General features: G+C 70.7%; 52 protein-coding genes (2 of these 52 only partly in view). 20 read left to right on the forward strand and 32 right to left on the reverse strand.

Annotated elements, in window-relative coordinates; genetic code table 11:
• From ACWD1Z_RS26735 to ACWD1Z_RS26745, 3 genes are all read left to right on the forward strand, one after another.
• Positions 1-630 carry the 3' portion of a M23 family metallopeptidase gene (locus ACWD1Z_RS26735; RefSeq protein WP_451122128.1) on the forward strand. Its footprint begins 141 nt before the window's first position, so the window shows 630 of its 771 coding nt (coding positions 142-771); its start codon lies off the left edge, out of view; its stop codon occupies positions 628-630.
• Complete coding sequence (locus tag ACWD1Z_RS26740) at positions 624-1043, forward strand: hypothetical protein (protein ID WP_451122129.1); 420 nt, start codon at positions 624-626, stop codon at positions 1041-1043. Before ACWD1Z_RS26735 ends, ACWD1Z_RS26740 begins: the two co-directional genes overlap by 7 nt.
• Before the next feature lie 200 nt (positions 1044-1243).
• The gene (locus tag ACWD1Z_RS26745) at positions 1244-2452 is read left to right on the forward strand and encodes a hypothetical protein (RefSeq protein ID WP_451122130.1); all 1209 of its coding nucleotides are present in this window, start codon (positions 1244-1246) and stop codon (positions 2450-2452) included.
• A gap of 238 nt (positions 2453-2690) precedes the next feature.
• Here ACWD1Z_RS26745 and ACWD1Z_RS26750 read toward each other — a convergent pair whose 3' ends face one another.
• The gene (locus tag ACWD1Z_RS26750) at positions 2691-3590 is read right to left on the reverse strand and encodes a hypothetical protein (RefSeq protein WP_451122131.1); all 900 of its coding nucleotides are present in this window, start codon (positions 3588-3590) and stop codon (positions 2691-2693) included.
• Positions 3591-4051: 461 nt separating this feature from the next.
• Here ACWD1Z_RS26750 and ppk2 point away from each other — a divergent pair, with 461 nt between their 5' ends.
• Both ppk2 and ACWD1Z_RS26760 read left to right on the forward strand, forming a co-directional pair.
• A complete protein-coding gene (gene ppk2, locus ACWD1Z_RS26755) occupies positions 4052-5563 on the forward strand; it encodes a polyphosphate kinase 2 (RefSeq protein ID WP_451122132.1) in 1512 nt (503 codons plus the stop codon).
• 219 nt (positions 5564-5782) lie between these two features.
• Positions 5783-6349, forward strand: a complete 567-nt coding sequence (locus ACWD1Z_RS26760) for a tellurite resistance TerB family protein (protein WP_451122133.1) — start codon at positions 5783-5785, stop codon at positions 6347-6349.
• A 343-nt stretch (positions 6350-6692) separates the two neighbouring features.
• Here the strand turns inward: ACWD1Z_RS26760 and ACWD1Z_RS26765 are convergent, their stop codons facing one another.
• Both ACWD1Z_RS26765 and ACWD1Z_RS26770 read right to left on the reverse strand, forming a co-directional pair.
• Positions 6693-7292, reverse strand: coding sequence for a dihydrofolate reductase family protein (locus ACWD1Z_RS26765; RefSeq protein ID WP_451122134.1), 600 nt, complete (start codon positions 7290-7292; stop codon positions 6693-6695).
• Positions 7289-8143 carry a metalloregulator ArsR/SmtB family transcription factor gene (locus tag ACWD1Z_RS26770; RefSeq protein WP_451122135.1) on the reverse strand — a complete coding sequence of 285 codons (855 nt, stop codon included), beginning with the start codon at positions 8141-8143 and terminating at the stop codon, positions 7289-7291. Before ACWD1Z_RS26770 ends, ACWD1Z_RS26765 begins: the two co-directional genes overlap by 4 nt.
• Positions 8144-8644: 501 nt before the next feature.
• On the opposite strand from ACWD1Z_RS26770, the gene ACWD1Z_RS26775 reads away from it, so the two are divergent.
• Entirely contained in the window at positions 8645-9193 is a 549-nt protein-coding gene (locus ACWD1Z_RS26775; protein WP_451122136.1) for a hypothetical protein, read from the forward strand.
• Between the two features lie 239 nt (positions 9194-9432).
• Here ACWD1Z_RS26775 and ACWD1Z_RS26780 read toward each other — a convergent pair whose 3' ends face one another.
• Together ACWD1Z_RS26780 and ACWD1Z_RS26785 are read right to left on the reverse strand one after the other, a co-directional pair.
• Positions 9433-10056, reverse strand: a complete 624-nt coding sequence (locus ACWD1Z_RS26780) for a class I SAM-dependent methyltransferase (protein WP_451122137.1) — start codon at positions 10054-10056, stop codon at positions 9433-9435.
• A gap of 572 nt (positions 10057-10628) precedes the next feature.
• Positions 10629-11282 (reverse strand): hypothetical protein, encoded by a 654-nt coding sequence (locus ACWD1Z_RS26785; protein WP_451122138.1) that lies wholly within the window; start codon positions 11280-11282, stop codon positions 10629-10631.
• Positions 11283-11445: 163 nt separating this feature from the next.
• Between ACWD1Z_RS26785 and ACWD1Z_RS26790 the strand changes: the two genes are divergently transcribed.
• Complete coding sequence (locus tag ACWD1Z_RS26790) at positions 11446-11913, forward strand: hypothetical protein (protein WP_451122139.1); 468 nt, start codon at positions 11446-11448, stop codon at positions 11911-11913.
• Here ACWD1Z_RS26790 and ACWD1Z_RS26795 read toward each other — a convergent pair.
• Together ACWD1Z_RS26795 and ACWD1Z_RS26800 are read right to left on the reverse strand one after the other, a co-directional pair.
• Complete coding sequence (locus ACWD1Z_RS26795) at positions 11895-13112, reverse strand: MFS transporter (RefSeq protein ID WP_451122140.1); 1218 nt, start codon at positions 13110-13112, stop codon at positions 11895-11897. The two genes, ACWD1Z_RS26790 and ACWD1Z_RS26795, sit on opposite strands and share 19 nt — an antisense overlap.
• Positions 13113-13436: 324 nt before the next feature.
• Positions 13437-13898, reverse strand: a complete 462-nt coding sequence (locus ACWD1Z_RS26800) for a DUF3237 domain-containing protein (protein ID WP_451122141.1) — start codon at positions 13896-13898, stop codon at positions 13437-13439.
• A gap of 220 nt (positions 13899-14118) precedes the next feature.
• Between ACWD1Z_RS26800 and ACWD1Z_RS26805 the strand changes: the two genes are divergently transcribed.
• Together ACWD1Z_RS26805 and ACWD1Z_RS26810 are read left to right on the forward strand one after the other, a co-directional pair.
• The gene (locus ACWD1Z_RS26805; RefSeq protein ID WP_451122142.1) at positions 14119-15765 is read left to right on the forward strand and encodes an ABC transporter substrate-binding protein; all 1647 of its coding nucleotides are present in this window, start codon (positions 14119-14121) and stop codon (positions 15763-15765) included.
• A 32-nt stretch (positions 15766-15797) separates the two neighbouring features.
• Entirely contained in the window at positions 15798-17246 is a 1449-nt protein-coding gene (locus ACWD1Z_RS26810; protein ID WP_451122143.1) for an amidase, read from the forward strand.
• A 200-nt stretch (positions 17247-17446) separates the two neighbouring features.
• Here ACWD1Z_RS26810 and ACWD1Z_RS26815 read toward each other — a convergent pair whose 3' ends face one another.
• The 5 genes from ACWD1Z_RS26815 to ACWD1Z_RS26835 form a co-directional block, all read right to left on the reverse strand.
• A complete protein-coding gene (locus ACWD1Z_RS26815; protein ID WP_451122144.1) occupies positions 17447-18226 on the reverse strand; it encodes an ABC transporter ATP-binding protein in 780 nt (259 codons plus the stop codon).
• Positions 18219-19214 carry an ABC transporter ATP-binding protein gene (locus tag ACWD1Z_RS26820; protein ID WP_451122145.1) on the reverse strand — a complete coding sequence of 332 codons (996 nt, stop codon included), beginning with the start codon at positions 19212-19214 and terminating at the stop codon, positions 18219-18221. Before ACWD1Z_RS26820 ends, ACWD1Z_RS26815 begins: the two co-directional genes overlap by 8 nt.
• Positions 19211-20068 (reverse strand): ABC transporter permease, encoded by an 858-nt coding sequence (locus ACWD1Z_RS26825; RefSeq protein WP_451122146.1) that lies wholly within the window; start codon positions 20066-20068, stop codon positions 19211-19213. The genes ACWD1Z_RS26820 and ACWD1Z_RS26825 overlap by 4 nt, the downstream gene beginning before the upstream one ends.
• Entirely contained in the window at positions 20065-21015 is a 951-nt protein-coding gene (locus tag ACWD1Z_RS26830) for an ABC transporter permease (protein ID WP_451122147.1), read from the reverse strand. Before ACWD1Z_RS26830 ends, ACWD1Z_RS26825 begins: the two co-directional genes overlap by 4 nt.
• A 125-nt stretch (positions 21016-21140) precedes the next feature.
• Positions 21141-22814 (reverse strand): CocE/NonD family hydrolase, encoded by a 1674-nt coding sequence (locus ACWD1Z_RS26835; RefSeq protein ID WP_451122148.1) that lies wholly within the window; start codon positions 22812-22814, stop codon positions 21141-21143.
• Positions 22815-22914: 100 nt separating this feature from the next.
• Between ACWD1Z_RS26835 and ACWD1Z_RS26840 the strand changes: the two genes are divergently transcribed.
• On the forward strand, positions 22915-23481 hold the full coding sequence (locus ACWD1Z_RS26840) for a TetR/AcrR family transcriptional regulator (protein ID WP_451122149.1): 567 nt from the start codon (positions 22915-22917) through the stop codon (positions 23479-23481).
• A gap of 118 nt (positions 23482-23599) precedes the next feature.
• Here the strand turns inward: ACWD1Z_RS26840 and ACWD1Z_RS26845 are convergent, their stop codons facing one another.
• The 3 genes from ACWD1Z_RS26845 to ACWD1Z_RS26855 form a co-directional block, all read right to left on the reverse strand.
• Positions 23600-23989, reverse strand: a complete 390-nt coding sequence (locus ACWD1Z_RS26845) for a VOC family protein (protein WP_451122150.1) — start codon at positions 23987-23989, stop codon at positions 23600-23602.
• Between the two features lie 68 nt (positions 23990-24057).
• Positions 24058-24969 (reverse strand): hypothetical protein, encoded by a 912-nt coding sequence (locus tag ACWD1Z_RS26850; protein WP_451122151.1) that lies wholly within the window; start codon positions 24967-24969, stop codon positions 24058-24060.
• A 446-nt stretch (positions 24970-25415) separates the two neighbouring features.
• On the reverse strand, positions 25416-25796 hold the full coding sequence (locus tag ACWD1Z_RS26855) for a YybH family protein (RefSeq protein WP_451122152.1): 381 nt from the start codon (positions 25794-25796) through the stop codon (positions 25416-25418).
• A 101-nt stretch (positions 25797-25897) separates the two neighbouring features.
• Between ACWD1Z_RS26855 and ACWD1Z_RS26860 the strand changes: the two genes are divergently transcribed.
• Positions 25898-26788: a LysR family transcriptional regulator gene (locus ACWD1Z_RS26860; protein ID WP_451122153.1), complete on the forward strand. Its 891-nt coding sequence runs from the start codon at positions 25898-25900 to the stop codon at positions 26786-26788.
• Here the strand turns inward: ACWD1Z_RS26860 and ACWD1Z_RS26865 are convergent.
• The 3 genes from ACWD1Z_RS26865 to ACWD1Z_RS26875 form a co-directional block, all read right to left on the reverse strand.
• A complete protein-coding gene (locus ACWD1Z_RS26865; RefSeq protein ID WP_451122154.1) occupies positions 26782-29025 on the reverse strand; it encodes a S9 family peptidase in 2244 nt (747 codons plus the stop codon). The two genes, ACWD1Z_RS26860 and ACWD1Z_RS26865, sit on opposite strands and share 7 nt — an antisense overlap.
• Complete coding sequence (locus ACWD1Z_RS26870) at positions 29022-30806, reverse strand: N-acetylglutaminylglutamine amidotransferase (RefSeq protein ID WP_451122155.1); 1785 nt, start codon at positions 30804-30806, stop codon at positions 29022-29024. Before ACWD1Z_RS26870 ends, ACWD1Z_RS26865 begins: the two co-directional genes overlap by 4 nt.
• A gap of 274 nt (positions 30807-31080) precedes the next feature.
• Complete coding sequence (locus ACWD1Z_RS26875; RefSeq protein ID WP_451122156.1) at positions 31081-32265, reverse strand: carboxylate-amine ligase; 1185 nt, start codon at positions 32263-32265, stop codon at positions 31081-31083.
• A gap of 231 nt (positions 32266-32496) precedes the next feature.
• On the opposite strand from ACWD1Z_RS26875, the gene ACWD1Z_RS26880 reads away from it, so the two are divergent.
• Positions 32497-32865 carry a hypothetical protein gene (locus tag ACWD1Z_RS26880; protein WP_451122157.1) on the forward strand — a complete coding sequence of 123 codons (369 nt, stop codon included), beginning with the start codon at positions 32497-32499 and terminating at the stop codon, positions 32863-32865.
• 41 nt (positions 32866-32906) lie between these two features.
• Here ACWD1Z_RS26880 and ACWD1Z_RS26885 read toward each other — a convergent pair whose 3' ends face one another.
• Positions 32907-33578 (reverse strand): adenylate kinase, encoded by a 672-nt coding sequence (locus ACWD1Z_RS26885; RefSeq protein WP_451122158.1) that lies wholly within the window; start codon positions 33576-33578, stop codon positions 32907-32909.
• A gap of 129 nt (positions 33579-33707) precedes the next feature.
• Positions 33708-34343 (reverse strand): helix-turn-helix domain-containing protein, encoded by a 636-nt coding sequence (locus ACWD1Z_RS26890; protein ID WP_451122159.1) that lies wholly within the window; start codon positions 34341-34343, stop codon positions 33708-33710.
• Positions 34344-34439: 96 nt separating this feature from the next.
• Between ACWD1Z_RS26890 and ACWD1Z_RS26895 the strand changes: the two genes are divergently transcribed.
• Complete coding sequence (locus ACWD1Z_RS26895) at positions 34440-35858, forward strand: MFS transporter (RefSeq protein ID WP_451122160.1); 1419 nt, start codon at positions 34440-34442, stop codon at positions 35856-35858.
• A 157-nt stretch (positions 35859-36015) separates the two neighbouring features.
• Here the strand turns inward: ACWD1Z_RS26895 and ACWD1Z_RS26900 are convergent, their stop codons facing one another.
• Positions 36016-36429 (reverse strand): ATP-binding protein, encoded by a 414-nt coding sequence (locus tag ACWD1Z_RS26900; protein ID WP_389420903.1) that lies wholly within the window; start codon positions 36427-36429, stop codon positions 36016-36018.
• Positions 36430-36622: 193 nt separating this feature from the next.
• Between ACWD1Z_RS26900 and ACWD1Z_RS26905 the strand changes: the two genes are divergently transcribed.
• Entirely contained in the window at positions 36623-37012 is a 390-nt protein-coding gene (locus ACWD1Z_RS26905; protein WP_451122161.1) for an STAS domain-containing protein, read from the forward strand.
• Positions 37013-37093: 81 nt separating this feature from the next.
• On the opposite strand, the gene ACWD1Z_RS26910 is transcribed toward ACWD1Z_RS26905, so the two are convergent.
• From ACWD1Z_RS26910 to ACWD1Z_RS26925, 4 genes are all read right to left on the reverse strand, one after another.
• A complete protein-coding gene (locus ACWD1Z_RS26910; protein WP_451122162.1) occupies positions 37094-38557 on the reverse strand; it encodes an oxygenase MpaB family protein in 1464 nt (487 codons plus the stop codon).
• The gene (uppS, locus tag ACWD1Z_RS26915) at positions 38554-39330 is read right to left on the reverse strand and encodes a polyprenyl diphosphate synthase (RefSeq protein ID WP_451122163.1); all 777 of its coding nucleotides are present in this window, start codon (positions 39328-39330) and stop codon (positions 38554-38556) included. Before uppS ends, ACWD1Z_RS26910 begins: the two co-directional genes overlap by 4 nt.
• A 258-nt stretch (positions 39331-39588) precedes the next feature.
• Positions 39589-40479 (reverse strand): glycoside hydrolase family 19 protein, encoded by an 891-nt coding sequence (locus ACWD1Z_RS26920; protein WP_451122164.1) that lies wholly within the window; start codon positions 40477-40479, stop codon positions 39589-39591.
• A 264-nt stretch (positions 40480-40743) separates the two neighbouring features.
• On the reverse strand, positions 40744-41547 hold the full coding sequence (locus ACWD1Z_RS26925) for an MBL fold metallo-hydrolase (RefSeq protein ID WP_451122165.1): 804 nt from the start codon (positions 41545-41547) through the stop codon (positions 40744-40746).
• Positions 41548-42186: 639 nt separating this feature from the next.
• On the opposite strand from ACWD1Z_RS26925, the gene ACWD1Z_RS26930 reads away from it, so the two are divergent.
• A complete protein-coding gene (locus ACWD1Z_RS26930; protein WP_451122166.1) occupies positions 42187-43383 on the forward strand; it encodes a hypothetical protein in 1197 nt (398 codons plus the stop codon).
• Positions 43384-43740: 357 nt separating this feature from the next.
• On the opposite strand, the gene ACWD1Z_RS26935 is transcribed toward ACWD1Z_RS26930, so the two are convergent.
• Positions 43741-44274, reverse strand: a complete 534-nt coding sequence (locus ACWD1Z_RS26935; protein ID WP_451122167.1) for a kinase — start codon at positions 44272-44274, stop codon at positions 43741-43743.
• 258 nt (positions 44275-44532) lie between these two features.
• Here ACWD1Z_RS26935 and ACWD1Z_RS26940 point away from each other — a divergent pair, with 258 nt between their 5' ends.
• The 3 genes from ACWD1Z_RS26940 to ACWD1Z_RS26950 all read left to right on the forward strand — a co-directional run bounded on the left by ACWD1Z_RS26940 (position 44533) and on the right by ACWD1Z_RS26950 (position 46551).
• Entirely contained in the window at positions 44533-45435 is a 903-nt protein-coding gene (locus tag ACWD1Z_RS26940; RefSeq protein WP_451122168.1) for a bile acid:sodium symporter family protein, read from the forward strand.
• A 209-nt stretch (positions 45436-45644) separates the two neighbouring features.
• A complete protein-coding gene (locus ACWD1Z_RS26945) occupies positions 45645-46187 on the forward strand; it encodes a DUF1360 domain-containing protein (RefSeq protein WP_451122169.1) in 543 nt (180 codons plus the stop codon).
• A gap of 127 nt (positions 46188-46314) precedes the next feature.
• Positions 46315-46551 (forward strand): chaplin, encoded by a 237-nt coding sequence (locus ACWD1Z_RS26950; protein WP_451122170.1) that lies wholly within the window; start codon positions 46315-46317, stop codon positions 46549-46551.
• Between the two features lie 55 nt (positions 46552-46606).
• Here ACWD1Z_RS26950 and ACWD1Z_RS26955 read toward each other — a convergent pair whose 3' ends face one another.
• Positions 46607-47236 carry a DUF4291 domain-containing protein gene (locus ACWD1Z_RS26955; RefSeq protein WP_451122171.1) on the reverse strand — a complete coding sequence of 210 codons (630 nt, stop codon included), beginning with the start codon at positions 47234-47236 and terminating at the stop codon, positions 46607-46609.
• A gap of 126 nt (positions 47237-47362) precedes the next feature.
• Between ACWD1Z_RS26955 and ACWD1Z_RS26960 the strand changes: the two genes are divergently transcribed.
• Positions 47363-47818: a hypothetical protein gene (locus ACWD1Z_RS26960; protein WP_451122172.1), complete on the forward strand. Its 456-nt coding sequence runs from the start codon at positions 47363-47365 to the stop codon at positions 47816-47818.
• Positions 47819-48075: 257 nt separating this feature from the next.
• On the opposite strand, the gene ACWD1Z_RS26965 is transcribed toward ACWD1Z_RS26960, so the two are convergent.
• Entirely contained in the window at positions 48076-48525 is a 450-nt protein-coding gene (locus ACWD1Z_RS26965; RefSeq protein ID WP_451122173.1) for a VOC family protein, read from the reverse strand.
• A 100-nt stretch (positions 48526-48625) separates the two neighbouring features.
• On the opposite strand from ACWD1Z_RS26965, the gene ACWD1Z_RS26970 reads away from it, so the two are divergent.
• Positions 48626-49267 carry a TetR/AcrR family transcriptional regulator gene (locus ACWD1Z_RS26970; RefSeq protein ID WP_451122174.1) on the forward strand — a complete coding sequence of 214 codons (642 nt, stop codon included), beginning with the start codon at positions 48626-48628 and terminating at the stop codon, positions 49265-49267.
• Between the two features lie 48 nt (positions 49268-49315).
• On the opposite strand, the gene ACWD1Z_RS26975 is transcribed toward ACWD1Z_RS26970, so the two are convergent.
• The 4 genes in view from ACWD1Z_RS26975 to ACWD1Z_RS26990 are tightly spaced (at most 10 nt apart) and all read right to left on the reverse strand, a layout consistent with a single transcriptional unit that may run on beyond the window.
• Positions 49316-51070: an ABC transporter ATP-binding protein gene (locus ACWD1Z_RS26975; protein WP_451122175.1), complete on the reverse strand. Its 1755-nt coding sequence runs from the start codon at positions 51068-51070 to the stop codon at positions 49316-49318.
• Entirely contained in the window at positions 51067-52806 is a 1740-nt protein-coding gene (locus ACWD1Z_RS26980; protein ID WP_451122176.1) for an ABC transporter ATP-binding protein/permease, read from the reverse strand. Before ACWD1Z_RS26980 ends, ACWD1Z_RS26975 begins: the two co-directional genes overlap by 4 nt.
• Complete coding sequence (locus tag ACWD1Z_RS26985) at positions 52803-53978, reverse strand: nitroreductase family protein (protein ID WP_451122177.1); 1176 nt, start codon at positions 53976-53978, stop codon at positions 52803-52805. The genes ACWD1Z_RS26980 and ACWD1Z_RS26985 overlap by 4 nt, the downstream gene beginning before the upstream one ends.
• Before the next feature lie 10 nt (positions 53979-53988).
• Positions 53989-54808, reverse strand: partial view of a YcaO-like family protein gene (locus ACWD1Z_RS26990; RefSeq protein ID WP_451122178.1) — the 3' portion only. It continues 560 nt past the right edge of the window; only the last 820 of its 1380 coding nucleotides appear in the window; the start codon falls outside the window, past its right edge; it ends in the stop codon at positions 53989-53991.

Below are 54808 nucleotides of genomic sequence, written 5' to 3' on the forward strand. Positions count from 1 at the left end.
GGCACCGTGACCCAGGGGTACCACTCCGGCCATGACGGCGTCGACATCGCCAACACCCGCGGTACGCCGATCTACTCCACCGGGGCCGGCACCGTCATCGTCTCCGGCACCGCCAGTGGCTACGGCCAGTGGATCCGCATCAAGCACGACGACGGCACCGTCACCGAGTACGGCCACATGTACGAGCGTCTCGTCTTCGTGAACCAGCGGGTGAACAGCGGTCAGGCGATCGCGTACATGGGTTCCGAGGGCCAGTCCACCGGGCCGCACCTGCACTTCGAGGCGCACGCCTCCACCGCCAGCACCCGGGGCATGGACCCCGGCCCCTACCTGGCCGCGCGCGGTGTGAGCCTGCCGTGCACCCCGGGCGCCGGAACGCCCAGCACCAACTTCACCACCTGGGGCACTTCGGTTAGGGTGCGCCAGGAGCCGCGCCTGAACGCGGCGGTCGTGCGCACGCTGACCGGGCCGACCGCGGTCTACGTACAGTGCCAGACGCGCGGCGACACGGTCACCGCCGAGGGCTACACCAACGACGCCTGGTCCTACATCCCGGCACTCGGCGGCTACATCACCAACATCTACATCGACCACCCCTCCTCCTGGCTGCCCGGGGTGAACCAGTGCTGACCGCCGCCCTGAGCCGTCTCCGCGCCGGTACGAAGGGTGCCGCGGCGGTCGCGCTGGCCGCCGGGCTGCTCCTCTCCCCCGCCCTGGCCTCGTCCGCGCAGGCCGCCGACTCGGCGCCCTGCACCCCTGACCCGAACTACAAGGGCTGGTTCCGGTGCCCGATCTGGGGCTCGAACGTCAACCTGCGTTCCGCCCCCGATCCGCAGGCCCCGGTCACCGCCACGTCGCCCGACGACGGCTTCCTCATGGTGCTGTGCCAGGTCAAGGGCGGCCGTGCGACCTACGGCGACTACTGGCACACCTGGTGGGTGAAGACCCCGGCGGTGGGCATGGCCCCGTCCTCGTACATGAGTGAGATCTTCCTCGTCGGAGGCGGCAACGACGAGCGGGATTCGGGCCTGCCGAACTGCTGAGCGCCGACCCGCGCCGACCGGATGCCCCGGGACCACAACAGGTCCCGGGGCATCCGGCGTTTCGGGCTCTCATCCACCCTCTGGGCTCTCATACGGCACGGGACGTGCTCCCGTCCTACGTGTGGTGCGAGCGACGCATCTCCGGCCCACCTCCATCTCCATCTCCACCACCCCCCTCTCCACCGATCCCGAGGACAACCATGATCACCTTGAGCAGCGCACGGGGCACGGTGCGGGCGGGCGTGCTGACCGCCGCCTTCACCGCGCTCCTGTGCACGACCGCGACCACCGTCTCCGTCGCGTCCGCCGAGTCCCCCTCGCCGAGCCCGGCGGCGGTGCAAGCCGACGTGCCGGCCGGGGTGACGGCGGGCGTCGCCGTCTTCGACCGCCAGACCGGCACCTTCACCGAACAGCTGAACACGTCCGCGCAGTTCAGGTCCGCGTCGGTGGTGAAGCTGCTGATCGCCCTGGACGTGCTCTGGAACCGCAGCCCCGACGCCCTGGCGGCCACGGACCGGGCCCGGATCGACACCATGCTGCGCGGCAGTGACGACACGGCCGCGAGCACGTTCTGGTCGAACAACGGCTCGGGGGCGATCGTCGACCGGATGGTCACCCGGCTCGGCCTGACCGACACCGCCCGCCCGCCGTCGACCCACCCCGGCTTCTGGGGCTACACGGCTCTGTCGGCCCGTGACACCGTGAAGATCTACCGGCATCTGCTGGACTCCGCCCCGGCGGCGACGCGCGACTACCTCCTCGGCAATTTGCGGCAGTCCACCCGCTGCGCCACCGACGGCTACGACCAGCACTTCGGCATCGCCGGCTCCTTCAATCGCCCCTGGGCCGTCAAGCAGGGCTGGTCGGGCTTCAGTTCGGGCGGCTGCGCGGCACCGACGTCGACGGCCGCGAAGGCCGCTGCAGCCGATGAGGCCGCTGGGGAACCGGCGGGAACGGCCGCCGCCCCGACGCCGGCGGGCGCTGACGCCGTGGACCTCTCCCGTCCGGCACTGCACTCGACGGGAGTGGTGGGCGCGGGTGACCGTTCCATCGTGGCGGTCTACACCCTGCACCCCAGCGGAACGTCCTACGGCAAGGCCTACACGGACATCGGCCGGCTGACCCGTTCGCTGAACGTCCCCGGCGCCTCCCGTCCCGCCGGTACGTGGATCGGCACCTGGGGCAGCGGGGTCCGGGTCCGTACCCAGGCGACGACCGACTCCGGGGCCATCACCACGCTGCCCGCCGGAGTCGAGGTCCTGGTCGGCTGCCAGAAGCGCGGCCAGCAGGTCAGCCAACCGCCCTACGTCAACGACTGGTGGGCCCAACTGCCCCAGTACGGCGGCTACATGACCAACATCTACCTCAGCGTGCCGGACAACCAGGTGCCTGGCGTACCGGTCTGCTGACCGGGCGGGGGAAGCGGCTCCAAGTCGGACGGCAACCGGTCGGGCAGCGTGACCGGCCGGTCCATCCCAGGCCGGGTGCGGGTGTCCTTCTCCAGGGCCTGGACGGTCTTGGGGACGGACGCCTCGCCGTATCTGCCGGTTCGTCAGTTCGGCGAACCACCGATCCACACGGCAGGCGCCCGGCGCGGGGACGGGGGGACGACCGGTCTGCGGACCGGCTGGGCGCGCCGAAGCCGGCTCAGACGCGCAGGGTGACGCCGAAACGGGTCCTCATCCGCCGCAGTTCCCACAGGGAAACGGCCGTCACCGACAGCGGTCCCCCCAGCATGGAGGAGAACTGGACGACGGGCGGGCCCCCCGGCATGCCGGTGTCGATGATGTTGAAGGCCGCGAACACCCACACCAGCGTCAGGGTCAGGATGGGCGGCAGCGTGGGGTGGACCTGGGCGCTGTTGAAGGTGCTGCGGGCCGAGTACAGCGACGCCAGGAAGAAGAAGGGGAGACCCCACACGACGACGATGAGCGCGGCGACAGCCCATGCGTATTCCCACAGGCTCCTCCCGTCGTGTGCGTCGATATGGGTCGCGAGAACGAGGACTCCGCCGATGACGACCAGCGTCAGCACGTACCAGCCGACCGCCTTGAGCGGAGCGCGCAGCCGGGAGCGCAGATGCGGACGCAGGTGCGGAGGCGCGTAGTACATGAATCCGAGGATGACCAAAGGCCCGGCGATGAGCAGCACGAACGGAGCGGCGATGAGGTTGGCGACGCCGCCCCAGGCCGCGTCCTCCCAGCGGTCGCGGTCCGCGTTGTAGGCGAGGACCAGGGCGATGGTGGCGGCAGCACCGAGCACCGTGCGGGCCAGCTGGACCCGGTCCACGACGCGGTCCACGATCCGGCCTTCGCCCTCCTGCGCGAAGAGCCTGGTGGCGACGCGGTGCGCGGAGCGCAGGACCGCGGAGACCAGCCCGAAGAGTGAGAGGTACGACAGGCAGCCGCGGGAACGCCGGACGGCGGGCCTCGTGGGCTGGGGATCGTAGGGATAGGGAGGCTGGTTCGGGTACGGGCCCGGATTCGGTGGCGGTGGACCGTACGGGCCGCCCTGCGGTGATCCGTAGGGAGCACCCCAACCGCCCATGCCTCCCGGTCCGTTGCCGTCAGCTTGACCGGGGCCGTGACCCGGCCCCCATCCCCCCGTAGCCATGCGACTCCCCGTTCATCTCGCCCACTTGCTGTGGGCGTCCTGCGATGCCACGCCGCAGTGTAGTGACACAACCCGCGACAGAGGCCGCGCTCGTTGCCGATCGCGCCACCTGGGTAAACCCCCGCCGTGGGCGTCGACACGTGTGCCCCGCGGGGCCCGAACCGCCCGGTCTCACGTCAGCTCAGGCTGAAGCCCGGCTGCTGCAGCTTGACCTCGAGGTGCTCGATGTCCGTGAACCGGACCTCTTCCAGGCTGCCGGCTCGGCCGACGGCCACCGTCCTGGAAGTACTCCTCCTTGAGCGCTTCCGCCGCGATCTCCTGGAGCCGGGTGTCGCTGGCATCCTGCTCCTGGGCCTCCGAGAGGGGGCGGTGTCCGGCGGCGGGGCGACGGCCGGATGCGGCCCTATTCAAGATCCCCTCGCCCCACACCGAGATCATCTGCGACGCGAAGCAGGGGCATCCGGCCGCTTTCACAACACCGCTCAGCTGGCGTGATCCCGGGCAGAAGGGGCACGCGGTCCAGCAGATCGCAGTCCTACGACGTCTCAGCGAGTTCCGGGAGTCCGTCATGGTCATTGCCGCCCGTGTCGTCCTGGGCGTGCCGGCCTTCCCGCCCCCTTGTGTCTCCGCATCCGCACAACGGCGCGAACCGCAGCCATGGTCCCGGCCGGCCCGCCCGGCCGCAGGCGCCCGGCACACTGGAGAGGCCACGAAGTACGCCCTTCAGCTCCGGCTCCCGCGCGGCCGGCCGCAGCGGCTCCGCTGCGCGCGGGACCCGCCGCCCTCTTCCGTTATGGGTTGTGACCCCCGTCCCTCGCGGCGGCCGTCCTCCAGCCGCACCCGCCGGCGCGGCGGGCGGACACCGTCCCCACCGGCACCCAGGAACAACCGGGAGATACGTCATGCCAGACAACGACGATGCGGCCCGTTCGCACAAGGACGACGCGACGACAGCCGAAGAGGACCTGCTCGACGGCCTCAGCGTCGACGAACGGCGCCCGGAAAAGCCGATTCTCCTCGAAGCCGACGGAAGCCCCCTGGACACCTGGCGGGAGAACTATCCCTACGACCACAAGCTGAAACGGTCCGAGTACGAGCGGACCAAGCGGGTCCTGCAGATCGAGCTATTGAAGCTGCAGCGCTGGGTGAAGGAGACCGGCCAACGGGTCGTCGTGCTGTGCGAGGGCCGTGACGCAGCCGGTAAAGGCGGCACCATCCAGCGCTTCACCGAACGGCTCAACCCCCGAGGCGCCCGCGTCGTGGCCCTGGAGAAGCCGACCGAACGGGAACAGGGCCAGTGGTACTTCCAGCGCTACGTGACCCACCTGCCCTCCCGCGGTGAGATCGTCTTCTTCGACCGCTCCTGGTACAACCGGGCCGGCGTCGAGCGCGTCATGGGCTTTTGCACAGAGGCCGAATACCGCACCTTTTTGGAACAGGCCCCCTTGTTCGAGGAGATGCTGACCAAGGACGGCATCCTGCTGGCAAAGTTCTGGTTCTCCGTATCCCAGGCCGAACAGCGCACCCGTTTCGCCATCCGCCAGGTCGACCCGGTACGCCGCTGGAAACTCTCCCCCACCGACCTCGCCTCCCTCGACCGCTGGGACGACTACACCAGAGCCAAAGTCGACATGTTCCGCGCCACCGACACACCCCACGCCCCCTGGACCGTGGTCAAAAGCAACGACAAGCGCCGTGGCCGCCTCGAAGCCATGCGCAGCCTGCTGTACCGCTGCGACTACCCCGCCAAAGACCACACCGCCGTAGGCAAACCCGACCCCCTCATCGTCGGCGCCGCCGACACCCTCCTCGAACCCGACGAAGAACCCACCGACCTCTCCCCCACTCCCCTCGCCGGATACGACCAACGCCCCGGCCAGCACCCCGATCCCGAACCAGAGGCCTGAAACACCCCAAGCCGAACACCTCGCGCCTCGGCTTCCGACGTACGAGGTCAGCTGGTACAGGCAGCGCCTGCATCTATGGCATGCGCAACGACAGCGACGGCGACGGCGACTGGGAGGACGGCAGCCCGGCCGCCAGACCGCCGGATCGGTGGAACCTTTACCGGTAGCGGAGCGTTCACCGGAAAAGATCACACAGCTCGAGCACCGAGGTGACAATCGATGGCACTGTTCGACCGGCTCAAGGACCAGGCCAAGACCTTGCAGCAGCAGGCACAGGGCAGGCAGGCCGGTGCCCCGGCCGGCGGCCCGCACGGCGGTGCCCCGCAGGGGGGCTCACGCGGTGGCTCCCGCGCGCAGCTGACGGGTCTGCTGAAGACCCAGCTCAGCTCGATCAAGACCGAGCTGAAGAGCGGCGCCTACCGGGACGCGAGCATGGCGGTGTGCGCGCTGGTCGCCGCGGCCGACGGCCACGTAGACGCGAACGAGATCCAGCAGATGGAGTCCATGATCCTCAACAACGAGGTGCTCCAGAACTTTCCCCCCGAGCAGCTGCGCCAGCGCTTCCACAAGCACGTCGACCAGCTCACCCGGAACTTCGCTCAGGGCAAGGCCGAGGCGCTGCAGGACATCGCCAAGGCCGCCAAGAAGCCCAACGAGGCCCGGGCGGTCATCCAGACCGGCATGGTCATCGCCGGCGCCGACGGCCACTTCTCCCAAGCCGAGCAGATGATCCTCCGCGAAGCGTGCACGACCCTGGGGCTCTCCCCCACGGAATTCCAGCTCTGACCCCAGCGGCCGACGCGGATAGGGACGGTCTTGAACAGGCCGTCCCGCCAACGGGTGCCCACGCCGACGAGGGGGTGAGCTGGAGGCCTTGCTCAATCGCCGCGTCTTGCGGCTTTCCTCCTCCCTGCCCGACTCGCCAGCCACTGTCCGGCCGCGTTGCCCACCGCCAGGACGCCGGCGAAGGCAAGCGCGTCGAGCCACGTCTTGTCCCGCAGGACACGCCACACCACCGCCATCGCCCCGTACACGACCAGCCACACGGCCACAACGGCCGTCCCACGCACCCACCGCCGAGACCACCACCCGGCTGACCACTCCCGTCCGTGCATGCCAACCGGCGGGATCAACGCACCCGGTCGTAGACCATGGCGATCTCGCCCAGATCGCCGGTCTCCTGATGGGTGAGCTTCCACTTCGAGCTCGGCAGGCCGTCGTCGAACAGCCTTTGCCCGCCCCCGAGGATCTCGGGCAAGATCAGGAGATACAGCCGGTCCAGCAGATCTGCCGAAAGAAGCGCCTTGATGACGCTGGCGCTGCTGTTGACGAGGATGTCGCCCTCGCCGGTGGCCCTGAGGTCGGCGACGACATGCGCAGCGGGGGCGTTCACCACGCGACTGTGGTCCCACGGCGCCTCAGCCAGCGTGGTGGAGAGGACCACCTTTTCCGTGTCGACCAGCCACTTCGCGTATCCACGATCGCGCGGATCGGCGTTCTCGTCAGCGGCGACCGACGGCCAGTAGCCCAGGAAGCCCTCGGCGTTGATCCTGCCGAGAAGCGCCGTCGTCGCGTTCTCCCAGATGCGGGCGAGGTGGTTTCGCGCGACCTCGGTGGTCACGTACGGGATGAAGGCACCGAAATCACCGGCTCCGCCTGGACCGTTGTAACGCCCATCGAGGCTGAGAGCCAGGTTCGCGGTCACTCTGCGGCCCGTCGAGTTGGTCATGTCGTACTCCTCGTATCGGTGCTGTCGGTGTGGTGAGCGTCTGCGGCGAGGGCCGCCACGAGCTTGTCGAGGCTCTGCCCGAAGCCGATCTCGATGCCGGCGATGAAGTCGGCGGAGTCGACCGTGCTGTCGGTGATCCGCCACTGGACGTCGAGGTCCGTGCCGGTATCGGTGAGCTGCAGGCCAAGGTCGACGTGGGCAGTGAACGCGATGCCTCCGTCGGGCAGCACGGGAGAGAGTCGGTAACTGAGGCGCTCACCTGGGCACACGTCCTCGACGACTCCCTCGGCGCGACCGACGACCAGGTCGGAGCCGTCGGTGTCCTCGGCGTCGCGGTACTCCTGGACGATCCGGCCACCTGGTCGCGCCTCGAAGATGAGCTCGGAGACGCGCAGGTCCTCCGGCGTCCACCAGCGGACGAGCAGGGGTACTTCGGTGAGATATCGCCAGGCCAGTTCCGGGCGCCCCGTCAGCGACCGGTGGAACCGGAACGAGCGGCCGTCGGCCCACCCTGACTCTTCCGCGGCGAACCGCTCCGCGCGGAGACTCATTCCGTAGCGGTCGTAGGTCGCGCGTGAGCCACCGTCCCGGTCCGCGGTGTCGGCGAGCCCGTTCAGTACAGCAGCCAGGTCCCGCAAGGGGGCGGGCTGGAGCGCGTAGACACGGCGCTGGCCGGTGCGCTGCGAGGTCACGATGCCAGCACGTTCAAGAGTCTGCAGGTGTTTGGTCGTCTGTGGCTGGCGCGCCTCGGCGAGCTGGGCAAGAACACCGACCGAGCGGGGCCGCTCGGCCAGCAGTTGCACCAGCCTCCAGCGGGCCGGGTCGGCCAATGCGGTGAGCAGTGTGTCCATGCCTGAAAGTATTCCTCATCGTGAATATTCGTGTCAAGGAATATCTCGCACCTCCGTCAGGGCCTCCAGCAGCGGCGCGGGGGCAAAGCTCGGGTTCGGCCCAGGGCCAGGGGCACGGGAGCGGCTCGGGACTGACGAAGAACGAAGCCGAGGCACATGGCCCGGGCTCGCCTCCACCACATGCCTTCGCCGAGACCCGGTCCGAGGTTCAGAGCGGAGCCCCGACCCCGTCCTCGCGCTCAACTGAAAGCTCGCCCCAGACCCCGTCCCGGGGACCGGGAACAATTCCGGTACCTCCCTCACCCGCCCCGTCGTCCGAGGCGGGCGCCGGCGCCCAGATCCTCGGTGGGCAGTTCGACGACATCGTCTACAGCGGGCGGGGCAGCGCCAAGTTCGCCATGGACACCACCCCGCCTCCCGGCTACGTCCTGGTCGACTTCGCCCGGACCGGCCAGGGGTACTTCGGCCTTGACTCCATCGACTGGGACGGCAGGGAGGCCGTTGGGAAACTCGGACACCTCCGACCGGTTCGAGCGGCGGGTGATGTGGTGCGACAACCTGTACCCGCTGCGCTTCCGCGTCAGCTGCGGCGACCGCGACGAGTGGACCATCGTGATCCGGCCCGTCAGCGCGGTGCGCGGGCTCGGCGAGGCGGCCACCGGCCAAGGCTCCGAGGTACTGCTGCACACCGGGCCCGCCGGGGAGCTGGTCTCCCGTCTGCGTCCGACGGAGTCAACCGGGTCCCTGCGCGTCCAGGGGTACAAGCCCCGTCGCCCCGGCACCCCCGCCACCTACCCGGACCTGCTGGCGAGCGAGTCCGGGCGGAGCCCGAAGGACGCGCGAGTACTGCCCGAGGGGCCGCTGCTCGTGGCGGTCGTCCAAGGCGCGGGCGACTGGTCGCTGGAAGTTCATCCCCCGAGGACGGTCCTACCCCAGCGGAAGCGCACCAGTTTCTGGCGCCGCATCGGCAGGTTCAAGATCCAACGCCGTTTGTCGCGACGGCCGCCGGTCGGCGGGTTGGGGGACGCAGTGGTGCCTGCTGGCACGTGACGTGGTGGCCCTATCCCTGAAGTGATCGCATTGGGTGGGGTGTTCGAGGGTCCACGGCTGCAGGCCCAGACCTCCGCCGAGGTTGGTGGTGGGCTGCTGAGCGGGGGGCGGTAGCGGGCACGACGCCGCGGTCGTGCGGGAAACGGCGCCCCTGGAAGTGGTTCACGGCCCGCGCCTGCGGCGTCCGGGAAGAACCGTGGGGCGGATGCCGGTGCCACCGCAGCACGGGGCCCACCCCGTCACCCGGCGCCCGCTCCAGCCCTGCGGGCAGTGAGCAGCAGGTACTCCCACTCCATGGCCCCGTCCCGCAGCGCGCCGCCCGCCAGCCTGGTGAGGGCGGTGTCCAGGGCGGCGGTCCGCTCGGGGTCGTCGGCGAGGTTCCGGTAGACCGCGATGGTCGGCCCGTAGGCGGTCTTGAAGAAGTCGCGGAACTCCTCCGGCTCCCGGAACATGTCCACACGGATCGTCCGGCGGTGCGCTTCGACATCGGTGACGCGGTCGCCGAGCAGCGCGCGCACATGCTCTTCCTGGCCCCACAGCGGCGGCGGCTGCGCCCCGGGAGGAGGCGGCGGGGCGAACGGCTTCATCGTGGCGAACATCTGCCCGATGAACCCCTCGGGGGTCCAGCTGAGCAACCCGATCGTGCCTCCGGGGCGGCAGACCCGCACCAGCTCATCGGCGGCGGTCTGGTGGTGCGGGGCGAACATGACCCCGACGCAGGACATCACCGTGTCGAAGCTTCCGTCCTCGAACGGCAGCGCCTCGGCGTCCGCCTCCTGCCAGCTCAGCGTGGCGCCGCGGGCCTCGGCCTCCTGCTGCCCCCACGGCCAGCAACTCGGGCGTGAGGTCGGAGGCGACCACATCCCCGCCTGCCAGCGCGGCCGGGATCGAGGCGTTCCCGGACCCGGCGGCGACGTCCAGCACCCGGTCGCCGTCCTTGACCGCGCACGCCTCCACCAGCACCGGTCCGAGTCCCGCCACGACCTGCCTGGCCACCGCCGGGTAATCACCGAGCGCCCACATCGTCCGGTGCTTCGCCTTGAGGGCACGGTCCGCCTCGCGCTCATCCGCCGTGTCCGTCATGCCACTTGCCTCCCTCGTCCCCCGTGGTGCCGATGGCTGTCCTTCTTCGAGCGTAGGGCCCGGCGCCATCCACGCCGGCGAGCGCCGTACCGCCGGCCGGGTGCACCCACGTCAACGCCAGCGCCATCTGCGCGGCCACAGCCCAAGACCAGGACGTGGACGCGCTACGGCGACGGATCGCCGACCATGCGGTCACACCTGCTCGCGGCTGCCACTGCCACCACGGTTCCGTCGGACGACCTGGACCTCGGCCTGCACGCGCTCATCCGGCACACCGAGGTCCGCGTCGAGCTGTGCGCGGAGTAGGGGGCCGCTTCCCGCACCGCAATCCGAAGCCCGCCGGTCAGTGCGGTCAGCCGTCGAGCACGGCGGAAGGTGCGTCACCGTTCTGGACCTGTTGGGCCCGCGTGGCGAGCACCGTGGCCAGGTCCCGGACCTGCTCCTCGTCGGTGCCGCCCTTCTTGGCGGCAGCCGTCTCGGTCCACAGCAGCGTCGTGCCGACCCGGGTCTGGGTCACGGCGCCGGGCTCGCCGTTGTAGCCGGAGGAACCGAATCGGGCGTCGCGCTCGTCACCGATCGGGCCGATTCCCAACGTCTTGGCCCTCAGTCCCGCCCTCTTGCCGTAGTAGCCGTCCCAGAGCACGTTGTACGCCTGACGGGCGGCCTGTTCGCTGTCGTAGGCGACGATGAGGAAGCTGGCGGTGGCGGCGTTGTCGTCGCGTCGGAAGGTCGAGGCGCCGTAGAAGCGGGAGTTCTCGCAGCCCGCGTTGTCCTTGATGGGGCAGGCCTGCGAGCGGTAGAGGTTGTCCATCTCGACGGCCGTGGGCGGAGCGGACTCCTTCCACCCCGTCATGGCCTCGCCATCCGGCAACGCCTCGCGTACTTGTTCCTTCGTCAGCGCCACCGGCTTGCCGTGCCCGCTGCCGCTCTCCGCGTCGCCGCCGCAGCCGGTCAGCAGCAGGGCCGTCGCGATCGCCACGGACCACCGGTAGTTCCTCATGGTCATGCCACCACTCCCTTGAGCGGTGATCTTACGTGGACCGTCTTCTGGTGCGTCGAGCTGCGCGGTGACGGAAGGTCTCGCTACGCCGTTCGAGTGGTGCCATCAGGTCCCTGGTCGTAGCGTCGGAACCGGGACATCCGGCAGCGAGCGGCAGCGGAGAACGGCCATGCACATGCGCGCACTCACCACGACGGTCACACTCTTGGCGCTGGCCGCCTCCACCACCGCGGCGGGCATACCGACCGAAAGCCGGTCCGCCCCGGAGCCGGCCGCCCGGATCGCTCAGCAGCCCACAGATCGTCCTGTCCTCGTCGACTGCTTCTGGCGCCCCGAAGTACGCCCGACCGAGTTCATCCTCGCCTGCGGTGACGGAAACAGTCGCCTGGCCTCCCTGCGCTGGTCCCGGTGGGACGCGGGCGCGGCGCGGGCCGAGGGCGTGAACTGGGTCAACGACTGCAAGCCGTACTGTGCGGCGGGCCGCTTCCACGCCTACCCGGTGACCGTGCGGCTCGACCGAGCGGAGCCCTGGAAGAAGCGGCCTGAACTCTCGCACTACTCCCGCATCACGCTCGTCTACACGGACAACCGGCCGGAACGGGTCGCCCAGACCGTTTCCTATCCGCTCTGGGACTGAGCAGCGGCGACCTGTTCCGTCTGCGTGCCCGACGAGGTGACCACCTCGGAGCGTCGGTCACCCCGGTCCATGCGGCCACCCATGAACGCCAGCCCCAGCCCCGCAGCGCCCAGGGCCGCGCCGACCAGGGCCGGTGATGCCCAGCCCCAGCCCGCGGAGATGGCGAGGCCACCGAGCCAGGCGCCGCCCGCGTTGGCCAGGTTGAAGGCGGAGTGGTTGGAGGCCGCCGCCATGGTCGGGGCGTTCTTCGCCTTGGCCATCAGCAGGATCTGGACGGGGGTGGTGATGAGGGCGCCCATCGCGCCGATGAAGGTGATCGTGATCAGGGCGGGCACGGTGCTGTGCACGGTGAAGTAGAACACCACCAGAGCCGCGGACAGCAGGGCGAGTCCCGCGTACAGCGTCGGGCGCAAGGCGCGGTCCGTGAGCGGGCCCGCGGCCAGGGTGCCGAGCGTCATGCCGACGCCGTAGAGCGCGAGGACGAGCGTGGTCGAGGAGTCGGAGAAGCCCGTCAGGTTCGTCAGCATGGGGACCAGGTAGCTGTAGACGGCGAAGAAGCCGCCGAAGCCCACGACCGCCGTGGCCAGGCCGATGAACACCTGCCGGTTGCCCATGGCGCGCAGTTCGTGCCGGATGCCCGCCTGGTCCCCGCGGGGCTGGTGGGGGACGAACGCGGCCAGTGCGGCGAGGGCGACGAGGCCGATGACGGCGACCGCGACGTAGGCGGACCGCCAGCCCAGCTGCTGTCCGAGGGCCGTACCGGCCGGGACGCCGATGATGTTGGCGATGGTCAGCCCGAGGAACATCCTCGACACCGCGCGTGCGGCCCGGTCGGGGGCGACCAGGCGGGAAGCGACGACCGCGCCGACACCGAAGAGCGCTCCATGGGGCAGGCCGGCCAGGAAGCGTGCGGCGAAGAGCAGGCCGAAGTCGGGGGCGAGCGCGGACGCGACGTTGCCGATGACGAACAGCCCGGACAGGAGGAGCAGCAGCCGCTTGTGGGGTATGCGCGCGCCGAGGCCGGTCAGGACCGGGGCACCGACGACGACACCCAGCGCATAGGCGGAGACGACGTTGCCGGCCTGCGGCACGGACACGTCGACCCCGTCAGCGATCTGGGGCAGCAGTCCCATCGTGGCGAATTCGGTGGTGCCGATGCCGAAAGCGACAACAGCCAGGGCCAGGAGAGCCAGTGGCATGGCGCAGGAGAACCTTTCGGAGCGGGTGCGGCCGCGATGGTGCGGCTGGTCGGGGACGGGGTGGTGCCGTGCCTCGTTGCCCGGCGCTCCCTGGGCATGAAACGCCCGTAACGAGTGCAGCAGCCGTACGGAGTCAGGCATTCCAAGATCTCGCCGCGCTCTGCGTGATCCATGCCACATCGCTACGACAGCGAGTTCCGCCGGGTGGCCACTGCCGGCCTCGGGCCGCCCGCTCTGTCGCGGATCCCGGGACCGGGCGGCCCAGCTGTTGTACGTCCTGCCGTCGTACCGGGCAGGGTCAGGCACACCCGAGCGGCGGGACCTCTACCGGAGTGCGTACATGCGGATGATGACGGCATCGTCGCCGTCCGGACGGGCGAGCCCGACGAAGACTGTCTCCGCGAGCCAGCGGTGCGCGGCGGCGTCGGTACGGAAGACCGGTGAGGTGCGGTAGTAGTGACCGGCCTCGGAGACCTGCAGATCGCCGTCGAACTGGTCCGGGGTGTCGGCCTTCGGCCGGTAGTAGCCGCGGTTGACGACGTCGATCACGGCACCGTCCTCCGCCTGGAGGAGATAGCGGGCCTCCAGCTCGCACACTTCCCCGCGGGTGCTGCTCCAGTCGCCACCGCCGGACAGTACCTTCCCCCGCAGCCGGGGCCCCTCCACGCTGCCGCCGGTGATGGGGGTGAACTCGGTGACCTCTCCGTCACCGTTGCCGATGTGCAGCGTCTCGGACACTTCAGCACGGATCTCGAACGCGAAGTCGAGGGCGGGAGTGAAGGACATGGCGGTTCTCCGCTTCTGTGATTGAGGGGCGACCTGTCTTGTGGGCCGCGAGATGGTCGCGTCCTGCTCTTGACGCGTTAGCTCACCAGATGCAAGCGTGACATGCAACAGCGTTATATGACACTCGTTTACGACGACGTCTGGTCACCCTTCTCCTTCTCACCTCCCGGCGTCGGGCGTCCCCCTCTTCCCTTACTGCTCTCGGCAAGGAGCATCAGTTATGGCTGCGAAGAAGACGGTGCTGACGGTGTTCACCAGCGTGGGACTGCTGGCCGCCACCGCCTGCACCGGTTCGTCGAACGGAAACGGCGAGACCGCCGAGCCCGAGCGCCTGACCACCACCACGGCACCCGGCAGCGCGCAGGTCGACCGCGTGACCTGGGCCCTGCCCTACGGCGAGCCGACGACCCTGGACCCGGCGAAGGTGGGTGACTACTCGCCGCAGACGGTCGGGGCGAACCTCTGCGACACGCTGACGCGGATGAACGCGGACTTCTCCGTGCGGCCGGGACTCGCCGAGAAGGTCACCTGGAGCAACGACAGCACCCTGGTGCTCGATCTCCGCCCGGGCGTGACGTTCTGGGACGGCTCACCGATGACGCCCGAGGATGTCGTCTTCAGCCTGGAGCGCCAGCGCGACCCCAGGACACAGGCGCTGTACGGGAACTACCTCACCGCCGTGACGTCGATCAAAGCCACCGGCCCCCGCCAGGTGACGCTGCGGACCAAGGAGTTCGACCAGACGCTGCCCAAGGCGCTGTCGACGTCGTTCGGCGCCGTGAGCAAGAAGTCGTACACCGAACAGGCGGGTGCCGCCTACGGAACGGCCAGGGGCGGCCTGATGTGTACGGGGCCGTTCGAGCTGGGGTCCTGGAAGTCCGGCGGCAGTATCACCCTGGAACGCAACGACTCCTACTGGGATGCCGACCTCAAGCCCAAGGCGCGCCAAATCGAGTTCCGGTTCATCACCAACAACAACAGCCTGACGGGCGCGCTGCTCTCGGGTGAGGTCGACGGCACGTACGAACTGCCGCCGAGCAGCGCCACCGCCCTGACGAGAACCGACAAGGGGGCCGTGCACCTCGGCCCGTCGACCCAGAACGTGCTGCTGATCCCGGGGAACGCCGCTTCGCCCGCGGCCGATCGCAAGGTGCTGGACGCACTGTCCCTGGTGATCGACCGCGAAGCACTGATCAAGAACGTCTTCGGCGGCGACGCCACCACGCTGAAGTCGCTCGTTCCGCCGTTCACCTGGCACGGGGACAAGGCCGCCGCCCGGTACGACGCGGCCTACGCCGCACTGCCCGACGCCCCGAAGCCGGACGCCGAGAAGGCGAGGACACTGGTCGCACAGGCCGCCCCCCTCACCCGCCCCCTGGTGGCCGCCATTCCCGCCGGAGACCAGCGATCGCTCCAGGCCATGACCTTCATCCAGGCCGCGGCCAAGAAGATCGACGTCGCCATCGAGATCAAGCAACTGCAGCCGACCGAGATGTCGTCCCTCTTCTACGATCCCTCCGCCCGCGAGAGCCTCGACCTCATCCTCACCTTCGGCTACGTCGGCATGCCCGACCCGGCGTCCTACGTCGCCGAGAGCGTCACTCCCGGCGGCATCTTCAACTGGACGAACTACGACAACCCCGAGGTCACCCGCCTGCTCGAGCAGGCCCGCACCGCCGCCGACCCGGACGCGTCGGCCACGGCGTACGCCAAGGCCCAGGCGCTCTTCACCCCCACCACCCCGGCGGTCTTCCTCGCCACCACCCATGAGCGGATGTTCATGAACAAGCGGGTCAGCGGCGCACCCGCATCATTCGCCTACATGAGCATGCCGTGGGCCGCCCACCTCGGCGGCACCGACAAGTAGCCGGCCCCTTGCCCCCGTATCTGGAGACGACGATGACCGACACCACGGGCGACCAGCCACTGTGGGACCGCTCGGCAGCCGAACTGGCAGCCGGCATCCGGACCAAGAGCTTCTCGGCGACCGAGGTCGCCCAGGCGTTCCTCACGCGTGTCGAGGAGACCAACCCTGCCCTCAACGCCCTCGTGGACATCCGGCCCGACGAGGTGCTCGCCCAGGCCGCCGCCGCCGACGCGACCGTAGCCGCGGGCGGGGACCTGCCTCCGCTGCTGGGCGTTCCGGTGTCCACCAAGATCAACACTTCGCAGCGCGGGTACGCCAACTCGCACGGCGTCGTCGCCTGGGCCGGCGCCCTCGCACCGGACGACGCGGTCTGCGTCGCCGCCCTGCGTGAGGCCGGCGCGACGCTGCTGGGCCGGAGCAACAGCCCCGCCTTCGCCGTGCGCTGGTTCACCGCCAACGACCTGCACGGCCGGACCCTCAACCCGTGGCACCCCGGCCACACCCCGGGCGGCTCCTCCGGAGGAGCCGCCGCGGCGGTCGCTGCCGGAATGACGCCGATCGCGCAGGGCAACGACATCGGCGGTTCCATCCGCTTCCCCGCCTACTGCTGCGGCGCCGTCGGTCTGCGACCCACCATGGGCCTGGTCTCCGGCGTGGAACCACGCGGGGCGGAGGAGTTCGACAGCCCGCTGTCGTTCCAGACCATGGCGGTGCACGGACCGCTCGGCTGGACCGTGGACGACGTCCGGCGCGGACTGCACGCCATGGTGACACCGGACCTGAACGACCCCGTCGGGCTGCCGGTGCGCCCACCGCTGGGCGAGCCCGGCCTGGCCAGGATCGCCGTCGTCCGCGACGCCGGGGTGGTCAAGCCCCACCCCGCCGTGAGCGCCGCGATCGACGACGCCGCCCGCTGGCTCGCCGAGGCCGGTCACGAGGTGGAGGAGGTCGAGCTTCCCCAGCTCGGCGAAGCCGCCCGGCTGTGGTCACTGCTGCTCTACCAGGAGCTACGGACGATGACGTCCGAGATCGAGCTGTTCGGTGACGACGCGGTCCGTGACTCGCTGGCGTCCTCCTTCCGGGCCGCCGCGGAGATCTGGGGCCAGCAGCCCACCCTGGCCGACTACATCCGGGGCTACGCCCGCCGTGGCACCCTGATCGGCCGTCTCCAGCAGTACCTGGGCCGGGACACCATCGTGCTGACGCCGGTCGCGGCCGAGCCGCCGTTCGAGCAGGACGCCGACCTCGCCGGCGACATCCGGATGAGCCAACTGCTGGCCGCGCAGTGGCCGATGCAGTGCGTCCCGGTCCTCGGTTTCCCGGCCATCTCCGTGCCCACCGGCGTCCGTGACGGCCTTCCCTCCGGCGTCCAACTCATCGGCGGACGCTTCCAGGAAGATCTGCTGCTGCACGTGGCCACGGCCATCGAGGCGAGAGCACAGCGCACCCGGCCGACCCTCCCCTGGGCGCAGACGGGCTGACCATCCGCCGCGCGGCCCACGGACGGCGTGCCCTGACGGTCCCCACCGACCGTCAGGGCACGCCGCTTTCCTTCGCCTGCGGGCACACGTGTGCTCAAGGTCGCCACCGTCCGTGCTGACACAAGCGAAAGGACGCCTGTCCGGCTGCTCGCCGGGACAGACGTCCTCCGTCAACGGGTGGACCGTGTGTGCGCCGTAGGTCAGGCGGCGGCGTCGTTCGTTCGCCGCTGCGGCTTCCACCCCGGCTTGGGGATGGAAGCGATCAGACGCCGGGTGTACGGGTCTTGGGGGTCGGCGAGGACTGTGGCGACGGGGCCGTGTTCGACGACCCGTCCCGCCCGCATGACCATGACGTCGTCGCTGATGTGCCGGATGGCCCCGAGGTCGTGCGTGATGAACAGCAGGGCGGCTCCCGTCTCCGCACGGATGCGGGCCAGCAGGCCCAGGATCTGTGCCTGGATGGACACGTCGAGGGCGGCGACGGCCTCGTCCAGGATCAGAACGCGCGGATCGGCGGCCAGGGCGCGGGCGATCGCAACGCGCTGACGCTGTCCCCCGGAGAGCGCCTTCGGCAGCGAGCGCGCCTGCCGGTCGTCCAGGCCGACCATGTCGAGCAGTTCGGCCACGCGGGCGCGGAGCCGGTCCGCTGGCAGGCGCCGATTCAGCGCGACAGCCTCCGCGACGGCGTCACCGACGCGCTGGCGGCGGTCCAGGGAGGAGTACGGATCCTGGAAGACCATCTGGATCTGCCGCGCACGGGTGCGGTGTCCGCCCGACCGGCCCGGCCCGCGCTCCTCGGCGAAGGTGATGCGGCCCCGGCTCGGTCTCTCCAGTCCGGCGATCATGCGCGCGGTGGTGGTCTTGCCCGACCCCGACTCACCGACGATGGCCAAGGAGCCTCGCTCCGGGAGCGAGAAGGTCACCTCGTCGACGGCGACGAAGCCGCCGAACTCCTTGCGGAGGCTGTGTACTTCAAGCATGGCTGGCGGCCTCCTCGGAAGCGGACGCGTGGGGGAAGTGGCACGCGGCGGTGCCGTCACCGGCCGGGCTCGGTTCCGGCCGGTGGCTGCGGCAGGGGTCCTGGACGCGAGGACATCGGTCGCTGAAGGCGCATCCGTCGGGTGCTTCGAAGCCGGACAGCGGTCTGCCCGGAATCGAACGGGGTTCCGCGCCGACGGCAAGGACCGAGGGACGCGAGGCGAGCAGCGCGCGGGTGTAGGGGTGAGCGGCCCGCCCGCGCAGCCGGTCGGCGGGCAGTTCCTCCACGGTCGTGCCCGCGTACATCACCACGACGCGGTCGCACACGGCGGCCGCGAGTTCGAGGTCGTGGGTGATGAACAGCATGGCGAGACCGCGCGCTTCGCGGGCCTCTCCGATGATGGCCATCACCTCCTCCTGCGTGGTCACGTCGAGTGCGGTGGAGGGCTCGTCGGCGAGGAGCAGGCGGGGCTCGGCCGCCAGGGCGGCGGCGATCATCACGCGCTGGAGCAGGCCGCCCGACAGTTCGTGGGGGCGTTGGCGCATGCGCCGGCCGGCGTCGGCGATGCCGACCTCGCGCAGGATTCCGGTGACCTTCTCGACGGCATCGGCGGCCCGGACACCCCTGGTGGTGGTCAGACCTTCGACGAGGTAGTCACCGATGCTGCGGGCGGGGTTGATGTGGGCCCGCGGGTCCTGGAACACCATGGCGACCTCACTCGCCCGGAAGGCGCGGAGACGGTCGGGCCTCATCCGCGGGACGGACTCCCCCGCGAACAGCACGTCTCCGTGGACGCGGGCGCCCTGGGGCAGGAGGCCGAGAACGGAACGGGCCGTCAGAGACTTGCCGGATCCGGACTCCCCCACCAGGGCTACGGCCGCTCCTTCGGGGATGCTGACGTCGGCGCGGTGGACGACGGTCCGGAGCTCGCCGTCGAGGGGCAGGTCGATGCCGAGGGCGTCGATCCGGAGCAGGGGCGATGGACTCATGCGTGCCCTCCGAGCAGACGTCGGGACAGTCCCGTCCCCAGCAGGTTGAAGGCGACGACGACGATCAGGATGGCGATGCCCGCGTACAGCGACTGCTGGGGCTGGCCGGCGAGGATGGAGGGAGCTCCGTTGGTCACCATCAGCCCCCATTCCGGGTCCGGGGGCTGGCTGCCGAGGCCGAGGAAGGAGATCGCGGCGACGTCGAGGAGGGCGTAGCCGAAGCCGATGGTGGCCTGGACGAGGACGAGGGGCAGCAGGTTCGGCAGCAGGTGCCGCAGCCAGATGCGGGCGGTGGGTGCGCCGAGGAGCTGGAGCGCGGAGACATAGGGGAGGTTGCGCTCCTTGATCGCGGCGGAGCGGACGACGCGGGTGATGAGGGGGAGGTACGCGATCGACAGGGCGACGATCGGTGCGGTGAGCCCGGCGCCGAAGACCGCGGCGACGAGGACGGCCATGATGAGCCCCGGGAAGCCGAACACGACGTCCAGAGCGCCCGAGATCAGCCGGTCCGGCCAGCCCCCGAACCAGGCTGCAGCCAGCGCGAGCAGGGTGCCGAGCAGGGTGGAGACGGCGATGATCAGGGCGGGGGCGGCGAGGCTGGCGCGGGTTCCGGTGATCAGCCGGGAGAGGAGATCGCGTCCGGTGTCGTCCGTTCCCAGGAGGTGAGCGGTGGACGGTCCGGCGTGCACGTTCAGGGGATCGACCGCGTTGGGGTCGTGCGGGGCGAGCAGCGGCCCGACCAGCGCCAGCAGAACGAACAGCGCGACGACGCATCCCGCGCCGAACGTCAGGTGGTCCCGCGGGCGTCCGGTACGCCGCTTTGGTGCCAGGGGGGCGAGCAGGGCGGTGGTCATCGGGCCTCCTTCTGCGCGGCCCGGGGGTCGAGGGCGGCGCTGACCAGGTCGACGGTGGTGTTGATGACGACGAACACCACCACGAAGATCAGCGACACGGCCTGTACGACGGCCATGTCCTGCTTGGCGGCGGCCTCGATCATGAGTGCTCCGAGCCCTCCGGTGCCGAACGCCTGCTCGGCGACCGCCGCGGTCGCGATGATTCCGGCGATGCCGACGCCGGAGACGGCGAAGACCGGCCCGGACGCGTTGTGCAGCACGTGCCGACGGATCACCGTGCGTTCGGGGACACCGCGGCTGCGGGCGGTCTCCACGTGCTCCGAGCGTGTCTCCGCGCGGACGGCGGTCCGCGTCACCTGGGCGACGTATCCGATCCAGGTCAGGGCCAGGGCGACAGCGGGCAGCGTCAGGTGCGTCAGCGTGCCGGTGAAGCCCTCGCCCGCGCCGTAGACGGGGAACCAAGGGAGTTGGACGGCGAAGAGCCAGATGAGCAGAACCGCCATGACGAAGGTCGGAACCGCCATCGCGCCGGCCGTCAGGGTCGTGACGAGGGTCTCCGTGCGGCCGCCGCGCAGTGCGGCGATGGTGCCGGCCACGGTGCCGACGGCGAGGACCAGCACGGAGGCGTAGACGACGAGGGCGAGGGTGTCGCCGGCGCGGGCGCCGATGAGGTCGGCGACGGAGTCCCGGTAGACCAGAGACTTCCCGAAGTCGCCCTGCAGGCAGTTGCTGAACCAGTGCCAGTAGCCCTGGAGGAACGGGTCGTCCAGGTGGTACTCCCGGTGGATCTGCGCCAGTACGGCCGGGTCGGGATTCCGGCTGCCTCCGACGAGCAGGGTGGCGGGGTCTCCCGGGGTGAGGAACATCGCGCCGTAGATGGCCAGGCTGGAGACGGCCACGGTGACGAGGAGCATGCCCAGCCGGGTGGCAACGAAGCGGCCGGTCACCTCGGATCACTTCCCTCGCGGCGGGGTGCGGTGGCCGGGAGATGCCGGTGCACCGCCGTGCCGATGTCCGGTGGAGTGCTGAGGAGTTGTCGCAGAGGGAGCATGTGCCCTCCAGGGTGCGGGGGCTATTCGCCGCTGGTGGGCAGGACGGTCAGGCACAGCCGGGAGAGGTGGGTGGAGCCGGTCCGGAGCGTTTGGAGGCTCGCCTTGGGGGCGGTCGTCCGCCACGGGCTTTCCTGTGAGCCGGAGTTGGGCAGGTGGTTCGGGAAGTCACTGCCGGCGATCATCAGGGCGAGACGGTGTCCCGGCCGCACCCGGTAGCCGGTGTGTCCCAGGGCGATCTCCACCTCTCCGGGCGCGTCGGCCTGGGCGCAGCCTCGTAGGATCAGCCGCGCCGTGCCGTCCGGGGCCAGGTCGAGGAGGCGGACGAAGACGTCGAAGGTGGGTGCCGTGCTCTCCACGTGCAAGACCGCGTGCGCGGGTCCGGCGAGGTCGAGCGGCCGGTCGGAGGCGGTCCCCGTGAACACGAGGACGTCGTCCCGGTCGAGGGTGGAGCGCTCGTCGACGTGGTCGCGCAACTGCAGGAAGGTGTCGGCCGCGGCGGACGGCACGAGGTCGTCCGGGTCGTATCGCCACTCCACCGCGTCGGGCGTGGGCGCCGGACGCGGTGCGAGCGTCCCGCCGGGGACCGTGCCGGTCGCGGCGGCCGGCTCCGCGAGGTACAGCTGGGCCGTCGCGGCTTCGGGCAGTGGCCACCTGGCGGCGGTGCGCCAGCCCTCGTGGCCCAGCTTCCAGCGCACTCGCGGCAGCGAGTCCGGTGGGGCGGTGCCCTTGAGGAAGATGTCGAAGAACTCGATCGCGGGGCCGGTGTAGGAGTCCAGCATGCGCTCGAGGGCGGCGTCGTCGGCCAGGTGATCGGTGGCGGGGGATGCCGGGGCGTCCTCCAGGAAGTAGTTCTCGTGGTCGATCGTGTCGGCGATCAGGTACTGCACGGCCGCCCAGCCGGGGCGCTCGGCCAGCTCCGCGTAATCGCGCATGTGGGCCGTGCCGAGGTTGTCGAACCAGCCCACGCAGTGCAGCACCGGCACGGGACGAGCGTCGTAGGGGTGTGGTCCGTTGTACGGATCGAGGGGGATGCCGCCGACGATGAGGTCGAAGCCCGGCGAGCGCTTCCCGATCGCCTCGAACGCCTCCTCGTAGGCGGCGACGACCGGGCGCCTGGTGAGATCGACGTCGAACTGGTAAATGTCGTTGTCGGTCCACACCTGCGCCTGGTAGGTGGTTCCTTCCAGCCACACGGGCTGCCGTCCGGAGCCCGGGTCGTACGCGGCTGTGCCGGGGGCGTTCGTCGTGCACGTCACCCGGGGGACGATGGCTCGCAGGGCGGGGTGCTGGCTGGAGACCGCGGACCACTGGGTGAACCCGTAGTACGAGTCGCCGAACATGCCCACGGTCCCGTCGGACCACGCCTGGCGGGTGATCCACTCCAGGGTGTCGTAGCCGTCGTCGACCTCTCCGGTCCAGCCCAGGGTCCGGCCCTCCGAACGGAACTTGCCGCGGACGTCCTGGACCACCACGACGTAGCCGTGCGCGGTGAACCTTTCCGCGATCCTTTCGAAGAACACGTACCGGCTGTTCTTGTCGTAGGGCAGGCGGGCCAGGACAGCCGGTGCCGGCTCCTCCTGGTCGGCGCCGTACACATCGGTGGCCAACCGCACTCCGTCGCGCATGCGCACCGCGTACTGCCGCGCCTGTGCGGGGACGGGTTCGGGTGTGACGCGATGGACGGCAAGGCTCATGAGGCCCTCCACGGGGCGAATCTTTAGAAAACAACGTGATATAACAGCGTTGCATCCAGGTGTGTTTAACGTCAACCCCCCTCTGAGCTAGGTTGCTTCCATGCCGATCGACGTCGACGAAGTCCAGCGCCGCGAGGCAATCGCCGAGGCGACACTCGCTGTCGCCGCACGGGACGGTGCGCGAGCCGTCACCATCCGTGCCGTGGCCAAAGAGCTGGGCGGGTCCACGGCGATGGTCACGAACTACGTGCCCACGCGGATGGCCCTGATCACCAACGCCGTCCGCGCCGCGGAGTCGCGGTGGCGGACCGACCTGGAAGCCCGGGTGCAGGACCTGACCGGCGCCAACCGGCTGCGCGCGACGGTGGAGTGGCACCTCAGCACGGAACCCGAGGACCTGCTGCTTCGCATGCTCTGGGTCGAGATGCTGTCGTCGGCACATGCCGACCCGGGGGGCGTCGACCGCCAGGAACCCCGCGAAACGCGCCAGGAGTTCCTGGAGGCGTCCATCGACGCGGGAGTCGCCGACGCCGCCCTCGCCGCCGACGTCCTGTCTCTGCTGACCCGCGGCTACTACATCTCCTCCATCGAGGAGCCGGGTCACTGGACACCGGAACGGGCCGGCCGGGTGGCCAAGGCGGTGGTGAACGCCCTGATGGAGGCGTGAGTCCGCCACCTCCCGAGGTGGTGCGCATGTTCCGTGGTCGCCGAGCGCTCGTCTGCGGCGGCGGTCATCAGTAGCGGGCGGCCTGGTACCCGCCGCCCGATCCTCCGGCTGGTACCGGTCAACCGCGGCGGTGGCCCTCGACGCAGAAGCGGTTGCCTTCCGGGTCGGCCAGCACCACGTACGGTCGCTCTCCGAGGGACAGGCTTTCCGGGTAGTGCTGCCAGTCGACCCGCTGCGCCCCCAGGGCCACCAGTCGCTCTACTTCCTCGTCGAGGTCCCGGTCACCGGCGTCGAGATCGAAGTGGATCCGGGGGAATTCCTGGGCGGGACTGTCACTCGCGTCCATGGCGATGGCGACGCCGCGCTCGCCGGGCGGCGGTTCGAGAACGATCCAGTCATCGCCCTCGAACCGTGGAGGACGCCGTACGTACCCCAGTGCCTGCTGCCAGAACCGGCCTGCCCTCTTGTCGTCGCGCACACCCAGCGAGACCTGTCTGATCGACGTCATGCCAGCACCGTAGACGGGCGCCGAACGTCACAGCCAGATGCGAGTGGCCCCGGGGCAAGCCTCCTGCTCTAGGCCCGCTTCAGGTGCACCGCCACCGTCTCGCTGACAGTCGCCGGCTGGGCGTAGTCCGGGTCCGTTGCCGTCGCTCGTGCCTCGACCTCGACGTCGCCGCGCTGGAAGGGAACGTCCCCTGTGGGTACGGCCGTCGCGGTCCAGGCGGCGGGAGAGCCCGGCGTGCAGGACACCGGCGTGGTGAAGGAGCCGCGGATGAGCTTCTGCTTCTTCACCTGGGTGACGTCGCCCGACACCTCCACCTGTACCGGCTTGTTGCAGCTCACCGTCCCGTGCAGGGTGGCCTTGCCGTTCAGGGTGCTCGCGGTGCCCTCCACGGCAACGGCGAGGCCGAGGTCGAGCTCGGCCGGCGGAGCCGGGTTGTCGATGTGGACCTCGCCGCGCGCTGCGGCGGTGCCTCCCTCGCAGTGCTGCACGAAGGTGGCATCGAGCTTCTTCACGTAGCCCTGCGGGCCGAACTCCACCTCGGAGATGGTGAATTCGCCGGTGAGCGTGTTGCAGCCGCGCCCGTTCCCGCTGATGTCCAGCCCCGGTTCGGTCGGCTCGTTGAACGGGTGGCGGGTGGCGCCGGTGTAGGTACCCGGCGCGAGGGTGTTGCCGGACGGCACCGCGAGATCGAGGGACCACCAGTCACCGTTCGCCGCGTCGACCCAGAGGCGGACCGAGTTGTTGGCGCTGTCGGCTGAGATGTCCAGGCGGTCCTGAGACGCCGTCGAGTAGGCGTAGGACTGTCCTTGGCTGATCCAGTCGCCCTCGTCGCCGCTGAAGCTCAAGGATCCTTCGGTGACGGGCAGAGCGTGCGCGTCGGTGCCGGACACCAGGCCGGTCGTCCCGGTGGCCATGCCCAGGGCCAGTACGAGGACGGCGGTGGCGCGGGCCAGGACACGTTTGGGCGCGCTGAGTCTCATTGATCTCCCCCTGAGAGATGAAACGCCGGTGCCGAAGCGACCGTGATCCATGCGACGGCGGGGCGAGTCTGTCAACCGGTATGGCCTGGGGCAACCAAGTTTCGGGCGACGGCAGTTGTGGTTTCGGCCATCACTTGAGGAACGTCGGAGCGGCACGGCTTCTTCACACTTGGCCTTGGTGGCCTGGCGCTGCACGGGCACCCAGGAAGGGGTTGTCGGTCGCGGAGGGAGCCTGGGCGTGGTCCTGGTTGCATGCATGGTGCTGCCGGTGGTGGGGGTCCTGCTGTTCGGTATGGACCGGCTGGAGGCTTGGTTGATGCGCTCGGTCAAGGCGCCTCGCCATGCCCGTCCCCGTCACCTGCGGCTGGTTCAGGGCGGCAGGCGAGGGCCCGCCGCCCGGTCGCGCGGTCGCCGATCGTCTCACGCCGCCTGAACTCGGCCTCCCATCAGGCCGATTGAGCGTCAGCGAGTGGGGGGACGAACTCGGGCTGGTCCAGCATGCGCAGCCAGCTTCCGTCGGACTGGCGCCGGACGACCTGCGCCCGGGCGCCGGCCCCGTCCTTGGGTGGGGTCGAGGTGAGAGCGATGTCGCCGTTGACCAGCGTCGGCAGGGGTGGTTCCGGCTGAAAGCGGGGAGCGTTGGCCAGCACCTTCTCCCACAGCGCGCGGATCGCCTCCCGGCCCACCGTCAGCTCTCCGGGCGGATAGGCCATCACCGCGTCCTCTTCGTAGAGCGCGGCGACCCCAGCCGCGTCACCTGCGTTGGATCGCTCGACGAACAAGCGGGTGAGGTCTTCGGGCCGCATGGCCTTCTCGTACTCCGGCATGAGTTCCTCCGTGAGAGGTCGGGTTCCGGCATCTCTCAGCGTGGTCGGCGACCTCCCAGAAGTCCAACAGCTGGATTTTCTGCACACTAGAATTCTGAGTCATGGAGCTGAGGCAGCTGGAGTACTTCGTCGCCGTCGCCGAGGAGCGCAACTTCACGCGTGCGGCCGAGCGGGTGCACATCAGCCAGTCCGGCGTCAGCGCCCAGATCCGCCAGCTCGAACGGGAACTCGGCGCCGAGCTGTTCGACCGGTCCGCCCGCACCGTCACCCTCACGCCCGCCGGGAAGGCCGCGCTCGAACACGCCCGTACCGCACTCGCGGCAGCCGGGGCGGTCGGCCAGGCGGTGGGCGAGGTGACGGACCTGATCCGAGGCCGGCTCACCGTAGGGATGGTCATCGGCTGCACCATCACCCCGCTGTTCGACGCCCTCGCCGCATTCCACGAGGCACATCCCGGAGTGGAGATCTCGCTGCTGGAGGACAGCTCCGACCGGCTCGCCGAGGGGGTGCGTTACGGCACCGTCGACATGGCGCTCATCGGGACCGCAACCGCCACCCCCGACGGTCTGGCAGCGCTGACCGTCATCAGCGAACGCCTCGTCGCGGCGGTCCCGGCCGGGCACGCCTTGGCGAAGCAGCGGCGAATCACCCTGCGCGACCTGACCGCCCATCCGATCGTGTGCATGCCGCCCGGCACGGGCCTGCGCGCGGTGTTCGACCAGGCCTGCGCCGCCCAGAGTCTCCAGCCCACGATCGCGCTGCAGGCCAGCGCCGCCGATGCCATCGCCGACCTCGCCGCCCGCGGGCTCGGCGTCGCCGTCCTCAGCAACTCGATGGCCGAGAGCTACCGCGACCGGCTCACCGCCCGCACCATCGATGACGTCGACGCACCGGCGCTGCTGGCCCTGGTCTGGAGGAGCGCGCACAACCCCGCGGTGCGCGAGTTGCTCGTCCACAGCCGACTGGCATTCGCCAACGCCACATCTCAGTAGCGGTAGTTCAGGTGCCGTTGCAGCCAGTCGGCCGCGGCGCGGCGGAACAGGCGCCGGTTGTCCGCGCGCAGGAAGTCGTGACCTTCGTCGCGCAGGGTCAACAGCTCGGCGTGGATGCCCCGTTCCCGCGCCGCCCGTACGAACTGCTGGGACTCCCCCGGTGGCACGTTGGTGTCGTGTTCGCCGTGCACGGCGAGCAGCGGAACACGCAGCGCCTCGATACGGCTCATCGGTGACAGGGCACGCAGCAGTTCGCGGTCGCGCTCCGGGTGGCCGTACTTGTGCGCCGCGGACTCCGAGATCCACGGCTCCGTACCGGCGAAGAAGGTCAGGAAGTCCGACATGCCGCAGACGGCGACTCCGGTGCGGAAGAGGTCCGGGTGCCACACGAGGGAGGCGAACGTCAGATAGCCGCCGTACGAGCGGCCCATGACCGCCAGCCGCGTCGGGTCGGCGGGGCCCGCGGTGACCGCGTGCGCCGCGCAGTCCGCGACGTCGTCGAACGCGGCGAAGCGGCCCGCGCCCAGGTCCGCGTCGACGAACGACCGGCCGTGGCCCAGGGATCCGCGGACGTCGGGGGCGAAGACGTCCAGGCCGCGCCCGGTCAGCTCGTGGTAGAGCGGATTGAAGACCGGGCGTTCCTGTTCTTCGGGACCTCCGTGCAGGTGGATGACGCACGGTGCGGGTTCGTCGGGGGCGCGCCCGGGCGCCCGGTAGTACCAGCCGCTCAGGGGCAGCCCGTCGCGTGCCGTCAGCCGCAAGGGGACGGGCCGTACCGGTGGGCGGCCGGGCGGGACGGCGTCCTCGTCCTGGGCGGACCAGGGCGTACGCAGCACGGACACGCCTTCGTGGGCCCACCAGACACCCGGTCGGCGCTGCGACCCGGACAGTGCGAGCAGCAGCCGCCCGGCTCCGGCGGCGGTCACCCGGGTGACGACCTCGTGGGGCAGGGGAAGGGGACGTGGCGGGCCGGTGTCGTCGGAGGCTTGCCCGGTGGGGAAGGTCTCGACGAGTTCCAGCTCGCTGGCGCCCTGCACGTTCCATGCCAGGGCGGCGGTGTAGCCGTCGTGGGCGAGGGCGAGGAGTTCGAGGTCGTTTCCGTCGCGTTCGGCTGCCACGGACGTACTCTTCGGCCTTCCGCCGGCGTCCAGGGCGACGGCGACGAGTGCCGCGTACTCCCGGTCGTCGTTGCTGCGCAGCCACAGCGTCCGCCCGTCCGGGGAGAACCGTCCGATCCAGGGGTCGCCGTCGGCGACCGACAGGGCGAAGGTGGTGGCCGAGTCGGCGGTGCGGAGGACGACCGCCTCGCGCCGTCCGCGCGGCCCCCGGCGCAGCAGTGCGAAGCGGCCGTCGTGGCTGAGGTCGCACGCGCGCAGGGAGGCGGCGTGCGTTTCCGTGGTGAGCAGCACCGGGGACGCGAGGCCGTCGGGGTCGATCAGGTAGACCGACAGTCCGCCGCCGGGCCGGGCGGCGGGAGCCGTGGTGTCGGCCGGCGTCCCGGTGGGTCCGGTCCTCGACGTGGCGTCGTACGCGGCCGGGCCGAGGAGTGTCGCGTGACCGTCCCGGTCCGCCCAGTCGGCCCCCGGGCGGGCCCCGGTGAGCAGGCCGTCCCCCGGGCCCCCGTGCTCCAGCAGGGTCTGCCCCACCGGGGCCGGAGCCGCGACGGTGACGGCGACGGCCGAACCGTCGTGCGCCCAGCACCCCAGATACGCGGAACCGGCCGGGTCCGCCCCGGCCAGAATGCGGCGGCCGGTGCCGTCGGGCCGTACGCAGAGCACGCGCGTGTGTTCGCCCCCGCCCGGGGCGGTGGTGTACGCGATCCAGCGGCCGTCCGGTGACCAGGACACCTCTTTGACCGGATCCGGTGAGGAGTCCAGCAGGCGCACCTCGTGGCTGCCGACGGAACCGGCCCACAGCTGGGGCACGCCGCCCCGGTCGCAGATGAAGGCCGCCTCGGTGCCCTCGGCGTCGGCGGAGGGGTACCAGCAGCCGTGCGCGCGCAGGCGGGTCACGGCGTCCCGGGGGCCGCCCGCCTCGGGCAGCGTCACCAGTGCGGGCGCGGGGGCGGCGGCCGTGCCCGGCCGGTCCTCTGTCCGGTCGTCCTGCAGCGACGTCCGGTCGTCCTTCAGCGACATCGGGCCGTCCTTCAGCGACACGGGCGCGGGACCCAGGGTGCCGGGAGCGGGCGGGTCCGGCGCCGGGCCGTCCACCGCCCGCACGCCCCGGTCGTCGGTCACTTGATTCCGTGGGTTTGCAGCCATATCTCCAGCAAAGCTATCTGCCACAGGGCGTTCGCACCCCGCCTGGTGCGGTGCTCGTCGGGCGCCTGGAGCAGCTCGGCGACGTACGACTCCTGGAACAGTCCGCGCTGCTTGGCCTCCGGGGCCTCCAGGGCCTCGCGCACCCGCTGCAGGACGGGTCCGGCCATGTGCCGGATGGCCGGTACCGGGAAGTAGCCCTTGGGGCGGTCGACGACCTCGCGGGGCAGGAGCTTGCGGCCCGCCGCCTTCAGCACGCCCTTGCCGTCGTCGGCCAGTTTGAGTTCCGGCGGGCAGGCTGCCGCCAGCTCCACCAGTTCGTGGTCGAGGAAGGGCACGCGGGCCTCCAGGCCCCAGGCCATGGTCATGTTGTCGACCCGCTTGACGGGGTCGTCGACGAGCATGACGTGCGTGTCCAGGCGGAGCGCGGCGTCCAGCGCGGTCTGCGCGCCCGGTACCGCCATGTGGTCGCGGACGAAGTCGCCCGAGACGTCGGTGTCGGGCAGCAGCTCGGGCCGCAGGATGCGGGCGAGATCGGCGTGCGACCGGTCGAAGTACGTGTCGGCGTAGCGCTCCGGTTCGTCCTCGCGCGCGACCTCGGCCAGCCGCGGGTACCAGTGGTAGCCGGCGAAGACCTCGTCGGCGCCCTGCCCGCTCTGCACGACCTTCACCTCCTTGGACACCTGCTCGGACAGCAGGTGGAAGGCGACCACGTCGTGGCTGATCATCGGCTCGCTCATCGCGGCGACCGCCCCGTCCAGCGCCGTGGAGACCCGCTCGGAGGGCACCATCATCCGGCGGTGGTCGGTGCCGAACTCCCGGGCCACGAGGTCGGAGTACTGGAACTCGTCGCCCTTCTCACCGCCTTCCGTCTCGAACCCGACGCTGAACGTCTTCAGGTCCCGCTGGCCCTCGTCGGCCAGCAGAGCAACGATCAGACTCGAGTCGAGCCCGCCGGAGAGCAGCACGCCGACCGGCACGTCGGAGACCATGCGGCGGCGCACGGCCGTACGCAGCGCGTCCAGGACCGCGTCCCGCCATTCGTCCGCGCTCATGCCGGCGTACTCCGCCCGGCGGGTGTAGGACGGCTGCCAGTAGCAGTGATCCTTGTGGGTGCCGTCCGGTTCGACGACCCGCACCGTGGCCGGGGGAAGCTTGCGCACGCCCTTGAGGACGGTGCGCGGCGCCGCGACCGTGGCGTGCCAGCTCAGGTACTGGTGGAGGGCGACCGGATCGAGTGAGGTGTCGACGTCCCCGGCGGCGAGGAGGGCGGGCAGCGTGGAGGCGAACCGCAGCCGCTGCGGTGTCTGTGCCAGGTACAGCGGCTTGATGCCGAGGCGGTCACGGGCGAGGATCACCCGGCCGGTCCGGTGCTCGACGATCGCGAAGGCGAACATGCCGCGGAAGTGCTCGACGCAGGAGGTGCCCCACTGGAGGTAGGCGTTGAGGACCACCTCCGTGTCCGAGGTCGACTCGAAGCGGTGCCCCAGGCGGCGCAGCTCCTCGCGCAGCTCGGGATAGTTGTAGACGCAGCCGTTGAAGACGCCGGTGACCTCTCCCCGGGCGTCCGTCATCGGCTGCCCGCCCCGGTCCGACAGGTCGATGATCTTCAGTCGCCGGTGTCCCAGCGCCACCGCGCCCCGCGTCCAGGTGCCCTGCCCGTCGGGTCCGCGGTCGGCCAGCCCGTCGGTCATGCGTCCGACGGCCGCCAGGTCGGGCCGCTCGCCGTCGAAACGGATCTCCCCGCTCAGACCGCACATGACGTCCCGCCTCCCTTCCGGCTACCGGCGGCGGTGCGCCGCGACGGGATGACCGGCGCCCGCCCTCCGGACGGGATCCGGGGGGTACTGCACGACATGACGAAACCCTTTCTGCACGGGGACAGGACACACGTTCCACAACGGGGGCGGAACGAACCACGGCGGGCGGTGATGCCCGAGAAGGCCGCGCCGACGGAGGCGGCGAGCGCCTGCATATCGGCGCCGCGCGCGGAAGCTGCGGGACCGGTGGCGGTCTCATGACACGCACCACCCATCAGAGGCCGATGGCCCCCGGCGCCCCGGAACCGGCGGAAGAGCGCGGGCCGCGTCCGGCGACGGCCGGGGTGAGCCGGGGGCCGAGCAGCGTGGACCGGCGAGGTGCGCGTTCGCCGCGGGTCTCGGCTATCAGCATGTCGACACAGGCGAGGACGTCCTCCTGCTGTGCCGTACGGCGGATGCGCCGGGCGGCGCTTCCGTCCGCGAGGACCGCCTCGGTCAGCCCGAGGACGGTGTCCCAGTCCCCGTGGGCCTCCAGGGCGGGCCGCAGCCGGGCGACCAGCTTGCGCAGGACCTGGCGCGCGGGTGCCGCGCGGTGGGTTTCGGGGTCCACCAGGGCGCCTTCGAGCCCCGACCGGGCGGCACGCCATGCCGCGCCCCGCAGCCACTCGTGCCGACCGGTGCAACTGGGACCGCGCTCGCGCAGCCGTTCCAGGGCCTCGGTCACCAGGGCGCGGAAGAGTCCGGCGATGAGCACGACGGTCTCGGCACGCGGGCAGGCATCGCATATGCGCAGTTCCAGCGTGTCCAGATGGGAGGAGGGGCGGACGTCGTAGTAGATCATCCCCGGGTCGCTGATGATCCCGGCCTGTACGGCGTCCTCCACCGCCGCGTCGTACTCGGCCGCGCTGGAGAAGCAGCCGGCCGGGCCCGCGGTGGGCCAGCGCTGCCACACCATGGAACGCCAGCTCGCGTACCCCGTGTCGGCCCCCTCCCAGAACGGCGAACTCGCGGAGACCGCCAGCAGCACGGGCAGCCAGGGCGCGACCTCGCACATGACCTGTACGGCGGTGTCGCGGTCGGACACGTCCACGTGGACCTGGGCGCCGCAGATGAGCTGCTCGTCGGCGACCTTGCGGTACTCCTCGGCCATGTGGAGGTAGCGGGCGTCGGCGGTGGGGCACGCCGCGTCCGCGGGCCCCAGCGGGGCCGTCCCCGCCGCCACCACGGCCAGCCCCTGCGAGGACGCGGCCGCGTCCAGCTGACGTCTCAGGCGGGTGAGGTCGGCGTACAGGTCGTGCAGAGTCGCGTGCACCGAGCTGTTGGCCTCGACGGTGCACTGGTGCAGCTCTGTCGTGAAGGTCTCTTGAGGAAGCCGCCGCAGGATCGCGTCCGCGCGCGGCACCAGCAGTCCACTCTCCACCTCCAGGACGTGAAACTCCTCCTCCACACCGATGCGCATAGTCAATGTCACTCCTACGTATCCGAGCGCTGTTCCCTCGGCGGGTACGAGACCCGTCCCTCGACGCTGGGCGGCTGTGATGACCTGCGAGTTCCCAGCTCATCCGGGGATAAGCACAGCAGTGCGAATGTGACACTCCGGCCCCACGGATGAGCGTGGCCCGCCGGTGTCTTGCTCCGGAACCTGAGCTGTGACTGACTGACTGGCAACGGCGCCGAGCGGGGAGCGGGCATGGGCGACTGGGTCGTGATCGCGGAGTACTACAGCGACGTGTACAGGACCGAGTTCATCCGCCGTGGGCTGGAGACGAAGGACCAGGCACTGACGGCGCTCCGTGCCGCCGTCCACACGTATGTACCGAGCAAAAACATCGTCGAGAAGCGGCGCCGCGTGTACCGCTTCACCGACCAGGAGACATACCTGGTGGTGATCAAAGGCAAGCTGTCGGAGTGGGAGTGCACTCTGCGCATCGCGGAGCTGATTTCCGACTCGACCGACCCGGCCGTGGCCGAGCGGGTGCCCGTGAACGACGGTCCCGTGGACGACGGTGCGGCACAGATGGGTGATGAGCCCCAGGACCGGATCCCGCCCGGCTACTGAGCATGGGATCGAACTGGAGCCCAAGCCGCGGTTCGTCCGATCTACACGCCCGACGCATCGACCCGGCGGTGACCGATCGCGGCCAGCGCGCGGTCCAGGACCTCCTGGACCTGGCCGAGGGCCGAGATCGCGGTCACCACACCTTGAGCCTGGTAATGGTCGACGACCGGCGCCGTCTCGCCGCGATAGACCTCCAGCCGCTTACGCACAGTCGCCTCGCGGTCGTCATCGCGCTGGTACAGCTCACCGCCGCAGACATCGCAGACTCCTGGCGCTTCAGGCGGGCTGTAGTCGACGTGGAAGATGTGGTCGCGGTCCTCACGGCACAACCATCGTCCAGCGATCCGCTTGATCACCTCGGCCTCGGGAATCTCCAGCTCCAGCACGGCGTCCAGCTTCGACCCCGAGGCGGCCAGGATGCCGTCCAGCGCCTCCGCCTGGGCGCGATTGCGGGGGAAGCCGTCCAGCAGGAATCCATTCTCGGTGTCCGAACCGGCAAGACGCTCTTCGATCACCCCGATCGTGACGTCGTCCGGTACCAGACGGCCGACGCGTAGGTGCGCGTGGGCGTTCCGCCCTAGCTCGGTGCCCTGGGCGATGTGCTCGCGGAACAGGTCACCGGTGGAGATGTGCGGGATCGACAGCTGCGCGGCAAGACGCACCGCCTGCGTGCCCTTGCCGGCCCCGGGCGGCCCGATCAGGAGGATGCGCATCGATGAGGTGTCCCTTCGTCATGAACAACCGACCAGTCGTCCTTGGGACATACGATCGCAGCGCACCCTCCTCGTTGCCCATCCGGTAAGCCCCCCTTGAGGGTGGGGAAAACCACACGCCGCAACGGTTCACCGCCCAGTTGACGGTACGTCCGAGGCGGCCGGCGGGGCGGGCTCGGTGGTGGCCGGTTTGGCGCGGACGACGGCCTGGTCTCCTCGGGGACCGAACAGGTGCAGGATCTCCACGGTGTCGGTGTCCGCCGGGCCGAACCAGTGGGGCTCGGTGGTGTCGAACTCGGCCACTTCACCCGGCCGCAGCGTGACGTCCTGCGACCCAAGGATCAGGCGCAGCCGACCGGCGAGGACGTAGAGCCATTCGTAGCCCTCGTGGGTGACCAGCTCGGGCTCACGGGGTGCCAGTACCTGCTTGAAGACCTGTACTCGGCCCGGGTACTGCGTCAGGGGCACCAGGACGCTGCCGCGCCCCTTGCGCACGGGCCGCAGGTGCACCCGGGGGTCACCCGTGGCCGGTGCCGCCACCAGCTGGTCGAGTGCGACGTGGTGCGCCCGTGCCAGCGGGATGAGCAGGTCCAGCGTAGGGCGGCGCTTGCCCGATTCCACCCGGGACAGCGTGCTGACGGAGATCCCGGTCGTGGTGGCGAGTGCCTCGAGTGTGAGTCCGCGTTCCTGGCGCAGCTTGCGCAGCCGGGGTCCGATGCCGTCGAGGATCTGCTCCAGCTCCGCGTCCCCGCGTTCTGTGTTCATGGACCCAGTTTTGCAGTGTTCGCAAAACTGCTGGGCCGCGGCCCCCGCTCGGGGTGAGCCTTGCCGGGCATTGTTCCCGCAGATCAGAGGCAGGCCATGACCGCCACGACACACTCTGTTCCACCCCTGCTCAGTGCGCGCCGACGCTGGACGGTACTGGCCGTCTGCTGTCTGAGCATGTTCCTGGTGGGCCTCGACACGACCATCGTCAATGTGGGTCTGCCGGCCATCGGGGATGGCCTGGATGTCGACACGCACGGTCTGGAATGGATCGTGGACGCCTACACCCTCGTCCTGGCCAGTCTGCTGATCTCCTCCGGCGCGCTGGCGGATCGCTTCGGACGCCGCCGGGTGTTCCAGTGCGGGCTGGCCGTGTTCGGCGTGGCCTCCCTGCTGTGCGCGCTCGCCCCGTCGGCGGGCGTACTCATCGCGGCCCGTGCGCTGCAGGGCGTCGGTGCCTCCATGCTCAGTCCGGTGGCGCTCGCGATCGTGGTGAACGCGATGCCGGACCCGAAGGAAAGGGCACAGGCGATCGGTATCTGGGCGTCGGTGTTCGGACTGAGCATGGCCGCCGGGCCCTTGACCGGTGGCGCGCTGCTCGCGGTGCTGGACTGGCGGGCGCTGTTCTGGATCAACGCCCCCGTCATCGGCGCCGCTCTGCTGCTCAGTGCGGTGTTCGTGCCGGAGTCCCGGGCACCGCGGGCCCGGCGGCTCGACCTGCCCGGCCAGGTCCTGTTGACCGTGGTCCTCGCCGTCGTGGTCGGCGTGTTGATCGAAGGGCCGCGCATCGGCTGGACCTCGCCCGCGATGCTGGCGGGATACGCGGGTGGGGCCGCGGCGACAGCGGCATTCGTGTGGGTCGAGTCCCGCCGGCCTGAGCCGCTCATGGATCTGGGGCTTTTCCGGCGCCCGGTCTTCAGCGGTGCCGCCGTCGGCGCCGTGGCGGTGTTCGTCGCCTTGAGCATGACGCTGCTGCTGAACACCCTCTACCTGCAGCACACCCGGGGATGGACGCCGCTGGCCACCGGCGTGGCGACCTTGCCCCTGGCCCTCGGAGCGACCCTGTGCGCCCCCTGGTCCGGCCGCATGGTCGGCCGCACGGGACCGCGGCTGCCGCTGTTCCTGGCCGGCGGTTTCATCACGGCCGGTGCTCTGTGTCTGGTGCGGCTGACCCCGCACACGAGCGTGGTCCTGCTGCTGGTCGCGTACGGGCTCATCGGCATCGGGTTCGGTTTCGCCAACGCTCCGATCACCAACACCGCGGTCAACGGACTGCCACGCGACCGTGCCGGTGTGGCCGGGGCGATCACCTCCACCGCACGGCAACTCGGCTCCGCCATCGGCATCGCTCTCGCCGGCGGCCTGGTCGCGGCTGCCGGCCCGACGGACCTCGCACACGCATCCCGCCCTGGCTGGGTCCTGGTCGCCACCTGCGGCGTGCTGCTCTTCTTCGTCGCCCGGATATCACCGCCGAAGGAGGCCCCCACGAGCCCCGCCTCGCCATCACCTCGGTGAGCCAAGCGCGCCGCCGTCTCGTCGAGCGCTGCCGAACACCCGCCGCTCGACGGGAGCTGGCGGCGCGGGAAGTCTGCAAAAACTGCGTTGATGGGACAGGCAGGTACTGCCCGCCTGTCCACCGGGCTACCCGCGCGGGGTTACGCCTTCGTCCGCGTCACGTCCGGCTGCCGTTGAGGGTGTCGGCCAGGCTGATACGGGCCGTGATCCGCTTGCCGACCGGCTCCTGCTCGACGGTCAGGTCCTCGGTGACCGCGTGAACGATCTCCAGACCGTGCTGGCCGACCCGGCTCGGATCGGCGGGCCGGGCCACGGGGACCGTCGGATCGCTGTCCCACACGACGACGTCCACCGCGCGGGCGCTGACGCGCAGCTCCATCAGGACCGGTCCGGGGGCGTACTTGCGGGCGTTGGTGACCAGCTCGCTCACCACCAGTTGCGTGAGATCTCTCGCGCAGGCGGAGACCGGCAGCCGGTGGTCGGCATGGGCCCTGTCGAGGAAGGCCGCGGCGTGGTGGCGGGCATGCGCGATGCACGCGTCGTCGCCCTCCAGCGCGTAACCGGCCCGCATCAGACATTCATCCGGCGTCGTACAGCCGTCACCGTCGGCTTGCTCCACTGGCCTCGCCCTCATTCCCCGCTGATGCGCGCGCCAGTACCCGATTCCTCGCCACGCATGCCCGCAGGGGGTGCCCAGTACAGCCGTTCGAGTGAATCCGGCTGGGCGGTGGGGCAGAATCGTCCGCGCACGCCCCGATCCGGGCATGCCCCACGCAGCCGAAGAGACGGTGACCCCCATCGAGAACGCCAACCGGCCCGCCCGGCTCTGCAGCGAGCTGCGCATCGTCTCCGGTATCCGTGTCGTGTCCCTCCGCGGCGAGATCGACCACGACGTCAGGGACGTGCTCAGCGAGGCTCTGCGCGTGGAGGCCGGTGCTCAGCGGCCCCGCATCGTGGCGGACCTCAGCGAGGTCACCTTCATGGACTCCAGCGGCATCAATGTTTTCGTCGCCGCCTATCAGCAGGTGAGCGCCGCGGGCGGCTGGGTGCGCATCGCCGCGGCACAGGAGTCCGTCCTGCGCGTCCTGCAGCTGGTCGGTGTCGACGACGTCATCCCCTGCCGCCCCAGCGTCGAGCAGGCCATGGCGGACTGACGGCACCGGCCGGGCGGATCGGTGCCCGCGTTCGACGGCGACCTGATTCCTGCCGCCGTCTCCCGCCGGGCACCGGCTTCGTCAGGCGTCCGCGAGAAGGGGGTCGTACGGGGTGTTCGTCCGGCGGCCCGACATGAAGGACAGGAAGTCGCTGACGAAGGCGCTCTGGCCGTAGCTGCCGTCGGTGGCGGTGAGGTCGCGGTGGAAGGCAGTGCGGAAGAGGGCCCGGTACTCGTCGGCGTCGATGGTTCCGCTGCCGTCCGTGTCGGTGGCGTCGAAGAGGATCTCCGCGACGCGGATGAGCGCGGGTCCGGCAAGGGAGGGGACGGCGGCTGCGTACTCGTCGGCGCTGACGCGGCCGTCGCCGTCGGTGTCCAGGGCCGCCTGCAGCTCGCGCCACCAGGCGGCGAAGGCGTCGTAGAGCCGCGTCTCCGCGGGTTCGTCCAGGTCGAGGCGGGTGGCGAGTTCGCGGGCCATGGCGGCGAGGTCGGGCCAGTCGAGGTAGCCGTCGCCGGTCTGGTCCAGCACCTGCCGGAAGAACTCCTCCGCGGAGCGCCGGCTCTCCCCGGTACCCGCCGAAGGGGCCGGTGCGGGGGCGGCGTCGCCGCTCAGCGGGGTCAGCAGGCGCAGCAGGGCCGATGCCCGTTTCATGCGGGCGCGCAGGGCGGTCACGGTCCGGGCGCGGGGGTCGTCGCTGTCGGGTGAGAGGGAGACGACTTCGATGATGCTCTCGGCGTCGATCCAGCCCTCGGGCAGGAAGCGGGTGAGCCCGGCGGCGAGGTAGGCGCCCTGCATAAGGGTGGCGGCGCCGGGCATCTCGGTCAGTCCGGCCCGGCGGCGGTACGACTCGGGGAGCGAGGCGACGGTGATGGCGCCGAGGAGCGGACCGACGACCGCCCGGCCCGCCGCCCACAGGGTCGGCGCGCCCTCGAACAGCGCCGGGGCGGGCAGGTGGTCGAAGAGCCGGTAGAGGATGACCCGGGCCGCCTCGGTGTTCTCCAGCTCGTTCTCGACGACCTGGTCGAAGTACCGCCAGAAGTCGTTCAGGTCCTCGGGAAGTTCCCCGGCGTCGCCGTCGAGCGCGGCGAGGTACGAGCGGTACTCGGCGTACATCCGCTCCATCGTGTCCTGATCGAGTGGCTGGCCGCTCAGTCGGCACATGGTGACGGCGCTCTCGAAAAGGGTGGCGACCACCCAGGCCCGGGTCGCCCGGTCCATCGCGTCGTAGGCGCGCCCGCGCGCGTCGGTGCCGCTCATGCGGGCGTGCAGCCGGTTGAGCCGGGCGGCCTCCCGCTCCCGCGCCACCGGGTCGGCGCCGAACATGCGCCGCATGCTCAGGAACGTGTTGCGCAGCCGGCGCCAGGGGTGGGCGACGAAGGTGGAGTTGTCGACGAGGGCGGCGCCGATCTGCGGGTGAGCGGCCTCCAGCACGGTGGCACGGATGATGGCCAGCGCCCAGCGCGGGTCGTCGAAGAAGGCGCTGAACTGCGACTCGGGGCCGAACAGGGGTGTCTCCTCGGCCCTTTGGGTGGGTAATGCGGTCACGACGGGTCTCCGTTCGTCCGGGGCGGCACGCCGCCGAAGCGGCGGTCGCGGCGCCGGTAGGTGTGCAGACAGGCGAGGAAGTCGGGGGCCCGGAAGTCCGGCCAGAGCACCGTAGGGAAGACCCACTCGGCGTAGGCGACCTGCCAGAGCATGAAGTTGGAGATGCGCTGCTCGCCGGAGGTGCGGATGACGAGGTCGACGTCGGGGGTGTCGGGGAAGGGCAGGTGGTCCGCGAAGAGCCGCTCGCTGACCTCGTCGGCGGGCGTCCCGCTGCGGATCAGGGACCGGGCGGCCTCGACGATGTCGCGGCGCCCGCCGTGGTCGAAGGCAACGGTCAGTGTCATCCCCCGGTTGTCAGCGGTCAGCGCCGCCAAGTCGGCGAAGTCCCGGGCCAGTTCCCCGGGGATGCGCGGGTCCGCGGCGCCCAGGAAGCGGCAGCGGATGCCGCGGGCCAGCAGCAGCGGCGCGTGCTTGCGCACGACCCGGCGCACCAGCCGCATCAGGTAGTCGACCTCGGGGCCGGGACGGTTCCAGTTCTCGGTGGAGAACGCGTACAGGCTCAGCCACTCGACACCGGCGGTACGGGCGGCCTCGATGATGTCGATGACAGTGCTCTCCGCTGCCCGGTGACCCGCCGTGCGGGGCAGCGAACGCCGCAGCGCCCAACGGCCGTTGCCGTCCATCACGCAGGCCACGTGCCGGGGCACCGCACGCGCCGGCCCGTCGTCTGGGCGCTCCTCGGCGTCGGCCCCGCCCCACTCAGCCACACCCACCCCGTATCACCCCTGCCCACGCCCCATCGGAGCGTTCCCTTCCAGGAGTCTGACGGCACGAAAGCGTCCTGAACGGCCGAACGCGGTGACCTTCAGCCTTGGCGCATATGCCCGATTACCTGACGTGGGGCAGTGGGCCGCTGTCGGCGGCAGGCGGGAGTCTGGGGCGCGCCTACGCACAGACGGGATGCATGCCCCTGGGCCCGACTTGGCCAGGGGACATGCATCCCGTGTGTCACGACATCCGGTGCCCCGCCGTCAGCAGTAGAGATTGCCGCCCGGTGACGTCCCGAGGATCTGCGTGAACCGCTGGTAGTTGTTCACGCGGCTCTGCACCTGCGCGGGGTTCTTGCCGTCGCACTCCAGGGAGCCGTTGATGCTGCGGATGGTCTGGCCGAAACCGGCGCCGTTCACCATGGCGTTGTGGGGAGTCATGGTGCCGGGTCCGGACTGGGTGTTCCAGTACCACAGGGCCGTCTTCCAGGCGACGGCCGAGTCGTTCTGCACCAGCCAGGGGTTGCGCAGCAGGTCGATGCCGAGCGCGTCGCCCGCCGCCTTGTAGTTGAAGTTCCAGCTCAGCTGGATCGGGCCGCGTCCGTAGTAGGCGGCCTGACCGGCCGGGCAGCCGTAGGGCTGGCTCCAGTCGCAGTAGTGCGGGTAGTTGGCGGTGTTCTGCTCCACCACGTGCACCAGGCCGCCGGTTTCGTGGCTGACGTTGGCGAGGAAGGCCGCCGCCTCCTGCTTCTTCACCGTGTCGCTGCCGGTGTTGGCGAAACCGGGGTAGGCGCTCAGGGCCGCGGTGAGGCCGCTGTAGCTGTAGAAGGAATTCCGGTTGGGGAACATCTGGTTGAACTGCGCCTCCGACACGACGAAGCGCGCATCGGGCGTGCCCGGCCCGCTGTCGCAGGCGTACGGCTCCCAGTACCAGGTGCTGATGACCGGGTCGTAACCCGGGTTGGCGTGCTCGGCTATGTACGCCTTGCCGTCGGTGTAGCGGACGACATCACCGGCGTTGTACGCCTTACCGGCAACCCAGTTGGGATAGCTGGAGCACGCCGCGGCGGCGGCGGTCGTGGCCGGGAGGACCACGGGGGCGGTGCCGGCGAGGGCGAGGACGGCCAGGACGGCGGAGAGACGGCGTCTCGACACAGGCTCAACTCCTTTGCAGGGCACGGCCGCACCTCGGAGGCAGGGCGCAGCGAGCCCGCACCGCACGCACCGGCGGACCGGACACGGCGTGGGGGCGGCCGTGGTGGGGGGCTGTGGGGCACACTCAACCGCGTTGGTCTGGACCAGTCAAGGGTGCGGACCAGTCAGGCCTGGACCAATTGGCGGGAGCTGGTGTCGGGAGCAGGTGTCGGGAGTGGGAGTTGGTGTTGGGACCCACAACCACAGCAAGTGCGCCCTCCCAGGTCAGCAGGCGGTGAATGGCTCCGTCAGGTGCGGGGTCGCCAGGTGGAGAGTGGCGGCGGCCCGGCTGCGGAGCACCTGCTCCCTTGAGGCTCTTGCCTGCTCAGGGTCCATCTCATGGACGTAGGCGAGTTCGGGGTGGAGCAACTGGATTGCGTGCACGAGGAGATCACCGGTGACGGCAACCAACTCGCGCCCTGACGCGACGAGGAGGCTTTGATGCCCGGGGGTGTGACCGGGCGTGGCGACCAGGCGCTCGCCGCCGCGCAGCGAGGTGTCGCCGTCGAGCAGCCGTAGCTGATCGGACTTGCTGAGCGGGTCGATCACCGTGGACCGCAGCTGCGGGTTCACTTCCTCGATCGCGTCAAGTTCCGCCCGCTGCAACAGGTATGCGGCGTTCGGGAAGTACGGCCGCGCCTGCTTTCCGCCGACGACGGCCCAGCCCACGTGGTCGGTGTGCAGGTGTGTGAGCACCACGGTGTCCACGTCGGACGGATCGATCCCCGCGGCGGCCAGTGAAGCCGGGAGCGCACCGGGCACGGGCGCCCACGCGGCCGCAGGGCTGTCGGCCGGGCCGATCCCGGCATCGACCAGCGTCACCCCCTGGTCGCTGCGGATCGCGAACGCGCGGAACTGCAACCGCCAGCGCCCGTCGGCGTCGAGCGCGCCGGGATCGAACCGGTCGGCCGCCGCCCACTGCTCGGCGGTGGCATCGGGAAACGCCTCCGATCGGGGGGAGAAGAAGGGGCCCGCGCCGTCGGCGAGCGCGATGACGGTGTACGGACCGACCTGAAGAGAGGGAGGCATCCACAGATGGTGCCATCGGCCGACGGCCCGGACCAGGCGGGTGCCGGGGAGTTGGCGCCAGGTCGTGGGCGCGTCGTGTACGTGGCAGACCTCGGCGTCGCGCAGGGCGTCTGCATCGCCGCCTGCTGGCGCACTACGGCGTCGCATCCCCCGCGCAGGGAAAGCGCCAGTCGCGGCTCTGGACTGTCTCGGTTGAACCGTGGCCGCTCATCGGTCCGTTGCGGCCCGAGCCACCGCATCACCGACGGTCAAGGGATCCCGCTCGCCACCCCGACACGTGAAGAGATACTCGGCGTCGCCCCCTGCCCCGGGATCCAGAGGCCCCCGCGAAGCCGCCCAAGGCCGCCGCGAGAGGAAACGCCCGGCACCGCTGCCGACCTGAATGATGTCGGTTCTTGTATGCCGAATGCTCCTTTGGGCGGACTCCGCCGCACTTCCGCACGCGCCTGCAGCATATGCCAGCCCGGGTGGGCGTATGCCAGGTAAGTCGTCAACGAAGGAGACGTGATGCGCTTTTCCTCATTCACACGATCGCGGGTACTGGCACACGTGGTGTCTGGACGTTGCTGGTCCGGCGAACGCTGCGGGGGGCGCCGCCGCCCCGAAACCGCATCCCGCACTCATGGGGCGGCTCGCCGGGTGCTGACCTCGCTGGTGGCAGGGGCCACGCTGGCTGTGGCGCTGCCCGGTGTCGGTGGCGCGTCCGCGCGCGCGGACGACAGCTTCGGAGGCTACGGCGACGGGACCTACCAACGCCCGGCCGACCTGCCGGCGGACGGCCTGAAGTATTACGTCGCGCTGCCCTTCTCCCAGAAGAAGAACCTCTACATGTCGCCAGCGGGCACGACGCAGCAGCTGGTGCCAGGCGCCTCGCAGGAACTCACCGTGCAGAACGTGACAAGCACCTCCCAGACGATCACGAGTTCGGCAGGTCCCTCGTTGGCCAGCCAGGTCGGATCCGCGCTCGGCTACGCCGCGACGGCGTACAAGCTGATCTCCAACGCCCTCACCTCGGGCGGTGGAAAGCCGGGGAAGAGCGACACGCTCAACATCACCATCCCTTCGAGCCCGGATCAGATCAGCAAGAAGGATTCGGTCTCGTTCTCCCAAAGCAACAAGATCAAGATCGAACCATTGCGGATGATGTCGGCCCGACCGGTGTACTACAAGTCCAAGACCGTGTCGGACCTGTGGCGCAAGGCCCCCAATGGCAAGCTCGACTACATCTTCGGGCACAACATCGCTGACATCGTCATCGCCCAGGGCTGGCTGCTGGAGTGCGGCGAACGAGCCTGCGTCCCCGGCAAGGACTTCCGGCCCTTCGGCCAGAACCTCGACGCAGGAAACGTCAGCAGCCTCGCCGACGCGGCGCAGCATCTCCTGCCCACCCAATCCCCCGACCGCTGGACCAGCGTCAGCGCGGACCACGGCGCCGACGACGACCGCGGCAGGGTCCACGTCAACCTCCCGTCCATGTGCACCGTCAACGAAAGCGTGAAACTCGGGATCGACACGAAAGCACACTGGGGTCAGATCACTGTCAGCTGCCCGCCTTCAGCGCCCTTCAAGGACTACAGAGTTCAGTACAGCGCCTGGGGCCCCAACTGGGTCGGCTCTCGCGATGTGCGGGGCAGGGGGGTGATCTCCACCCCCAAGAGCGGCTGGGAGTTCCCCGGCACCGAGGCGTACAACGGGCACGAGCAGTACTGGCAGATCGGCATCCCCGCCGACGGGCAGACCCGCAGCTACTGGATCTACCGAGGCATCAAGGCGAATCAGCCCTGGACGGAAGGTCCGTGGCTCGGAATCGACGTCATCCCGGTCAACAGCAAGTAGACCCGACACTGCGGACGCACTAGTCCTATGGCGGGGCATCCTCCCCACGTCGGATCGGGGCAGTCCGGGGTCTTGGATTCCACGCCCTGGCGTCGGCGCCGCGTCATACGAGTGGCAGCCCTGGTCTCCCCGCGGGACCAGGGCTTCGCGCTGTTCTGCACCCCTCGTGGGCGAGCGCAACCGCTACAGGGGCCCGGTCGGCTTTCGAGCGGTTCGCCTTCGCGGTGCCCGCGCCCAGAGAGCGGGCGGCGCCGAGATCAGTGGCACGATCCTGGGCCTCATCGCCCGTCACTTACCGGTACTGTCCGGGCAGGAGTGCACCGGGAAACAGGTTTGCACCAAGAACCCGGCTTGAGGTCAGCGGTCCACAGCGGGTAAGTACGCCAGCTCCGTGTCGAGCATGATGCGGCCAACCGTCTCGTGCAGGGCACTGTCCGCGCCGATCACAGTCTCCGTACCGCTGGGCAGCAGATCGCGCTCTCGGTACCAGTCGCGCAACTGCGTCTCGTTGACGTCATCGGCGATCGGCTTGGTTGCGTGCCGGACGAGGGTTTCACCGAAGGGCACGTCCAGGTAGTAGCCGTGGGTGGGGCCGCGATGGTCGGTGCGCAGTTGGGCGAGCATGTCGCCGTAGTGGTCGGCGTAGAGGATGCCTTCGAGGACGACGTGGAATTCGGCATCCAGGGCGTAGCGGACGGTCAGGTCGATCAGACCGATGTTCGCGGCACCGGGGCGGTCGCGTTCCCTGAGGACGATGCGGCGGAGGTTGTCCTGGCCGACCAGGGCCAGGCCGCGCCCGAACCTCTCGCGCAGACCGGCCGCAACGGACGACTTCCCGGAGGCGCTGTTGCCGCGCAGGACGACCAGCCGGGTCTCTTCGGTGCCCACCATCACGGCGAGCACGCTACCGCCGGCCGCTGACAGGGCCGGCGCGGTGCGGGACACCGTCGAACCCGCCATCACCGTCGACACACCGCTTCGGAGTACCTGAGGTCGGCGACGAAGGGCCGATGTTGACCGTACCCACGCCCGCATCTACTGTGCGCGATGCGGACACCACCTGAGCATGTGCACGCCGGACCGGCACGGCTGGCATCCCGGCTCTACCCTGCACCGTGCCCCCCGCCCCTGAAGACGGAGCCGCCGCGCATGGACACGCCCCTCGCCACCGTGTTCCTCCCGCTCGCCCTCGCCTTCATCATGTTCGGGCTGGGTCTGTCCCTGACGGTCGACGACTTCCGACGGGTGCGACGCCACCCCCGGGCCGTCGTGGTGGCCATGTCCTGCCAGCTCCTTCTCCTACCCGGCATCTGCCTGGGCCTGGTCATCGCCTTCGACCTCTCCCCCGTCCTCGCCGTCGGCATGATGCTGCTGGCCGCATCGCCCGGCGGGACGACGGCGAACCTCTACAGCCACCTCTTCGGCGGCGACGTGGCACTGAACATCACGCTCACCGCGGTGAACGCGCTGCTGGCCATCGTGACGCTGCCGATCATCACCAACCTCTCCCTGCAGTACTTCGAACCGGACATCGGTGAGCAGGGCATGGGGTTGCAGTTCGGCAAGGTTCTGCAGGTGTTCGCCCTGGTAATCGTGCCGGTGGCGCTCGGGCTCGCCATCCGCCGCCGCTCGCCGGACTTCGCGCGCCGCATGGACCGCCCGGTTCGGCTTCTGTCGGTCGTCGTGCTCGTCACGATCATCGTCGGTGCGATGGTGGCCGAGAGGAGCAACCTCGCCGGCTACCTCTCGGACGTAGGGCCGACGGTGGTGATCCTCTGCGTGCTGAGCCTCACCATCGGGTACGCCGTACCGCGCATGGTCCGATTGGACAAGCGGCAAGCGATCGCCTGCTCCATGGAGATCGGCATCCACAACAGCGCCGTCGCCATGACCGTGGCCATCAGCGTCCTCGGCAGCGTCAGCCTGGCCGTACCCGCCGCCGTCTACGGCGTGCTCATGAACCCCATCGCAGCCCTGGCGGGAGTACTGATGACCCGGGGCCCCCGCCCCGCCGAGAAACCCGCGCCGACCCTCGACCGGAGCCAGGAGTGATCACCCTGTGCCCCTTGCGGAGCCACCGCGGGCGTACGGGCGATGTGGGCGGAGAAGACGGACGGCTGCCTGCGCGCGTACGGCCATCCGCCCGGGCCGTTGATCCGTGGCCGGCCGCACAGCTTGGCCCGTTTGTCCTCCGCGCCGGTAGGGGACCCGGCCGACCATGACCGAACGTACTCGCACTCATATGGAAGCAGGCACCGCCCATGGTCATGGCAGCTGACGGCCGTATCGGACGGCGAGTGGGCGGGTTGCTCCGCCGCACCGGACGGGACTATTCGGCAGGCCATGAGCGGCCCCTGGGCGGCTATCTCACCGCCATGGCGGGCTTCGGGGCGTACACCGCGGCCTTGGCAGCGGCGGTACGGCTCCGTGGGCGCCCGCTGCCGGACCGGCCCGAGCCGTGGGAGGTCGTCCTGACCTCGGTGGCCACCTTCCGGCTCAGCAGGCTGCTGAGCAAGGCCGCGGTGACCAGTCCGCTGCGGGCCCCCTTCACGAGGTACGTCGGTCCGCAGGGCCCGGCCGAACTGCACGAGGAGGCGCAGTCCGAGGAGGGCAAGGAGACCGTCGGCGAGCTGGTGACCTGCCCGTTCTGCGTCAGCGTCTGGGTCGCCTCGACACTGACCGCCGGGCAGCTGCTCTGGCCGCGCGCGACACGCACCGCGATGGGCACGCTGGCCGCTCTGGCCGGAGCGGACGCGCTGCAGCTGGCGTACAGCGCGCTGGTGGACAAGACGACGGGGGATTGACATCCGCGGAGGTGAACCGCGGTGTCACATGCTGTAACTCCGCCGGATGGGTCACCTGCGTTGCTGCCCCCGTGCCCTTCGGTCAGCGTCGGGAGGTGAGCAACCCTGCTCCGATCAGGAGGTACACATGCGTCATCGCATACTCGCTGCCGCTGCCCTGGCCATCACCATCACGCTTGCCGGAGCCGGCACTGCCCTGGCCGACCCCGACCCTGTTGGTGCGGCCGCGAACTCGCCCGGCATCATCAGCGGAAATGTCACCCAGGTGCCCCTGGACCTGGAGGTCGAGGTGTGCGGCAACACGGTGAACATCGTCGGTCTGCTGAACCCCGCCGTAGGGAACGCCTGCCTGAACCAGGACTGATCAGCGAGCCCTGCGTACCAGCGCCCGCCGTTCCGCACGGCGGGCGCTCCGCTCGTCATTTATGCAGGTGATCCAAGATTCCGTCGGGCACGGGGTAGGGAAGCTCTTGCGGAAGAAGCTGCTGGGCGACGTCCAGGTCGCCGTCCCGTACATGCCCGTGGACCTCGTGCGCGAGGGCGGTTACGTCGGTGATGGAGACCGTCCACTCATCCGCGTAGCGGTATGCGGCTGGGCCGGCGAGCCCGAGCTGCAGCGAGCGGTAGTTGAGAGCTTGCAGATGGATATCGCGCTCGGGGTCCCATTGAACCCGGGCCGGAGCCTGCTGCAGTTGCTGCTTCCAGGTGGCTCGGTCGGCGTGCAGCCCGCGCTCGTAGTGGGACAGACAGGCGTGCCGCAGCGCCCACTCGAAGCCTTCGCGGGTGATCTCGACGGCGAGGACGGTTTCCTGCCCCTCCTTGGTCCCCCATCCGCAGCGATACATCATCCATAGGAATGACGGCTTGATCCACGTCATCCGATCTCGCTTCCAGGTCGCCGGAAATCGGCCCTTCTGGGCTGCGGCCAGGCCGATCTCCGGTGCGTATGCCTGGTAGACGGTGATCGTGGAGTCGGTGTAGCGGGCGCGGATTTGGTGCTTGAGTTCTGCCACGGTGACAGCGTGCGGAACCACTTCGATGCGCGCCATCGAATTCCCTGAGCCCGGGGCCGAGCCTCCGGTCGAACGGGCAGCGATAGTTCTGGTAGTGCGGGGTAACTGCCGTCAGAGACAGGTTCTTTGTCCACTTCCTCTGAGCCCGTGGAAAGGTCCCCCATGAACGAGCCCAGTACTGCTCCCCCGGGCGCAGGGACTGCCCACCCGGCGATCGACATCCACCTTGAGATCCTGCTGCGCCTCGTCGAGGAGCAGTCAGGGGCCAGTGCGGCCATCTGCCTGACCACGCCGGGCGGAATCATCGCGGGTCACCTTGTCAGCACGAGCAGCTGGGCCGAGAGGTGGCGCCGCGTGGTGTCGGCGGCCACCGGGGCTGAGGATCGCGGTGATCAGATGGCGGATCTGGCTCACGCCGTACAGGCGTCCACGGAGCAGACGGAGAAGGACGCGGCTGGGGGTCTGCATGCGTTCATCCACCTGCTGGATGTCACGTTCCTTTCCGTACCGGGTGAAGTCACGGCCCCCTTGTGGCCCGGAAGGGCCTCCGACGTCTCCGGCTGGTCACTTGGTACTCCTTCTCCGACCGCTCACGCGACGGACGCCACGGATCACTGAGCCGTAGGTGGCCACGCGGGGTGGTCGCCGTCAGGTGAGGGTCAGCCCATAGCGGCGGGGCGGCCGCGCGGTGCTCTCGCTAGGCCGTGAGTTCGGTGCGCGGGGTGGGCTCGTCGGCTTCGACCCGATCGGATGGAGGCAGGCCCTGGCCAGCAGGTCGCGATCGAGTTCGTGACGCCCGAGGGACCACCGAAACAGCCCCTTCCCCGTACACCGCGGTCTTGGCACGCCACGGTAAGCAACGCGCCCGCGCGCGGTCAGTCCTGCCCGCTGTGCGGGGTGTGCCCAGGGGCGTACTGGGCCGCGTACTCCTCCGTTGCCGGGACGGGAGTGATGACGTCGATGAGCACGCCGTCCGGTGCCGCCACGATGAAGTGGCGCTGCCCGAAGTCCTCCGTCCGCAGAGGCAGCAGTGCGCTCAGGCCCGCCTGCGTGACGAGTCGGTCGTACTCGGCGTCGGCGTCGGTCACCTCGAAGTTCAGCAGCAGGCCACCCTGGCACGGGACGCGGTGGCCGTCGGGAAGGGTGGGGTGGCGGTGGTCGAGGAGGGCCAGCTCGTAGTGCGTGGCGTCCGGTCGGCGCAGGCTCACGTACCAGTCGGCCTCGAACGTCACCTCGAACCCGAAGTGCCGTACGTAGAAGGCGCGGGCCGCGGCGATGTCGCGGGTCGCGATCACCGGATAGAAGCCGCTGAGCTCAGTCGTCATGGCGTGTCTCCTCTGCCCTGCCATCGATTTCACATACTCAGGGTATGCGAAATGAGACGTTAGCATACCCGGGGTACGCGAAAGGGAGAGGTGGGTGCGGATGGCCGGCACGAGGGCCGAGCAACGGGAGGCGACGCGCCGGGCGTTGCTGGCTGAAGGGCGCCGGCGGTTCGCCGCTGACGGCTATCACGCCGTCGTCCTCGCGGAGGTCGCTGAGGCGGCGGGGGTCACCAAGGGCGCGGCCTATCACCATTTCGGCAGCAAGGCGGGGCTGTTCAGGGCGGCGGTGGCCGAGGTGCAGCTGGAGCTCGGCGAGCGCGTCGCTGAGGCCGCTCGGCGCCACGACGACCCGTGGGAGCAACTGCGGGCGGGCTGCCGGGCGTTCCTCGCCGCCGGTTCCGACCCGGCGACGCGCCGCATCATGCTGGTGGACGCGCCCGCGGTACTGGGGTGGGAGGAGTGGCGGGCGATGGACGAGGAGTCCTCGGCCCGGCACCTGACCGAGGCGCTACAGGACTTGGTGCACGCGGGAATCATCGCCGAGCAGCCGGTGCAGCCCTTGGCGCGGCTGTTGTCGGGCGCGATGAACGAGGCCGCACTGTGGCTGGCCAGGACAGCGGATCCGCACGCGCTGGAGCAGACCGGACAGGCCCTGGATCACCTGCTCAACGGACTGCGCGGCAGCACGGCCCGGACCGGGGACGGCCGAGCGGGCGCGGTCGAGCGCGGTGCGCCCGCCTGACCTGCACCGTCACCGCCGACGAAGAGGCACCGTCGGGTGGTCCGGAGTTCACTCGGGTGGGGTGACGGCGAGGACACGGCCCAGCGCGCTGTCGGGGCGGGCGGTGAGTTCCTCCCAGGTTCCTTCCTCCGCGATGCGGCCGGCTTCGAGGACCGCGATGCGGTCGGCGCGGCGGATGGTGGCGGGGCGGTGGGCGATGACGATCGTCGTACGGCCTTCCTTGCCGAGCGCGGTCGCGAGTTGGGCGTCGCCGGCGTTGTCCAGGTGGGCCGTGGTCTCGTCGAGCACGAGGACGCGGGGCTGTGCGAGCAACGCGCGAGCGAGGGCGATGCGGGCGCGCTGGCCGCCGGAGAGGGTGGAACCGCGTTCGCCGACGAGGGTGCCCAGGGGGGCGATGCGGTCGACGCCGCACAACCGTGCCGTTTCAGCGAGGAGTTCGTCGTGCGCGTCGGGTACGGCGAGCCGCAGGTTGTCGGCGAGGGTGCCGTGGAAGAGGGGGGTGTCCTGGCCCACCACGGCGACTGCACGCCTGAGTTCGGCATCGCTCACCTCACGTATGTCGACGGGCTCACCGTCGCCGGGTATCAGCTGGACCGTTCCCTCCGACGGATCCCAGAACCGCGCCAGCAGGTGCGCGCAGGTCGACTTGCCGGCTCCCGAGACACCGACCAGTGCGAGGGTCTGCCCGCGGCTGACGGTCAAGTCGACTCCGTCGAGTACGGGTTGGCCGCCGTAGTCGAAGCTCACCCGGTGCAGCCGGACGCCCAGCGGGCCGGAGGGGAGCGGGCGGGGTGTGGCGGGCGGCGGGGCGAGAGCGGGGGCCTTCAGGGCGGCGCCGACGCGGGCGGCCGCGGCGCGCAGTCCCACTGCCTGGCTCAGTGCCCTGGCCGACTCCGCGACGGGGCCCAGGACCGAGAGGGCCAGTGTCATCGCCGCGGGCGCCCATGCGCCGTGCAGCCGCCCGGAGGTCACCGACTGTGCGGCGGCGGCTACGACGCCGAGTACCGCGAGCACGATGAGCAGGTCGCGGGCGGCGGCGGCCATGGACTCCCAGGCGGCCTCCGCACGCTGGGCCTCCCCCACCCGCCGTCCTTGGTCGGAGAGACGGCGGCGCCGCTCGGCCAGCCCGCCGAAGGCGAGCAGCTCGCGCAGGCCGTCGACGGTCTCCACGGTGTCGGCCGACAACTTCGCCGCCGCCGCCCGCGTACGGGCTCCGCGCGCCGCACGTCCGCGTGCGTCGGCGAAGGGCGCCGCGGCCAGCAGCGCGGCGACCGGCAGCACCGCCGCCAGCAGCCACGGCTCCACCGTGGCCAGGACGGCGGCGCCCCCGGTGAACACCACTCCGGACGCCAGGAGTTGGGCGGTGGTGTGGGCGTAGAAGAACTCCAGTGCCTCGACATCGGCCATGGCGGTGGCGGCAAGGTCCCCGCTTCGGCGGCCCGCCACGCGGGCGGGCGCGCTGCGGGCGAGCCCGTCGAAGACGCGCACCCGCAGTTCGGCCAGCACCCGGTAGGCCAGGTCGTGGCTGAGGTCCATCTCGCGCCAGGTCATCAGGGCGCGCACCAGGACGAGGACGACGAGTGCGGTGACCGTACCGGCCGAGGGGGCGCGGTCCTCGATGACGGCGGTTCCCACGGTGTGCGCGGCCAGTGTCAGCAGCGCGACGAGCGAGCCCTGTTCGACGAGTGCGGCGGCGCAGGTGCGGACCATCATGATCCGGTGCCCGGCGAGGGCGGGCAGCAGCGCGCGCAATGAGCCGCGCGCGGGCATGTCGGCGGTGTCGCGGACGGTGGCGGTGCTCATGCGGCGAGCCCTTTCTGGTGTGTGTGGCCCGCGTTGAGGAGTTCGGCGTAGACGCCCCCGGCTTGGACGAGGGCCGTATGGTCGCCGACGGCGTCCACACGGCCGCCGTCGAGGACGACGATGCGGTCGGCGTGCTGGACGGCGGCGAGGCGGTGGGCGACCACCAGGACGGTCCGGCCGCCCGCGGCGGCCAGCAGCTCGCGCACGATGTCGGCCTCTCGGCGTTCGTCGACGGCGCTGGTGGCCTCGTCGAGCACGAGCACCGGGGCATCGGCCAGCAGGGCTCGGGCGAGGGCGAGCCGCTGCCGTTGGCCACCGGACAGGGTGGCGCCCCGTTCGCCGAGGACGGTGGCGTACCCCTCGGGGAGGGCGGCGATCTCGTCGTGGATGCCGGCGGTGCGTGCCGCGCGCACCAGTTCGCCGTCCGTGGCGTCCGGCCTGGCCAGGCGCAGGTTGTCGGCGATGGTGGCGTGGAAGAGGTACGTCTCCTGGGAGACGACGGCGATGGACTGCCGCAGCGAGCCCAACGCGAACTCGCTCACATCGCGGCCGCCGAGAGTGATCCGGCCGCCCTGCCGGTCGTGGTGGCGCAGGAGCAGGCCGAGCAGCGTGGACTTTCCGGCGCCGGACGGGCCGACGATCGCGGTCGTCCGCCCCGCCTCAGCGGTGAAGGTGACACCGCGCAGGGCGGGCGATTCGGCGCCGTCGTAGGTGAAGTCGACGTTCTCGAGACGCAGTTCCGGCGGGCCTGGCCACTGCGCCCCTGCCGTTCCCGTGTCGGGGACGGCGGGGTCGGCGGTGCGCAGCGCCGCGAGCCCGTCCGCGGCCGACACGCCCAGGTATCCGGCGTGCCACTCACGGGACAGGTCCCGGACCGGCCGGAAGCACTCGGAGGCCAGGAGCAGCACCAGGTAGGTGCCGGTCGCGGTGGCGGATCCGGTGACGGCCGACCAGCAGGCGAGGAGCGCGGCGGCCACGGAGCCGCCCTGGATGGCCAGGTCGGTGAGGCCGGTGTCGACGAGTGAGACGCGCAGCTTCGCGACGGTCGCCCGGTGCAGCGCCGCCGACCGCCTCTCCAGCCGTTCCCGGGTGCGGCCGACGGCGCCGGCGGCCCGCAGCGCGGGCATGCCCTGGAGGGCTTCGAGGTAGTCGGCGCCCAGTTGCTCGTAGGTGTCCCAGTGTTCCTTTCCGCGCTGGGCCAGGAGCCGGTCCCAGGCGCGCGGCCCGAACAGGGCGAGCAGCAGGGCGGGGACGAGGCCGAGGAGGGCGGCCGGTTCGATCACCGCCAAGGCGGCGAGCAGGAAGGGCGGCACGGTGAGGGTGATCAGGAGCTGGGGCAGGTAGCGGGAGACATAGGCGTCGACGCCCTCCACCCCGTCGACGAGGGTGGTGCGGACGGCCCCGGCGCGTGCGGTGGTCAGGTAGGCGGGTCCCAACCTCCCGAGGTGGGCGAGGAGTTCGTCCCGCACAGCCACCCTGACTGTGGCTCCGGCGCGGGTGGCGGTGCGCCGCTGCCAACTGCCGAGCCCGGCACGTGCTGCTACGACGGTGAGCACCGCGCCGAGGAGCGGCGGGAGCCGGTCGGTGTCGCCCCGGGCCAGGTCGGCGAGGGCCACGGCCAGGAGTACTGCCTGCGCCAGTTGGGTGGCGGTGACGGCGCCTTGCAGCAGGGTGGCCGCGAGCAGTGGCCGCCGTGCGTGCTGTGCGGCGCGGCGCAGTTCGGGGTGGACGATCACGAGGTCCCCTGTTCGGAGTGGGTGCCGAGGGCCAGGCCGTGGACGATCCAGTCCCGGCCCGGTGCGGCGCCGAGCGCGGTGCCCAGGTCCGCCTGCTGCCAGGAACCGACGGGGCGGGCGGCCAGCCCGTGTCGTACGGCGGCCAGGTGGGCGAGGTGGACGGCGAAGCCGGCCCGCAGGTGCGTTCGGCGGATCAGCGGGGCGTCGGCGTCCGATGGGCAGCCGTACGCGAGGAGGACGGCGCCCGCGTCCGAGAGCCATGCCTGGCCCGCCGCCCAGAGGGCGAGCGTCGGCCGGGCCTCCCCTGCCGCGAGCCGTCGCAGTGTGCCGTCGGGCGCCGGCTCGACCAGTTCGGGCTCCGGCTCGCCGACGGCCGCGCACCAGGCGAGTTCACGGCCGCCCGTCCGGACGGCGGTGGTGAGCACCGCGTGCAGAGCGTCCCGGTGCGGGGTGCCTGTCAGCGGTGGCGGGGCGCTGCGGCGGGTCAGCAGTTCGCCGGGGGTGGGCGCGCTCGCCGGCTGAGGTGGTGAAACCCCGCTGGCGTGCTGAGCCAGGGTGAAGTGCGGTACGGCCAAGGGGTGTTCGGTAAGCCCGTCGAAGCGGGGCACCGGCGCCGCGAGGCCCATCGTGCCGGCCGCGAGCCACAGCGCCGCGGCGGCGTGGCCGGTGTCCAGCAGCATCAGCGGCCAGGCGCGGTGGCCGTAGTGGGAGGCCGTGCGCCGTGGGGTGACGTTCAGTTCGACGGTGACGCCGGGCGGCGTGCCGTGGGGTTCCCGACCGAGGTGGTGCACCCGGTGGCGCAGCGGGTCGTAGCCGTAGCGTCCGGGCGGCAGCGGGCAGCCGGTACCTACGACGAGTTCGGCGTCCACCGGGTGCAGCGCACCCGCGGAAGGGGCGGGCCGCAGCCGTCCGGAGTCGTCCGAGGCCGCCAGCGAGAGGTGGAGCAGGGCCCGCAGGTCCAGCTCCCCGGGGCCGGCCTCCGGGATGGTGCGCGGGTGTCCCGGCCAGGCACGCACCGGTGTCCCGGCGGGTGTGTCGGGGCCGGGAGCCGCCGCCGAGCGGGCGTGGGCCAGGGCGGTGACGAGGTCGACCGGACGGTCTGCCGTCGCGTGTTCCACGCGGGGAGCCGTACCGGCGGGTTCTGCGGGACGGGCCTGTTGGGTGTGTTTCACGGGGCGGTCCTCACATGTGGGGCGGAGGGGCCAGCGTGAAGTCCTCCGGCGCGCTCGGTGCGGTCGTCCGCCAGCCGCGGGCGACGGCGGAGTCGGTGAGGCGCGGGCAGCCGAAGTAGCCGAAGGCGGCAGGGGCGTTGGGCAGGAGCCCGGAGACCAGGACGCGGGCGACGCGCAGGGGCGTCTCGGCCACGTCCTCGGTGGTGAGGTCGAACGTCATGACGCGGTGGCCGCCCTCGTGCAGCGCGCGTTCCAGCCGGTCCCGGCTGCCGGGCTCGACCGCGTCGATGGGCACGGTCCCGTGCGCGGGATCGGTGAAGCGGCGGGCCTCGGGTGCCATGCGCTCGTCCAGCCAGACCTGGACGTGCGCGCCCAGGTCCCGTACGTGCTCGAACTGCTCGCCGCACACGTCGAGATAGCGGCCGTCGGCACGGTGCTCCAGGTACAGCCCGCGGGCGAGCAGCCCGGCCTCGACGGCTCGGAAGACCCAGGCGTCGGGGCCGGTCAGACCCTGGGTGAAGACCCAGGTGTGGACGGCTTCGAGAACGGCCTTGCGGGCGGCCTCGGCCGGGTCGTACTTGCAGGCGAATCCGGCCGCGTACAGGCCGAGCCGGGGATCGCGGACGAGCGCGGCCATGCAGGGGGCGAACTCCGAGGGCATCTCGACGAGATGCACCTCGAGCGCGGATCCGGCGAGGTCGTCGGTGAGGCCGGGAACGCTGGCCGGGTCGATGGCGCGGGTCGGGCCGTCTAGGTGCCACCACAGTTCCAGGGCGTCGCGTTCGACGATCTCCAGCAGGCCGCGTTCGGCGGCATCGTCGAAGCCCTGC

Source organism: Streptomyces sp. NPDC002784, assembly GCF_053592135.1.

Excerpts from the sequence above, each read along its gene's own strand:
- ACWD1Z_RS26745 (WP_451122130.1), top strand. The coding sequence starts at position 1,244 with ATGATCACCTTGAGCAGCGCACGGGGCACGGTGCGGGCGGGCGTGCTG.
- ACWD1Z_RS26750 (WP_451122131.1), bottom strand. The coding sequence starts at position 3,590 with ATGGGCGGTTGGGGTGCTCCCTACGGATCACCGCAGGGCGGCCCGTAC.
- ppk2 (WP_451122132.1), top strand. The coding sequence starts at position 4,052 with ATGCGGCCCTATTCAAGATCCCCTCGCCCCACACCGAGATCATCTGCG.
- ACWD1Z_RS26760 (WP_451122133.1), top strand. The coding sequence starts at position 5,783 with ATGGCACTGTTCGACCGGCTCAAGGACCAGGCCAAGACCTTGCAGCAG.
- ACWD1Z_RS26765 (WP_451122134.1), bottom strand. The coding sequence starts at position 7,292 with ATGACCAACTCGACGGGCCGCAGAGTGACCGCGAACCTGGCTCTCAGC.
- ACWD1Z_RS26770 (WP_451122135.1), bottom strand. The coding sequence starts at position 8,143 with ATGGACACACTGCTCACCGCATTGGCCGACCCGGCCCGCTGGAGGCTG.
- ACWD1Z_RS26780 (WP_451122137.1), bottom strand. The coding sequence starts at position 10,056 with ATGTGGTCGCCTCCGACCTCACGCCCGAGTTGCTGGCCGTGGGGGCAG.
- ACWD1Z_RS26785 (WP_451122138.1), bottom strand. The coding sequence starts at position 11,282 with ATGACCATGAGGAACTACCGGTGGTCCGTGGCGATCGCGACGGCCCTG.
- ACWD1Z_RS26790 (WP_451122139.1), top strand. The coding sequence starts at position 11,446 with ATGCACATGCGCGCACTCACCACGACGGTCACACTCTTGGCGCTGGCC.
- ACWD1Z_RS26795 (WP_451122140.1), bottom strand. The coding sequence starts at position 13,112 with ATGCCACTGGCTCTCCTGGCCCTGGCTGTTGTCGCTTTCGGCATCGGC.
- ACWD1Z_RS26800 (WP_451122141.1), bottom strand. The coding sequence starts at position 13,898 with ATGTCCTTCACTCCCGCCCTCGACTTCGCGTTCGAGATCCGTGCTGAA.
- ACWD1Z_RS26805 (WP_451122142.1), top strand. The coding sequence starts at position 14,119 with ATGGCTGCGAAGAAGACGGTGCTGACGGTGTTCACCAGCGTGGGACTG.
- ACWD1Z_RS26810 (WP_451122143.1), top strand. The coding sequence starts at position 15,798 with ATGACCGACACCACGGGCGACCAGCCACTGTGGGACCGCTCGGCAGCC.
- ACWD1Z_RS26815 (WP_451122144.1), bottom strand. The coding sequence starts at position 18,226 with ATGCTTGAAGTACACAGCCTCCGCAAGGAGTTCGGCGGCTTCGTCGCC.
- ACWD1Z_RS26820 (WP_451122145.1), bottom strand. The coding sequence starts at position 19,214 with ATGAGTCCATCGCCCCTGCTCCGGATCGACGCCCTCGGCATCGACCTG.
- ACWD1Z_RS26825 (WP_451122146.1), bottom strand. The coding sequence starts at position 20,068 with ATGACCACCGCCCTGCTCGCCCCCCTGGCACCAAAGCGGCGTACCGGA.
- ACWD1Z_RS26835 (WP_451122148.1), bottom strand. The coding sequence starts at position 22,814 with ATGAGCCTTGCCGTCCATCGCGTCACACCCGAACCCGTCCCCGCACAG.
- ACWD1Z_RS26840 (WP_451122149.1), top strand. The coding sequence starts at position 22,915 with ATGCCGATCGACGTCGACGAAGTCCAGCGCCGCGAGGCAATCGCCGAG.
- ACWD1Z_RS26845 (WP_451122150.1), bottom strand. The coding sequence starts at position 23,989 with ATGACGTCGATCAGACAGGTCTCGCTGGGTGTGCGCGACGACAAGAGG.
- ACWD1Z_RS26850 (WP_451122151.1), bottom strand. The coding sequence starts at position 24,969 with ATGAGACTCAGCGCGCCCAAACGTGTCCTGGCCCGCGCCACCGCCGTC.
- ACWD1Z_RS26855 (WP_451122152.1), bottom strand. The coding sequence starts at position 25,796 with ATGCCGGAGTACGAGAAGGCCATGCGGCCCGAAGACCTCACCCGCTTG.
- ACWD1Z_RS26860 (WP_451122153.1), top strand. The coding sequence starts at position 25,898 with ATGGAGCTGAGGCAGCTGGAGTACTTCGTCGCCGTCGCCGAGGAGCGC.
- ACWD1Z_RS26870 (WP_451122155.1), bottom strand. The coding sequence starts at position 30,806 with ATGTGCGGTCTGAGCGGGGAGATCCGTTTCGACGGCGAGCGGCCCGAC.
- ACWD1Z_RS26875 (WP_451122156.1), bottom strand. The coding sequence starts at position 32,265 with ATGCGCATCGGTGTGGAGGAGGAGTTTCACGTCCTGGAGGTGGAGAGT.
- ACWD1Z_RS26880 (WP_451122157.1), top strand. The coding sequence starts at position 32,497 with ATGGGCGACTGGGTCGTGATCGCGGAGTACTACAGCGACGTGTACAGG.
- ACWD1Z_RS26885 (WP_451122158.1), bottom strand. The coding sequence starts at position 33,578 with ATGCGCATCCTCCTGATCGGGCCGCCCGGGGCCGGCAAGGGCACGCAG.
- ACWD1Z_RS26890 (WP_451122159.1), bottom strand. The coding sequence starts at position 34,343 with ATGAACACAGAACGCGGGGACGCGGAGCTGGAGCAGATCCTCGACGGC.
- ACWD1Z_RS26895 (WP_451122160.1), top strand. The coding sequence starts at position 34,440 with ATGACCGCCACGACACACTCTGTTCCACCCCTGCTCAGTGCGCGCCGA.
- ACWD1Z_RS26900 (WP_389420903.1), bottom strand. The coding sequence starts at position 36,429 with ATGCGGGCCGGTTACGCGCTGGAGGGCGACGACGCGTGCATCGCGCAT.
- ACWD1Z_RS26905 (WP_451122161.1), top strand. The coding sequence starts at position 36,623 with ATGCCCCACGCAGCCGAAGAGACGGTGACCCCCATCGAGAACGCCAAC.
- ACWD1Z_RS26925 (WP_451122165.1), bottom strand. The coding sequence starts at position 41,547 with ATGCCTCCCTCTCTTCAGGTCGGTCCGTACACCGTCATCGCGCTCGCC.
- ACWD1Z_RS26935 (WP_451122167.1), bottom strand. The coding sequence starts at position 44,274 with ATGGTGGGCACCGAAGAGACCCGGCTGGTCGTCCTGCGCGGCAACAGC.
- ACWD1Z_RS26940 (WP_451122168.1), top strand. The coding sequence starts at position 44,533 with ATGGACACGCCCCTCGCCACCGTGTTCCTCCCGCTCGCCCTCGCCTTC.
- ACWD1Z_RS26945 (WP_451122169.1), top strand. The coding sequence starts at position 45,645 with ATGGTCATGGCAGCTGACGGCCGTATCGGACGGCGAGTGGGCGGGTTG.
- ACWD1Z_RS26950 (WP_451122170.1), top strand. The coding sequence starts at position 46,315 with ATGCGTCATCGCATACTCGCTGCCGCTGCCCTGGCCATCACCATCACG.
- ACWD1Z_RS26955 (WP_451122171.1), bottom strand. The coding sequence starts at position 47,236 with ATGGCGCGCATCGAAGTGGTTCCGCACGCTGTCACCGTGGCAGAACTC.
- ACWD1Z_RS26960 (WP_451122172.1), top strand. The coding sequence starts at position 47,363 with ATGAACGAGCCCAGTACTGCTCCCCCGGGCGCAGGGACTGCCCACCCG.
- ACWD1Z_RS26965 (WP_451122173.1), bottom strand. The coding sequence starts at position 48,525 with ATGACGACTGAGCTCAGCGGCTTCTATCCGGTGATCGCGACCCGCGAC.
- ACWD1Z_RS26970 (WP_451122174.1), top strand. The coding sequence starts at position 48,626 with ATGGCCGGCACGAGGGCCGAGCAACGGGAGGCGACGCGCCGGGCGTTG.
- ACWD1Z_RS26975 (WP_451122175.1), bottom strand. The coding sequence starts at position 51,070 with ATGAGCACCGCCACCGTCCGCGACACCGCCGACATGCCCGCGCGCGGC.